At 63.4% G+C, this 57,215-nt stretch carries 50 protein-coding genes, 1 tRNA gene and 1 pseudogene (1 of these 52 running past the window's edge); 23 read left to right on the plus strand and 29 right to left on the minus strand.

Annotation, left to right across the window (positions count from 1 at the left end):
- Positions 1–150 precede the first annotated feature (150 nt).
- From C2U70_RS00495 to rpmB, 4 genes are all read right to left on the minus strand, one after another.
- Positions 151–2,109 (minus strand): ATP-binding protein, encoded by a 1,959-nt coding sequence (locus C2U70_RS00495; protein WP_140975902.1) that lies wholly within the window; start codon positions 2,107–2,109, stop codon positions 151–153.
- The gene (locus tag C2U70_RS33850) at positions 2,106–2,627 is read right to left on the minus strand and encodes an ABC-three component system middle component 5 (protein WP_433960652.1); all 522 of its coding nucleotides are present in this window, start codon (positions 2,625–2,627) and stop codon (positions 2,106–2,108) included. Before C2U70_RS33850 ends, C2U70_RS00495 begins: the two co-directional genes overlap by 4 nt.
- Positions 2,624–3,856, minus strand: coding sequence for an ABC-three component system protein (locus C2U70_RS00500; protein ID WP_140975903.1), 1,233 nt, complete (start codon positions 3,854–3,856; stop codon positions 2,624–2,626). Before C2U70_RS00500 ends, C2U70_RS33850 begins: the two co-directional genes overlap by 4 nt.
- A gap of 203 nt (positions 3,857–4,059) precedes the next feature.
- Positions 4,060–4,371 carry a 50S ribosomal protein L28 gene (rpmB, locus tag C2U70_RS00505; RefSeq protein WP_140975904.1) on the minus strand — a complete coding sequence of 104 codons (312 nt, stop codon included), beginning with the start codon at positions 4,369–4,371 and terminating at the stop codon, positions 4,060–4,062.
- A gap of 653 nt (positions 4,372–5,024) precedes the next feature.
- On the opposite strand from rpmB, the gene C2U70_RS00515 reads away from it, so the two are divergent.
- From C2U70_RS00515 to C2U70_RS00540, 5 genes and pseudogenes are all read left to right on the plus strand, one after another.
- Complete coding sequence (locus tag C2U70_RS00515) at positions 5,025–5,834, plus strand: DUF3108 domain-containing protein (protein WP_433960654.1); 810 nt, start codon at positions 5,025–5,027, stop codon at positions 5,832–5,834.
- Between the two features lie 658 nt (positions 5,835–6,492).
- Complete coding sequence (locus C2U70_RS00525) at positions 6,493–9,915, plus strand: helicase-related protein (protein ID WP_140975908.1); 3,423 nt, start codon at positions 6,493–6,495, stop codon at positions 9,913–9,915.
- Between the two features lie 9 nt (positions 9,916–9,924).
- A pseudogene (locus tag C2U70_RS00530) lies at positions 9,925–10,191 on the plus strand (RNA-binding S4 domain-containing protein); the annotation flags it as partial.
- A gap of 137 nt (positions 10,192–10,328) precedes the next feature.
- Positions 10,329–10,667, plus strand: a complete 339-nt coding sequence (fdxA, locus tag C2U70_RS00535; protein ID WP_140975910.1) for a ferredoxin FdxA — start codon at positions 10,329–10,331, stop codon at positions 10,665–10,667.
- Between the two features lie 344 nt (positions 10,668–11,011).
- Entirely contained in the window at positions 11,012–11,848 is an 837-nt protein-coding gene (locus C2U70_RS00540) for a CarD family transcriptional regulator (RefSeq protein ID WP_186293977.1), read from the plus strand.
- Between the two features lie 80 nt (positions 11,849–11,928).
- Here the strand turns inward: C2U70_RS00540 and C2U70_RS00545 are convergent, their stop codons facing one another.
- The 8 genes from C2U70_RS00545 to cyoA all read right to left on the minus strand — a co-directional run bounded on the left by C2U70_RS00545 (position 11,929) and on the right by cyoA (position 20,512).
- Positions 11,929–13,317 carry an adenylate/guanylate cyclase domain-containing protein gene (locus tag C2U70_RS00545; RefSeq protein ID WP_246666629.1) on the minus strand — a complete coding sequence of 463 codons (1,389 nt, stop codon included), beginning with the start codon at positions 13,315–13,317 and terminating at the stop codon, positions 11,929–11,931.
- A gap of 270 nt (positions 13,318–13,587) precedes the next feature.
- On the minus strand, positions 13,588–14,121 hold the full coding sequence (locus tag C2U70_RS00550) for a response regulator transcription factor (RefSeq protein WP_140975913.1): 534 nt from the start codon (positions 14,119–14,121) through the stop codon (positions 13,588–13,590).
- On the minus strand, positions 14,111–15,499 hold the full coding sequence (locus C2U70_RS00555) for an ATP-binding protein (protein ID WP_140975914.1): 1,389 nt from the start codon (positions 15,497–15,499) through the stop codon (positions 14,111–14,113). Before C2U70_RS00555 ends, C2U70_RS00550 begins: the two co-directional genes overlap by 11 nt.
- Complete coding sequence (locus C2U70_RS00560) at positions 15,471–16,325, minus strand: SURF1 family protein (protein WP_433960653.1); 855 nt, start codon at positions 16,323–16,325, stop codon at positions 15,471–15,473. Before C2U70_RS00560 ends, C2U70_RS00555 begins: the two co-directional genes overlap by 29 nt.
- A complete protein-coding gene (gene cyoD, locus C2U70_RS00565; protein WP_140975915.1) occupies positions 16,322–16,699 on the minus strand; it encodes a cytochrome o ubiquinol oxidase subunit IV in 378 nt (125 codons plus the stop codon). The genes C2U70_RS00560 and cyoD overlap by 4 nt, the downstream gene beginning before the upstream one ends.
- Complete coding sequence (gene cyoC, locus C2U70_RS00570; protein ID WP_140975916.1) at positions 16,696–17,325, minus strand: cytochrome o ubiquinol oxidase subunit III; 630 nt, start codon at positions 17,323–17,325, stop codon at positions 16,696–16,698. Before cyoC ends, cyoD begins: the two co-directional genes overlap by 4 nt.
- Positions 17,325–19,325 (minus strand): cytochrome o ubiquinol oxidase subunit I, encoded by a 2,001-nt coding sequence (gene cyoB / locus C2U70_RS00575; protein WP_140975917.1) that lies wholly within the window; start codon positions 19,323–19,325, stop codon positions 17,325–17,327. The genes cyoC and cyoB overlap by 1 nt, the downstream gene beginning before the upstream one ends.
- Before the next feature lie 23 nt (positions 19,326–19,348).
- Complete coding sequence (gene cyoA, locus C2U70_RS00580; RefSeq protein WP_140975918.1) at positions 19,349–20,512, minus strand: ubiquinol oxidase subunit II; 1,164 nt, start codon at positions 20,510–20,512, stop codon at positions 19,349–19,351.
- 180 nt (positions 20,513–20,692) lie between these two features.
- Between cyoA and C2U70_RS00585 the strand changes: the two genes are divergently transcribed.
- Positions 20,693–22,003 carry an MFS transporter gene (locus C2U70_RS00585; protein WP_140975919.1) on the plus strand — a complete coding sequence of 437 codons (1,311 nt, stop codon included), beginning with the start codon at positions 20,693–20,695 and terminating at the stop codon, positions 22,001–22,003.
- 136 nt (positions 22,004–22,139) lie between these two features.
- On the opposite strand, the gene C2U70_RS00590 is transcribed toward C2U70_RS00585, so the two are convergent.
- Both C2U70_RS00590 and C2U70_RS00595 read right to left on the minus strand, forming a co-directional pair.
- Entirely contained in the window at positions 22,140–23,525 is a 1,386-nt protein-coding gene (locus C2U70_RS00590) for a M48 family metalloprotease (RefSeq protein ID WP_246666630.1), read from the minus strand.
- Positions 23,526–23,669: 144 nt separating this feature from the next.
- A complete protein-coding gene (locus C2U70_RS00595; RefSeq protein ID WP_140975921.1) occupies positions 23,670–24,425 on the minus strand; it encodes a thermonuclease family protein in 756 nt (251 codons plus the stop codon).
- An 87-nt stretch (positions 24,426–24,512) separates the two neighbouring features.
- Between C2U70_RS00595 and C2U70_RS00600 the strand changes: the two genes are divergently transcribed.
- The 5 genes from C2U70_RS00600 to C2U70_RS00620 all read left to right on the plus strand — a co-directional run bounded on the left by C2U70_RS00600 (position 24,513) and on the right by C2U70_RS00620 (position 30,461).
- Positions 24,513–24,932 (plus strand): VOC family protein, encoded by a 420-nt coding sequence (locus C2U70_RS00600; protein WP_140975922.1) that lies wholly within the window; start codon positions 24,513–24,515, stop codon positions 24,930–24,932.
- Positions 24,933–25,188: 256 nt separating this feature from the next.
- Positions 25,189–26,394 carry an ABC transporter substrate-binding protein gene (locus C2U70_RS00605; protein WP_140975923.1) on the plus strand — a complete coding sequence of 402 codons (1,206 nt, stop codon included), beginning with the start codon at positions 25,189–25,191 and terminating at the stop codon, positions 26,392–26,394.
- A gap of 210 nt (positions 26,395–26,604) precedes the next feature.
- A complete protein-coding gene (locus tag C2U70_RS00610; RefSeq protein WP_140975924.1) occupies positions 26,605–27,396 on the plus strand; it encodes an enoyl-CoA hydratase in 792 nt (263 codons plus the stop codon).
- Between the two features lie 2 nt (positions 27,397–27,398).
- A complete protein-coding gene (locus tag C2U70_RS00615; RefSeq protein WP_186293978.1) occupies positions 27,399–28,160 on the plus strand; it encodes a hypothetical protein in 762 nt (253 codons plus the stop codon).
- A 186-nt stretch (positions 28,161–28,346) separates the two neighbouring features.
- Complete coding sequence (locus C2U70_RS00620) at positions 28,347–30,461, plus strand: acetate--CoA ligase family protein (protein WP_140975926.1); 2,115 nt, start codon at positions 28,347–28,349, stop codon at positions 30,459–30,461.
- A 184-nt stretch (positions 30,462–30,645) separates the two neighbouring features.
- On the opposite strand, the gene C2U70_RS00625 is transcribed toward C2U70_RS00620, so the two are convergent.
- Genes C2U70_RS00625 through C2U70_RS00635 form a run of 3 tightly spaced genes read right to left on the minus strand, consistent with a single transcriptional unit; the run spans position 30,646 to position 33,722 of the window.
- Complete coding sequence (locus tag C2U70_RS00625) at positions 30,646–31,464, minus strand: enoyl-CoA hydratase/isomerase family protein (protein ID WP_140975927.1); 819 nt, start codon at positions 31,462–31,464, stop codon at positions 30,646–30,648.
- A gap of 16 nt (positions 31,465–31,480) precedes the next feature.
- On the minus strand, positions 31,481–32,641 hold the full coding sequence (locus C2U70_RS00630; RefSeq protein ID WP_094890895.1) for an acyl-CoA dehydrogenase family protein: 1,161 nt from the start codon (positions 32,639–32,641) through the stop codon (positions 31,481–31,483).
- Positions 32,642–32,657: 16 nt separating this feature from the next.
- Entirely contained in the window at positions 32,658–33,722 is a 1,065-nt protein-coding gene (locus tag C2U70_RS00635) for an acyl-CoA dehydrogenase family protein (protein ID WP_140975928.1), read from the minus strand.
- A gap of 234 nt (positions 33,723–33,956) precedes the next feature.
- On the opposite strand from C2U70_RS00635, the gene C2U70_RS00640 reads away from it, so the two are divergent.
- The gene (locus tag C2U70_RS00640; RefSeq protein ID WP_140975929.1) at positions 33,957–34,742 is read left to right on the plus strand and encodes an SDR family NAD(P)-dependent oxidoreductase; all 786 of its coding nucleotides are present in this window, start codon (positions 33,957–33,959) and stop codon (positions 34,740–34,742) included.
- Positions 34,743–34,933: 191 nt separating this feature from the next.
- Here the strand turns inward: C2U70_RS00640 and C2U70_RS00645 are convergent, their stop codons facing one another.
- Together C2U70_RS00645 and C2U70_RS00650 are read right to left on the minus strand one after the other, a co-directional pair.
- Positions 34,934–35,200, minus strand: coding sequence for a GlsB/YeaQ/YmgE family stress response membrane protein (locus C2U70_RS00645; protein WP_140975930.1), 267 nt, complete (start codon positions 35,198–35,200; stop codon positions 34,934–34,936).
- 22 nt (positions 35,201–35,222) lie between these two features.
- Positions 35,223–35,825, minus strand: a complete 603-nt coding sequence (locus tag C2U70_RS00650; protein ID WP_140975931.1) for a YidB family protein — start codon at positions 35,823–35,825, stop codon at positions 35,223–35,225.
- A 160-nt stretch (positions 35,826–35,985) separates the two neighbouring features.
- On the opposite strand from C2U70_RS00650, the gene C2U70_RS00655 reads away from it, so the two are divergent.
- Together C2U70_RS00655 and C2U70_RS00660 are read left to right on the plus strand one after the other, a co-directional pair.
- A complete protein-coding gene (locus tag C2U70_RS00655; protein WP_140975932.1) occupies positions 35,986–36,993 on the plus strand; it encodes a 2-dehydropantoate 2-reductase in 1,008 nt (335 codons plus the stop codon).
- 14 nt (positions 36,994–37,007) lie between these two features.
- Positions 37,008–37,211, plus strand: coding sequence for a hypothetical protein (locus tag C2U70_RS00660; protein ID WP_140975933.1), 204 nt, complete (start codon positions 37,008–37,010; stop codon positions 37,209–37,211).
- Between the two features lie 155 nt (positions 37,212–37,366).
- On the opposite strand, the gene C2U70_RS00665 is transcribed toward C2U70_RS00660, so the two are convergent.
- Positions 37,367–37,990: a hypothetical protein gene (locus C2U70_RS00665; protein ID WP_140975934.1), complete on the minus strand. Its 624-nt coding sequence runs from the start codon at positions 37,988–37,990 to the stop codon at positions 37,367–37,369.
- Positions 37,991–38,198: 208 nt separating this feature from the next.
- On the opposite strand from C2U70_RS00665, the gene C2U70_RS00670 reads away from it, so the two are divergent.
- From C2U70_RS00670 to C2U70_RS00695, 6 genes are all read left to right on the plus strand, one after another.
- Positions 38,199–39,227 (plus strand): alpha/beta hydrolase, encoded by a 1,029-nt coding sequence (locus C2U70_RS00670; RefSeq protein ID WP_140975935.1) that lies wholly within the window; start codon positions 38,199–38,201, stop codon positions 39,225–39,227.
- A gap of 27 nt (positions 39,228–39,254) precedes the next feature.
- Positions 39,255–39,893, plus strand: a complete 639-nt coding sequence (locus tag C2U70_RS00675; RefSeq protein WP_140975936.1) for an RraA family protein — start codon at positions 39,255–39,257, stop codon at positions 39,891–39,893.
- A 15-nt stretch (positions 39,894–39,908) separates the two neighbouring features.
- Positions 39,909–40,280 (plus strand): cupin domain-containing protein, encoded by a 372-nt coding sequence (locus C2U70_RS00680; protein WP_140975937.1) that lies wholly within the window; start codon positions 39,909–39,911, stop codon positions 40,278–40,280.
- Between the two features lie 48 nt (positions 40,281–40,328).
- A complete protein-coding gene (locus C2U70_RS00685) occupies positions 40,329–41,285 on the plus strand; it encodes a tripartite tricarboxylate transporter substrate-binding protein (RefSeq protein ID WP_140975938.1) in 957 nt (318 codons plus the stop codon).
- 165 nt (positions 41,286–41,450) lie between these two features.
- Positions 41,451–43,001 (plus strand): esterase/lipase family protein, encoded by a 1,551-nt coding sequence (locus tag C2U70_RS00690; RefSeq protein ID WP_140975939.1) that lies wholly within the window; start codon positions 41,451–41,453, stop codon positions 42,999–43,001.
- 123 nt (positions 43,002–43,124) lie between these two features.
- Positions 43,125–43,201: transfer RNA gene (locus tag C2U70_RS00695), tRNA-Arg, on the plus strand.
- 49 nt (positions 43,202–43,250) lie between these two features.
- On the opposite strand, the gene C2U70_RS00700 is transcribed toward C2U70_RS00695, so the two are convergent.
- The 8 genes from C2U70_RS00700 to C2U70_RS00735 all read right to left on the minus strand — a co-directional run bounded on the left by C2U70_RS00700 (position 43,251) and on the right by C2U70_RS00735 (position 51,734).
- Positions 43,251–44,426 carry a Gfo/Idh/MocA family protein gene (locus C2U70_RS00700; protein WP_140975940.1) on the minus strand — a complete coding sequence of 392 codons (1,176 nt, stop codon included), beginning with the start codon at positions 44,424–44,426 and terminating at the stop codon, positions 43,251–43,253.
- Between the two features lie 12 nt (positions 44,427–44,438).
- Entirely contained in the window at positions 44,439–45,494 is a 1,056-nt protein-coding gene (locus C2U70_RS00705; RefSeq protein WP_140975941.1) for a sugar phosphate isomerase/epimerase family protein, read from the minus strand.
- Between the two features lie 74 nt (positions 45,495–45,568).
- On the minus strand, positions 45,569–46,738 hold the full coding sequence (locus tag C2U70_RS00710; protein WP_246666627.1) for a Gfo/Idh/MocA family protein: 1,170 nt from the start codon (positions 46,736–46,738) through the stop codon (positions 45,569–45,571).
- Positions 46,739–46,772: 34 nt separating this feature from the next.
- Positions 46,773–47,534: a sugar phosphate isomerase/epimerase family protein gene (locus C2U70_RS00715; RefSeq protein WP_140975942.1), complete on the minus strand. Its 762-nt coding sequence runs from the start codon at positions 47,532–47,534 to the stop codon at positions 46,773–46,775.
- A gap of 30 nt (positions 47,535–47,564) precedes the next feature.
- Positions 47,565–48,650 (minus strand): ABC transporter ATP-binding protein, encoded by a 1,086-nt coding sequence (locus C2U70_RS00720; RefSeq protein ID WP_140975943.1) that lies wholly within the window; start codon positions 48,648–48,650, stop codon positions 47,565–47,567.
- Between the two features lie 6 nt (positions 48,651–48,656).
- Complete coding sequence (locus C2U70_RS00725; RefSeq protein ID WP_140975944.1) at positions 48,657–49,541, minus strand: carbohydrate ABC transporter permease; 885 nt, start codon at positions 49,539–49,541, stop codon at positions 48,657–48,659.
- Positions 49,538–50,416 (minus strand): carbohydrate ABC transporter permease, encoded by an 879-nt coding sequence (locus C2U70_RS00730; protein WP_140975945.1) that lies wholly within the window; start codon positions 50,414–50,416, stop codon positions 49,538–49,540. The genes C2U70_RS00725 and C2U70_RS00730 overlap by 4 nt, the downstream gene beginning before the upstream one ends.
- Before the next feature lie 76 nt (positions 50,417–50,492).
- Positions 50,493–51,734: an ABC transporter substrate-binding protein gene (locus tag C2U70_RS00735; RefSeq protein WP_140975946.1), complete on the minus strand. Its 1,242-nt coding sequence runs from the start codon at positions 51,732–51,734 to the stop codon at positions 50,493–50,495.
- Positions 51,735–51,868: 134 nt separating this feature from the next.
- Here C2U70_RS00735 and C2U70_RS00740 point away from each other — a divergent pair, with 134 nt between their 5' ends.
- The gene (locus C2U70_RS00740; protein WP_140975947.1) at positions 51,869–52,927 is read left to right on the plus strand and encodes a LacI family DNA-binding transcriptional regulator; all 1,059 of its coding nucleotides are present in this window, start codon (positions 51,869–51,871) and stop codon (positions 52,925–52,927) included.
- Between the two features lie 185 nt (positions 52,928–53,112).
- Positions 53,113–54,168, plus strand: coding sequence for a DUF2252 family protein (locus tag C2U70_RS00745; protein WP_140975948.1), 1,056 nt, complete (start codon positions 53,113–53,115; stop codon positions 54,166–54,168).
- 27 nt (positions 54,169–54,195) lie between these two features.
- Here C2U70_RS00745 and C2U70_RS00750 read toward each other — a convergent pair whose 3' ends face one another.
- Entirely contained in the window at positions 54,196–55,026 is an 831-nt protein-coding gene (locus tag C2U70_RS00750) for a hypothetical protein (RefSeq protein WP_140975949.1), read from the minus strand.
- Positions 55,027–55,157: 131 nt separating this feature from the next.
- Between C2U70_RS00750 and C2U70_RS00755 the strand changes: the two genes are divergently transcribed.
- On the plus strand, positions 55,158–57,215 hold the 5' portion of the coding sequence (locus tag C2U70_RS00755) for a methyl-accepting chemotaxis protein (RefSeq protein ID WP_186293979.1). Its footprint extends 144 nt past the window's final position; 2,058 of the gene's 2,202 nt are visible here — the first part of the coding sequence; it begins with the start codon at positions 55,158–55,160; its stop codon lies beyond the right edge, outside the window.

Here is a 57,215-nt window from a genome sequence, read left to right on the forward strand (position 1 = left end):
CCCGGGCATGACGAGCTTGAGGTGCAAGCGTCCCGAAAGAAAGTGATCGGCATATGCGATTGCAGACGCGGGCAGCGGTTGCTGACGGCATAAACGGCTGCCTCCGTGGTGCCGGGCTACGCGCTTCGCGCAGCACTGCAACCACTCCGGTTAGGTAGCCGGTGATTGTATTTGGAGCGTTCTATTTTGCTGCGAGTAGGCGGGTCCGACGAGATAGGGCGAATCCTCCAACGCTGGATCGAGCATCGATGTTGTCAGTATGATCTGATGGTCAACTGGCGAAGAATTGCTGGCTGCACAAATCATTCGTTGGAAGTTCCAGCTTCGCTGCGGAACCATTCCTTTGTCCTCTATGTTGTCAAACATCATGAATCTCGGAAGTAGAAATTGGCTATCGCGAAGGGATGCGATAAGCAAGCCGAGATGAAAGCTGTTCTTGAGGATGACCAAGCTGCTAGCTGCAAAATTCGACTTTCCGTCGACGGACATTGCATCGTTGCCGAATGAAAAATTGAAGCTAGTTGCGTCAACAAAGGCATCTTGGTCACCAGTGTCACTGTGCAGAAGGTTGACTACGCTTGTTGCAATGAGCGTATAGGCAGTCCTCTTGCGTTTGTCTTGAGTGGCGATGATTGCTCCTATTTCATCCTTGAGTATCGTGATGCGTTCATTCAAGCGTTGCTTCTCACTGGACATCTCGGTCACTCGAGCGACTAGCTCGAGTCGCTGACCAATTGTTTCGATCCTGGAATCGATGTATCCGATGCGGCGATTGATGTTTGCGATCGCATTGTCGCGAGAGCTAATGGGGGCCTTCGATAGGGCGTCATAGGTAGCTGTCTTCGCCGAGTATTCTCGCCGAAGCGAACGAAGCTGTTTTTCGTTTGAAGCAAGGGCCTCTTCTCGCTGCTCTTGCAATTGTATGGATTCTCGAAGTTGCATTTGAAGGTCGATCTTTACGGCTAAGCTTCGAGTGGCTCGATCGGAGTCTTGAAGGGGTGTTTTGCAAAGATGGCACTCAATCGAATGATCGGCGTCCTCGACGGTTGGAGAAAAGCAAGCTGGGCAATATTTGAAATGAATTCCACCCAGTTGTTCGTACGTGAGGGTCGCTTGGTTGATATCAACCAGCATCTTTTCGAGATGGCGAATGAAATTCCGGCTGTCGGAGATTTCAAAGTCCAGCGTTGAAGTCTCGAGTTCTAGCGACTGTATCCTTCCGGATAGTGCACCGACTTCTTCAAGGGCCTTCCTGCGTTCAGCTTCACGAGATTTTGTGCTGTCTGTGCTCCCAAAATCAGACTTGGCTATCTGTTCAAGCGCCACATACTGTTCGTTTCGCTCGTTCGTAAGAGCATCGAGTTCTTTCTCCGTCGCTTCTCTTGCTAGTGGCGTATCTAGATCGCCGCCGATCAGCGAGAAGATGCTCTTCAATTCTGCATCTATTTCGTTGAATCTATTCTGCAGGCCACGTAGTTCGACCTGCTTTTCGTACAGGTTGAATTCAGCGACGCCACATAAGAAGTCTCCGACCGCCTGTTTAAGGATTGGAGGATCAAAGTTCTCAAAACGGAAGATGCGCTGCACTGGCGTCATTTGGTCGGAATACAGCAGCCGAAGGATTTGATGCATCGTTATGTTGCTGCCCTCCGTTGTGGATGCTTCCGGCATGTCGAGGGCTTTAAAGAGGATTTGCGAGAAAGATTCTTTAGCTCCCTGTCTAGCGTACGGGAAGATTTTCCAGCCCTCCGCAACGGATCTCGCGGCAGCTTCTATTGAGCCGAAGAAGATGTGTAGCGGCCTAGATCGCTCCGGAGAGATCTCGCGCCTAAGGGTTACGACCGCGTCATTTAGCGCCACTTCGGCGACAACAGTGTCGCAAAGTGCGGCATACTCTTTCCATTCTTGGATCGTTGGTCCGAGAACTTCCCCTCCAAGGATGTGGAAGATGAAGTCCATTACGGTGGATTTTCCGGACCCATTCGTTCCGCGGATGATGTTGACGCCGCGGTGAAACTTCTGGTCGTAGACCGTCCTTCCCCTACGAAACACCACTAGGCGTATCAGCGATAGTCGAGGGTTGAATTGGACCTGCTGGACTTCGCTCATGGTTGTCTCCGCACGAGACCTGTGAGCGCGCGCAAACCCCGTGATCCCTCCAATTCGATAGTGCCGAACTCATCGACAAGAAAACTCATGAAAGCCCCCTCGCGCGAGTTGGTTTCCCGCAAGGTTGCGTGCAACGAATCGGGCATTTCATCAATCTGAAGGCAGGCTGTTCCGGAGAGGTATTGTTCCCGTGATAGTAGGCCCTTCGCTACCAAGTTGGTGCCCGCTACTTTCTGAAAGACCGCGATATCTCGGAAGAGACTCTTTTCACTTGGAAGTTGGACGAATTGGTCGGTAGGACGCTCGATATGCAGGGATCGAAAAACACGCCTAATTTCCTGCGGCATCGATGCTCTATGTAACAAGAATGGATACAATAGGTAGAAATCTAAAATGTTCAGCGTCTCGACCGAAAGGTTTCTGTTCTTTTCGAAAGATAGCAGGCGCAAGAAGCGAAAAGTGCAATGATATGCGTCAAACGAAGGATGCCAAAGACGAATAGGTGTTGCTTGCGTCATGGCGTCCACCGAATGTGGCAGAGTCCGGTCAGGTAGTAGATCATTCGATCGAGGACGACGTGATTTACAAGTGGGTCGCTCTTGTGAGCTTCAATGATCGGATCACTTATGTGCGTTTTAATTAGAGCTGCGGTTTTCGGGATAGAAGCTCCGTCTACAATGGCGGGATAGACGTCTGAATTGAACCGCGCATCAACCTCGGCAAGCAATTTGATGTATCTTTGTGTCGCAGAGGATTGTAGTTGGTTCCGCGTGAACGCTTTAGCAAACTCCTCCTTAAGGCGTAGTGCCCGAGGAATCTCATGGGCTCTCCCGCCTAGTTTCAATTTCTCTGCGAGATCAAGGCGAGGGTCATCTTTGGATTTGGTGTAATTCTCAAATTCACTTGCGAGCGCGTCGTAGACGTCATCTTGGGTGAGCTCTTGCGATACGGCGTAGGGAGGAGTTCCAGGTGGAACGTTCGAGAATGATTTCGGTTGCAGTCCGATCAAATCGCTAATGAAACTGCGTGCTCCGAGATATATCGGCGATTGCCGCGTCGTTGGCTTGCAGATGCTTACATGATCACCGTCGCACTCGACGGTAATGCATCCCAGAACGCCTGGATCAGAACTCGCCTTGTCGACGAAGAGAATGCCCTTGTAAGGCTTTGTCTCGCAGTAGGCGTGGGTCTTTAGGCCCAATGACGTAGCGTTCTCACGATACCAATCTCGAAGAGCAAGCAGATTGGGGTCGTTCGCTGCAATTTGACCGGTGGCTTGCGATACTAATGGGAATTTTGAGGCGATAGTAGCGATCGCTGATCCCGCGTGCGGGGTCGCGAGAAAGAGTACGCCGCGCGTGTTAGTTGCGATGAGCTTCCAAGCTGGCTTGTGTAGTTCTACGGCGGTTCGCAGCATTTGCTTGATCAGCAATCCGCCGAGGCTATGCACTACAAAGACAACTGGGCGTGTTCCGATTCCATGTGAGGAGAGAAGGTCTAAGATTTGTTTGGCTTGATCGCTAATAACGAGTGATCCGTTAGCGCTGCCAAATATTGAAGCTGGATATTCGAGTGACCAGACGTCCACTGAGGTTAGGTCTTCAAATATCCAAAGTGGCCAAAAAGCATTGGGCCCGGCGGTCCACGTCTCTTTTCCAGTGCCGCCCAAGCCATGAACAAAAATGATGTCAGTGGTTGTGTTTGGTCGAGTGACGTCGGTCACTCTTATCAATTGAAGCTGCGGCACGTCTCCCCCTCAGCGGCAGAATCCTAAGCCCGAGTATCTGCAACGTCCAGTAGAGGGCCTTGCGACCTTCGAAGCACGCGTCATTGTGCGCCGCAAACAAAAACGGCCAGGTCTTCCGACCCGGCCGTCACGCAAACTCTGATACTCTTAAGCCTACGCCACGCGACGCTTACGCGTGCCCCCGGCCCAGCTCTTGAAAACTCTTAGCTCGCCTTCTTCTCAGGCCGCGGCGTCGGGCCGACCTTCTTCTGGACGGCGCGCTTCAATTCCAGCGCGCGCGGCGACAGGGCGTCGGCGGGCGCTTTAAGCAGATAAGCATCGAGGCCGCCATTGTGGTCGACGCTCTTCACCGCGTTGGTGGAGACGCGCAGGCGCACGTTGCGGCCGAGCGCTTCCGAGATGAACGTCACGTTGACGAGGTTCGGCAGGAAGCGGCGCTTGGTCTTGATGTTGGAGTGGCTGACCTTGTGGCCGACGAGGGGGCCCTTGGCCGTCAGTTCGCAGCGGCGAGACATCTCGAAAATCCTTGTCCTTCCCCCATAGGATTGCGGCGGCCATCGGGGCGCCACGGGGGTGCTAAATCTGTGTCCTTGTGGGAGCGGCGGACGTATAGGGGGGAAGGGGCGGGTAGTCAAGGCGAAGGGCCGGTTTCGGCCCGTAGTTCCGGGGCGGGCGGCACGCCCGAACCCGGAAACTCGAGCAGCAAATTCAGGGGTTTTTGGCCGGCTTCTTCGCCTCGCCCCGCTTGGGGGAGAGGCCGGAGCGCGCCGAGCGATGCGAAGCATCGTCCGCAGCGATCCGGGTGAGGGGGAGCCTCCGCGAGTCCAACTCTCACCGTCCCCGGGGAGGCTCCCCCTCACCCCGACCCTCTCAGAGCGAGCGCAGCTCGTCTCGGCCCCGCAAGCGGGGCGAGGGGGAAGGGGCAGCGGAGCGGGCGGAGAGAGCGCAAAAACCATCACATAAACGGCGTATTCCGGTCCGAAAACGCATCCGGTTCCCGAAAAATGGCCCTGAACCACAGCCCCTTTGTGCAATTGCGTCCCGGCTCATTGTCTGCCGCTGTATTTGGCTTAAGTAACAATCATCTAGCGCACCCCTTGGATTGCGACTGAACGTGACCCTGCCTGACACCCGATATCCCCGGCGGCGCCCTCTGCGCCGGCTGGCCCTGTTGGCCCTGTGCGGGCTCGGGGCTGGATGGGGGATTGTGCCGGCGGCCGCCCAGGGCAAGCTCGAGGCGCAGTATGAGGCGACGCTGTCGGGCATCCCCGTCGGGCGTGGCGGCTGGAATATCGATATCGGCGACGACGTGTTTTCGGCGGCGGCCTCGGGCGGCACCACGGGGCTGCTGAAGTCGTTTGCGGGCGGGTCCGGCACGGGTGCCTCGCAGGGGCGCGTCGTCAACGGCGCGCTGGTGGCGACCGGCTACCAGGCCTCCACGACTACCTCGAAGAAGACCGAGGAGATCCACATCGTCATCGACAAGGGCAATGTGAAGGAATTTGGCATCGTGCCGGAGCCGCCGGTCGATGCCGAGCGCATTCCCGTCACCGAGGCGCATCGCCGCGGCGTCTGGGATCCGATGACGGCCTCGCTGCTGCGCGTGCCCGGCACCGGCGAGGTGCTGTCGCCGGACTCCTGCCGCACCGGTGCGGCCGTGTTCGACGGCCGCATGCGCTACGACCTCAAGCTCGATTTCAAGCGCATGGAGAACGTGAAGGCCGAAAAGGGCTATCACGGCCCCGTCGTGGTCTGCGCGCTCTATTTCTCGCCGATCGCCGGCTACATCCCCGATCGCCCCGTGATCAAGTACCTCGCCACCCAGCGCAATATCGAGATCGCGTTCGCGCCCGTGGCGGGCACGCGCGTGCTGGTGCCCTTCTGGGTCAAGATCCCGACGCCGCTCGGCCCCGCGATGCTGGAAGCCACCAGCTTCATCACCGCCCCCCAGCCGCCCCGCGTCGCGAAGACGCAATAATCGTCTCGCTCCCGTAGCCCGGATGAGCGAAGCGATATCCGGGGCCTAGCAGCCACTTTCCGCATGTCGCTGCACTCTTCCGGGCTATATGCGTTCCGGAAAACCCCAACGAATCCAACACCCCTCCTACTGTGCATGGGGTTGTTTTCACCCCCAAATGCCGCCCCACCCCCTCCAGCCGAATCCATTTGACTCCCACCCGATTCTGATTCGACTCCAAGCCCTCCCCAACTTTAAGGATTTCGCCCCGAAATCACCGCTTGTGCCATCAGCCAAAACTCCATCTAGTGCGCGCCTGGGACGGCTCCCGCGACATGTTGCGTGAACGTAACGGGAAGCGAAGGGGAGTCAGCGATTCGGCCGCGATTCGTTCTAGAGTCGTTCCGAAGCTTAAGCGCAGAGAAGAAAGCGTCGCAAATTGAAACAGTTGCGCGGGATTTGGGGCGGTCTCCCTTCCCCCTCTCCCCGTTCTTACGGGGAGAGGGTTGGGGTGAGGGGCTGCTGCCGCATATTCGGTGAGAGCTGGACCCGCGGAGGCTCCCCCTCACCCGGCGCTTCGCGCCGACCTCTCCCCGCAAGCGGGGCGAGGTGAAGCTCCGGGCCCCTGCAAAAAACAGCACTGACAATCCGCCCCAAGAAGAACTAGCTACAGGCGCAAATGGCCTTCTCTTCCTTTTCCTCTGCCTCCGAGCGCGTGCATTCCGAGCGCGCGCCCGGTTCCGGCGTCACTGCGGTGCTCGGGCCGACCAACACCGGCAAGACCCATCTCGCCATCGAGCGCATGCTGGCGCATTCGTCGGGCATGATCGGGCTGCCGCTGCGCCTGCTCGCGCGCGAGGTCTACAACAAGATCGCCGATCGCGTGGGCAGCGAGGCGGTGGCGCTCGTCACCGGCGAAGAGAAGATCAAGCCGAAAAACCCGCGCTACTGGGTCTCGACCGTCGAGGCGATGCCGCGCGATCTCGATCTGTCGTTCCTCGCCGTGGACGAGGTGCAGATCGCGTCTGATTTGGAGCGCGGCCACGTCTTCACCGACCGCATCCTCAACCGCCGCGGCCGCGACGAGACGCTGCTCCTGGGTGCCGCCACGATGCGCCCGATCGTCGAGCGGCTGTTGCCGGGCGCCTCCATCATCACGCGCCCGCGCCTGTCGACCCTTGAATTCGCGGGCGATCGCAAGATCACGCGGCAGCCGCGGCGCACCGCGATCGTCGCGTTCTCGGCTGACGAAGTCTACGCCATTGCCGAATTGATCCGCCGCCAGCATGGCGGCGCGGCCGTCGTGCTCGGCTCGCTCTCGCCGCGCACACGAAATGCACAAGTGGCGATGTTCCAGAACGGCGACGTCGATTATCTCGTCGCGACAGACGCCGTCGGCATGGGGCTCAATCTCGACGTCGACCACGTCGCCTTTGCCTCCGACCGCAAGTTCGACGGCTATCAGTTCCGCAGGCTCACACCGTCCGAGTTCGCGCAGATCGCCGGCCGCGCCGGCCGCGCCACGCGGAATGGAACGTTCGGCACAACGGGCCGCTGCGCGCCGTTCGAGCCCGAGCTCGTCAATGCGCTGCAGAACCACACCTTCGACAGCGTGAAGGTGCTGCAATGGCGGAATTCGAAACTTGATTTCGCCTCGCTCGGCGCGCTCCAGGTCTCGCTCAACCTTGCCCCCGGCCACGAGGCGCTGACGCGCGCGCCGATCGCCGAGGACATGCGCGTGCTCGACCACGCCGCCCGCGACGGCGAGGTGCGCGACATGGCGCATGGCAAGGCGGCCGTGGAACGTCTCTGGGAGGCCTGCCAGGTCCCCGATTACCGAAAGCTGTCGCCGGCGGCCCACGCCGAGCTCGTCACCACGCTGTACGGCTTTTTGATGCAAAAGGGCCGCATTCCCGATGCCTGGTTCGGCGCCCAGGTGAACCAGGCCGACCGCACCGATGGCGACATCGACACGCTGTCGGGCCGGATCGCGCAGATCCGCACCTGGACCTTCGTGGCGAACCGCCCCGATTGGCTCGCCGACCCCGAACACTGGCAGGGGATTACGCGGGAGCTGGAAAATAAATTATCGGATGCGCTCCATGAACGGCTTACAGAGCGTTTCGTTGATCGTCGTACCAGTGTATTGATGCGCCGCCTGCGGGAGAACACGAGCTTGAATACTGAAATCGGCAAGACCGGCGAAGTCATCGTCGAAGGCCACGTCATCGGCCGTCTTGATGGATTTACCTTTGCGCCAGATGCCGCGGAAGCAGGCTCGGATGCGAAAGCCTTGCAGGCTGCCGCTCAAGCGGTGCTCGCCGGCGAGATCAATGCGCGTGCCGAAAAACTGGGCGCAGCGCCCGACGAGCAGTTCGTGCTCACCTCCGACGGCACCATCCGCTGGACCGGCGACGCCGTGGCGCGCCTTTCTGCCGCAGACGAGGCGCTGACGCCGCGCGTCCGCATCATCTCGGACGAGCGGTTGACGGGCAGCCCGCGCGAAAAAGTGCAGGCGCGGCTCGACCTCTGGCTTAAAACGCATATCGAAAAGCTGCTCGGGCCGATGTTCGAGCTCTCCAAGGCCGAGGACGTCACCGGCATCGCGCGCGGCATCGCCTATCAGCTCGTCGAAGCGCTCGGCGTGCTCGAGCGGCAGAAGATCGCCAACGAGCTGAAGGATCTCGACCAGGCCTCGCGTGCCACCTTGCGGAAATACGGCGTGCGGTTCGGCGCCTACCACCTCTACTTCCCGCAGCTGCTCAAGCCCGCCGCGCGTGCGCTCGCCGCACTGCTGTGGGCGCTGAAGCAGGACAATGTCGATCTCTCGGCACTGTCGGGCGCGCAGCACCTCGCGAGCTCGGGCCGCACCTCGTTCCCCGTCGACAAGACGCTGCCGCGCGATGCCTATCGCGTGCTCGGCTACAAGCAGGCCGGCGAACGCGCGGTGCGCGTCGACATTCTGGAGCGCCTCGCCGATCTGATCCGTCCGGCGCTCGCCTGGCGCGAGACCTCGCCCGGCGAAAAGCCCGCCGGTGCGTTCGACGGCCGCAGCTTCGTGGTGACGCAGGCGATGACCTCGCTCACGGGATCGGCCGGCGAAGATTTTGCCTCGATCCTGCGCGCGCTCGGTTATCGCATGGAGAAGCGCGCCCCGCTGCCGCCGAAGCCTGTTGTCGCGGAGACGCCGGCTGCTGCGCCCGCCGAAGGCGAGGCTGTTGCTGAAGCCGCTGCTGCCGAGACGCCCGCGACGGATACGGGAATCGAAGCGGCCGCCGAGCCCGTCACCGTCGAAGACGCGCCGGGCATGGAGCAGGACGCGGAGCCGCACGCGGCGCCCGCGCTCGAAGCTACGCCTGAAACGCCCGTTACTCCCGAGGATGCCCCCGGCATCGCGCCGCCGGCTGAAGAGCCTGCGCCTGTTGAAGCCTCTGCCGAAGATTCGGCTGCGATCACCGCGGCCACGGAAGCCGCTGCATCACCAGATGCGGCTGCGCCCGTCGAGGCCGCAAGCACTGAAACCGCTGCGTCAGAAGCACCCGCCGAGCCGCAGCTCGTCGAAGTCTGGCGTCCCGGCGGCCGTCACGAGGATCGCAAGCCGCGTCACGATCGCAACCGTCACCAGCATCAGCGCCATCGTCATCAGCCGCGTCCGCAAGAGAGTGCGCAGGCGGGTGCTGCTCCCGCGGAAGGCGGCGAGGCGACACCGGCGGCAGATGGCGAGAAACGCCATGAGCGTCATCGTCACGGCGGACCGCGCAAGGACTTTCGCAAGGGCCGCGAGCAGGGCGGTGAAGGCGGCGAGCGCAGAGAGCCGCGCGGCGACGACAAGAACCGCCGCTTCGAAGGCAAGGATCGCAACCAGGACCGCGATCGCAACAAGGGTAAGTTCGGCGGCGGTGGCGATCGCGACAAGGTTCGCGACAATCGTGGCCGCGATCGCGACAAGGGCCGTGACCGGCGCGACCGCGAGGGCGGTCCGTCGCTGCGTCCCTACGCCTCGAGCGCCAATCCGCGCGAGCGCGATCGTCCCATCGATCCGAACTCGCCCTTCGCAAAACTCGCCGCGCTGAAAGAGCAGCTCGCGGGGCGCAAGGAGTAGCCCACGACCGAGCGCCAGCGCCTCGACAAATGGCTGTGGCATGCGCGGGTGGTGAAGGCGCGCACGTCGGCGGCCGAGCTCGTCGAGCGTGGCCATGTCCGCATCAACGGCGTGCGCGAGACCTCGCCAGGACATGCGATCAAGATCGGCGACGTCCTGACCATCGCGCTCGATCGTACCGTCCGCGTGATGAAGGTGATCGCATTCGCCGAGCGGCGCGGCGATGCTGATGCGGCGCGCGTGCTGTATGAGGAGTTGCAACAGCGGCAATCGTAATTAATTGCCCGTTGCATTCATTTCTTGGCCGTCCAAACGCGGAAACCAGCCATGATGGGTCGTTCCCGATCTTGCGGCGCTGGTCTATCCGCGCTAGGCAAGCCGCGACTTTCTAGAAGAGCTTTTCGGAGCGTTGGATGACTTACGTCGTCACTGAAGCCTGCATCAAGTGCAAGTACACCGACTGCGTCGAGGTTTGCCCCGTCGACTGTTTCTACGAGGGCGAGAACATGCTGGTCATCCATCCGGACGAGTGCATCGACTGCGGCGTGTGCGAGCCGGAATGCCCCGCCGACGCCATCAAGCCGGACACCGAGCCCGGGCTCGAAAAGTGGCTGGAAGTGAATACCCAGTACGCCAAGAGCTGGCCGAACATCACCCAGAAGAAAGAATCACCCGACGACGCCAAGGAATTCGACGGGATGGAAGGCAAGTTCGAGAAATATTTTTCTCCGAACCCCGGCTCTGGGGACTGATCCGCGCCCAAACTTAACCCTAATCGCGCCGAAACCGCCGAAAACCAAGGCGGAAGACCCCTAAATCATTGATTTTTGCGGGAAATGTGTTATATTGGGCACATTAAGCCGAACCCCGTCAGCCCCGTTGGCCCCTCTGGGTTCCCGTGAAACCAAATGTCGAACAGGGGCGTGGCAGTTTCCGCGCGCAGGCTGTGTCACAGAAAACGCGTAAAAAGAGTACTTCTGCCAAGGCTTCCCATAAGGAAGCCAAAAAAGCCGCCGCGGCGAGCCGTAGCGCATCCAAGGGCCGTGCCGCGACCAAGGCTACGGCCGCAAAGTCCTCGAAGAACAAAAGAAGCGCAATGCCTAATAAGACTGCCAAACCGGCCGCGAAGGCGACCGTTTCTAAGCCTGCTGCGGCCAAGCCGGCCGCGCCGAAGGCTGCTGTGAAGCCTGCCCCGAAAGCCCCCGTTGCCGCTCCCGCCGCCAAGGCCCCGGTTGCCAAGGCTCCGGCTGTGAAGGCGCCCGTCGCCGCTGCCAAGCCCGCCGTGAAGCCGGCTGCCGCCGCGCCGAAGGTCGAGGAGAAGAAGGTCGTGACTCAGCGCCAGGGGTTCAAGGCCAATGAATTCGTGGTCTATCCCGCTCACGGCGTCGGCCAGATCCTGGCCATCGAGGAGCAGGAGATTGCCGGTGCCAAGCTGGAACTCTTCGTCATCAACTTCATCAAGGACAAGATGACGCTGCGCGTTCCGACCGCCAAGGTCGCCAATGTCGGCATGCGCAAGCTGTCCGAGCCGACCCTGGTGAAGAAGGCGCTGGAGACCCTGAAGGGCCGTGCCCGCGTCAAGCGCACCATGTGGTCGCGCCGCGCGCAGGAGTACGAAGCAAAGATCAACTCGGGCGACATCGTCGCGATCGCGGAAGTCGTGCGCGACCTCTATCGCTCCGAGTCGCAGCCCGAGCAGTCCTACAGTGAACGCCAGCTCTACGAAGCGGCGCTCGATCGCCTGTCCCGCGAGATCGCGGTCGTGCAGCACTCGACCGAGACCGAAGCGGTCAAGGAGATCGAAGCCCAGCTCGCCAAGAGCCCGCGCCGCAACGCCAAGGCGGAAGCCGGAGCGGAAGGCGAGGCCGATGCCGAGGGCGAGGCCGACGATACGGATGGCGACGACACCACGGTCGCCGACGAAGCCGCCTGAGCGGTCCGTCGAGGCAAGAAATCAAAAGCCCGGCCGAATGGCCGGGCTTTTTGTTTGGGCGGTGTGTAGCCGTAGATGTCCTACACTGCGCGCGCCTGGGTCCAGATCGCGATCGGCCGCTCGAGCCCGCGGACGGGCTGCGGGTCCCGGGCGGTCAGTGGTTGAAATGTTTCGGCTGCTCCACCGAGCTCGGCCTTGGCGCGGCTGACGAGATCGTTGCTGGCCACCAATGCGCAATCGAGCGGGCGCGTCATCGCCTCGAGACGGCTCGCAGCGTTGACGGTCGCGCCGATCACGGCGAACTCGAGACAGGTGTGTCCGATGTCGCCGAGCACCACCGGCCCGTAATGCAGGCCGAAGCCGACGCGCATCGGCGGCTCGCCGGACGCCTGTCGCTGCGCGTTCCACCGCTCCGCCGCCGCGATCATGGCCTGGGCACAGCGCAGCGCGTTGCTGGCGTCGCGCGGGCCGGCAAACGGCGTGCCGAACGTCGCCATCAATCCGTCGCCGAGATATTTGTCGAGCGTGCCCTCGTGACGGAAAACTTCATGCTCCATCAGGCCGTGGAATTCGCGCAAGGTCCGCACCACCTCCTCCGGCGTGCGCGCATCGGCAAAGGCCGTGAAGCCGACGATGTCGACGAACAGCACCGCGACGTCCTGCGTGCGGACTTGCTTCAGTGGCTCATCGTGCTTCGACAATTCGGTGACGACGTTGGGCGAGAAGTAGCGCGCGAGATTGCCGCGTTCCCGTTCCACCGCGGCGTGGCGGATCAAGAGATCGTTGCTGCGGCGAACCGCGAGCGCCAGCGTTACGGCAACGATCATGAAGACGACGATTTCCTGGATGCGAAGACCGAATCCGACCGCGTTCGGCGAGAGTAGCGCGAACAGCCGGTGATCGCTGCCGATGGCGTCCGCGATGCGGGCGGTCAGGGCGGGATCGCGATCGGGCTGCCACCACACCCAGGCCATGCCGATCATCCAGAGCACGGCGGTCCATGTTCCCATCGCAACCACGGTGCGCCAGGAATAGGCGAGCGTCGCGCCCGCGAGCAGCACGAAGAAGTAGATGAAATTGCCAAAGTGGTACTGCATCGCGACCGGCCAGTGCGCGGCGCCGAACGGATTCGGGACGACGGTGATCAGTGTGAGCAGGGCCAGGTCGCAGAACAAAAGCGCCAGTTCCGCGCGCGACACGCCGACCCGTCCAACTCTGACCTGGGCCCAGCCGATCAGCGCAAACAGGCCGAGCAGCGCCACGTAGTAGAGCTGCTCCCATGCCGGGTTGATGGCCGGCAGCAGCACCGCGATGATGGCGAGCGCGACATAGCGCGCCCGTACGGCCAGTTGCAGGCCCTCCCGCTTGGCGGCCGCAAGGGCTGCCTGCGCGAACTCCACGGTTTCGGTCTCGCGCTGGCTGCGCGCGCTTGACGATGCGGCAGGCAAGTCGAGGCGCTCGACGAGCATTGTCACGGGGCGGTCTCCTCGCGGTGGGCGGGTGCGGTCGGTGATGAGTGTAGAAGGTTTTGGGGCGAAGAGGGTATTGGTTCGAGTGAAGTAAGCGCTTCGTAGGGTGGGTTAGCCGCGCGGCTGCGCGCAAGCGCGGTCCGCGGGCGTAACCCACCGCTTCTGTTCCCGCGGAGGGTAAAGAGGTGGGTTACGCTGAGCGGCTTGCGCTTCGCGCAATCCGTTCCGCTAACCCACCCTACGATTCCGTGCGTGCGGTAAGACTGGCGCTCACTTCACCGGCCGCTTCTCGAGCTTCCGCGCCAGCGTCCTGCGGTGCATACCGAGCCGTCGTGCCGCCTCCGAAATGTTGAAATCGGTCTCGATCAAGGTCTGATGAATGCGCTCCCATTCCAGCGTCTTGATCGAGGTGGGGCGGACGTCGAGCGCGACCTCGGCGTTGCCTTCCGCCTTCTGAAAGGCGGCTTCGATGTCGTCGGTGTTGGACGGTTTTGCGAGATAGTGGCAGGCGCCCAGCTTGATCGCCTCGACGGCGGTCGCGATGCTGGCAAAGCCGGTCAGGACGACGATGAGTGTTTCCGGATCATGGGCATGCAGCAGTTCGACGCAGGCAAGGCCCGAGGCACCGCCGAGCTTGAGATCGACGACGGCATAGCCGAACGACTTTTCTTCCAGAACCTTCTTGACCTCCTCGATTGAGGCGGCAAGTACGACGTCGTACCCGCGACGCTCGAAGGAGCGCTTCAGCGTGCGGGCAAAGCCCGCATCGTCCTCGACGACGATGAGCGAACGGTCAAGCGTCAAAGCCGCCTCCGATCGCGAGCGTCGACAGCGGCAGCACGAGGCGCACTGTGGCGCCGCGCTTGCGGTGGTTCTCCGCGGTGACGGTGCCGCCGAGCTTGCGCACGACGTTGACGACCAGGAACAGGCCCAGCCCGCCGCCTGCGCGCCCCTTGCTCGACTGATAGGGCTTTCCGAGCTGCGCCAGCATTTCCGGCGCGAAGCCGGGGCCGCGGTCGCTGATCGACAACACGAGATTGTCGCCCTCGCGTTCGGCGATCAGCTCGACCCATTCACGTGAGACCTCGTAGGCATTGTCGAGCACGTTGAAGATCACCTGCTTCAGCGCGACGTCGGAGGCGATCGCGACGTCCTCGCCAAAGGCGTTGGTGAAGTAGAGCGTGTGCGCCGAGCGCGCGTTGCGCCATTCCTCGACCAACGCCGTGAGGAAGGCTGCCACCGTGGTCGGCGATGAGCCTTCGCCGCGCGCCTCGCCGGCCGAGACCAGAATCCCTGTAACGATCGATTTGCAGCGCTGCAGCGACGTCTCCATCTCGGAGAGGTCCTCGGCGAGCTCATGGTCGGCGGTAAGGTCGGGCATGCGGCGCCAGTCGCTCAGGATGACCGAGAGCGAGGCGAGCGGCGTGCCGAGCTCATGCGCCGCGCCCGAAGCGAGCAGGCCCATCCGGACGATGTGGTCCTGCTCGGCCGCGTGCTGGCGCAGCGCGGCCAGATGGGCGTCGCGTTCCCTTAAGTTGCGATTGATGCGGGTAACGAACACGACCAGCAGCACGGCATTGAGCGCAAAGCCGACCAGCATGCCGACGACCGTCAGGCTGTAGGTATCGCTCAATGGGTTTTGCGGCAGGTCCAGCGGTCGATAGGCAAGCGTCAGCCAGACGAAGCTTGCACAGGTCAGCGCGACCAGCGACCAGGTCGAGCGCGCATCGAGCAGCACGGCGCCGAGCGTCACCTGCAGCAGGAACAGCGAGGTGAAGGGATTGGTGGCGCCGCCACTGAGATAGAGCTGCGCGGTCAGTGCGGCCACGTCGAGCATCAGGGCGATCAGCAGTTCATGATTGGTGATTTCGGCGTGCCGCCGCACCCAGGCCAGGCTCGCGATGTTGAGCACGACCAGCGCAGTGATCACCGCGCCCATCGGCACCAGCGGCAGCGGGATGCCGAGCCACAGATACACCGCGCCGATAGTCACGATCTGGCCGACCACGGCAGTCCAGCGCAACTGGATCAGCAGCGCCATGTTTTTGCGGTTGGTCGCATCGTCAGTGGATGACGGCGGCGAGAAGCCGGCGAGCTCGGTGCGGACGCCCGGGGCTGCGGCGTTGTCGTCGCGGGACAGGCGTCCCGCGTCGTCAGGTCGGCTCGACGATCGTTCCAGCATCTGATCCCGTCCCGCGGGCGGCGCGGGCTCCGTCACTCCTCGCGCGGGCGAAGCGTGGGCGGCGGAACAGCCCGCCGCCAAAAGTGACCAAGAGTTTCCCGGCCAGCATAAAGGCGAGCGCAAACCATGTCAGCGCATAAATCAGGTGGTTGTTGGGAAAGCGGATCACAGTCAGGCCACCGGCCGGCGCATTGCCCGCATTGGCCACAGGGTCTGCGTCGATAAAGAAAGGTGCGACATCACCGAGGCCACGCGCCGCCGCAATTGCCGCGACGTCGCGCGAGTACCAGCGCTCATGCGCGGGATCATTGGTCCTGAGGAAGCCACCCTTGGGCTCGGTGACGCGCAGCAGCCCTGACAGCGCGACCTCGCCTTCGGGATTGCCGTCTCGCCGCGTGGAGGCGTCACGTCGCTCCGTCGGAACGAAGCCGCGATTGATCAGGACCGTGCTGCCGTCATCGCGCAGCAGCGGCGTGAGGACCCAATAGCCACCGCCTTCCTCCGTCACCGCTTTGACCAGTGTCTCCCGGTCATGCAGGAACCGGCCGCGCACGGCGACGTGCCTGTATTCCTCGCCGGCCACCGATATCCCGGGCCACGACGAGGCTGCCGGCAGCGGCATCGCCTTCGCATGAACACGATGCTCGACGCGGTCGATCAGTGCCAGCTTCCAGGCGCGGCGCTCGATCTGCCAGACGCCAAGCGCAGTCAGGATGGCGATGGCGGTCAGTGCGAGGGCGATGAGCCAAAGCGAGGGCGATCGCGCAGCCGTTATTCGGCCGCGCGTTCCGCTGTCCTCAAGGCTCGCAAGCTCGATCGCGCTCACTTCATCCCGCTCATCTCGTGGACCGGCATCATGTTGGTCGTGAGGTGGTGCATGACCCACAGCGAGCCGGACAATGCGATCACCACCATGACGATGGTGAAGATCAGCGCCATCATGGTCCAGCCGTTCTCGGAGCTCGTGTTCATGTGCAGGAAGTAGATCATGTGCACCACGATCTGCACGATCGCGAAGCCCATGATCACGAGCGCCGTGACCTGCTTGTTGCCGAGCTCGCCGCTCATCACCAGCCAGAACGGAATGGCGGTCAGCACGACCGACAGGATGAAGCCGAGCAGATAGGTCGACAGCGAGCCGTGGGCGTGCTGGTCCGGGTGATGATCCGCCGTGATAGCCGAGTGAGCTTCCGTTTTCATCGCAGCATTCCCATCAGATAGACAAAGGTGAAGACGCCGATCCAGACCACGTCGAGGAAGTGCCAGAACATCGACAGGCACATCAGGCGGCGTTGGTTGGCCTCGATCAGGCCGAAGCGCCAGACCTGCACCATCAGCGTCACCAGCCAGACCAGGCCGAAGGAGACGTGCAGGCCGTGGGTGCCGACGAGGGTGAAGAACGACGACAGGAAGGCGCTGCGCTGGGGCGTGGCGCCCTCGTGGATCATGTGGGCGAACTCGGTGAGCTCGATGCCGATGAAGGCGAGGCCGAACAGGCCGGTGATCGTGAGCCACATCTGCGTCTGGGCGATGCGGTTCTGCTGCATCGTCAGCATCGCAAAACCGTAAGTGATCGACGACATCAGCAGCATCGAGGTGTTGATCGCGACCAGCTTGAGGTCGAATAGATCCTTTGGCGCGGGGCCGGCGGCGTAGTTGGCGCCGAGCACGCCATAGGTCGCAAACAGGATCGCGAAGATGAGGCAGTCGCTCATCAGATAGATCCAGAAGCCGAGCGACGTGCTCCAGCCTTCGGGGTGCGGATGCTCGTCGGCGAGGTAGAACAGCGGCTCGCCGATCTGCTGGGGCTTGACTGAGATGGTCATCACTTGGCTCCGGCGAGCAGGTTGGTGCGCGCGTCCTCGGTCCGGACGACCTGATCGGCCGGAATGTCGAAGTCGCGGTGATAGTTGAAGGTGTGGCCGATCGCGACGACGAGCAGCGCGATGAAGGAGACGGCGGCAAGCAACCACATGTACCAGATCAGGCCGAACGCCATCGCGGTCGAGAGCCCGGCGAGGATGATGCCGGTGCCGGTATTTTGGGGCATGTGGATCGGCTTGAAGCCGGTGAGCGGACGCTGATAGCCGCGGCGCTTCATGTCCCACCAGGCGTCGTTGTCATGCACGACGGGGGTGAAGGCAAAATTGTAGTCCGGCGGCGGCGAGGAGGTCGCCCATTCCAGCGTGCGGGCGTTCCAGGGATCGCCGGTGACGTCGCGGAGCTGCTCGCGGCGGAGCACGCTGACCGCGATCTGCACGAGGAAGGCGCCGATGCCGAGCAGGATCAGGAACGCGCCGAAGCCGGCGATGATGAACCAGATCTGCAGCGACGCATCGTCGAACACGCGCAGGCGGCGGGTGACGCCCATCAAGCCGAGCACATAGAGCGGCATGAAGGCGAAGAAGAAGCCGGAGACCCAGCACCAGAACGACACCTTGCCCCAGAACGGCTCGAGCCTGAATCCGAACGCTTTCGGGAACCAGTAGCCCATGCCGGCGAACAGGCCGAACAACACGCCGCCGATGATGACGTTGTGGAAGTGCGCGACCAGGAACAGGCTGTTGTGCAGCACGAAGTCGGCCGGCGGCACCGCGAGCAACACGCCGGTCATGCCGCCGACCACGAAGGTCAGCATGAAGGCGATGGTCCACATCATCGGTAGCTCGAAGCGGATGCGGCCCCGATACATCGTGAACAGCCAGTTGAACATCTTCGCGCCCGTCGGGATCGAGATGATCATCGTGGTGATGCCGAAGAACGAGTTGACGCTGGCGCCCGAGCCCATCGTGAAAAAGTGATGCAGCCAGACCAGGTACGACAGGATGGTGATGACGACGGTAGCGTAGACCATCGAGGTGTAGCCGAACAGGCGCTTGCCGGAGAAGGTCGAGGTCACCTCCGAGAAGATGCCGAAGGCCGGCAGAACCAGGATGTAGACCTCGGGATGACCCCAGATCCAGATCAGGTTCACGTACATCATCGGGCTGCCGCCAAAATCGTTCGTGAAGAAATTGGTGCCGACGTAGCGGTCGAGCGAGAGCAGCGCGAGCACGACGGTCAGCACCGGGAACGAGGCGACGATCAGCACGTTCGTGCACAGCGAGGTCCAGGTGAACACCGGCATCCGCATCATGGTCATGCCGGGCGCGCGCAGCTTGACGATGGTGCAGATCAGATTGATGCCCGAGAGCGTGGTGCCGACGCCCGCGACCTGCAGGCCCCAGATGTAATAGTCGACGCCGACATCGGGACTGTAGCCGATATTGGAGAGCGGCGGATAAGCGAGCCAGCCGGTGCGGGCGAACTCGCCGATGAACAGCGAGGCCATGACCAGCACGGCGCCACCGACCGTCATCCAGAAGCTGAAATTGTTGAGGAACGGGAACGAAACGTCGCGGGCGCCGATCTGCAGCGGCACGACGTAGTTCATGAGGCCGGTGACCAGCGGCATCGCCACGAAGAAGATCATGATCACGCCGTGGGCGGTAAAGATCTGGTCGTAGTGGTGGGCGTTGAGATAACCCTCTGAGCCGCCGAAGGCGATCGCCTGCTGCGCGCGCATCATGATGGCGTCGGCAAAGCCACGCAGCAGCATCACGATGCCGAGGATCATGTACATGATGCCGATGCGCTTGTGGTCGACGGTGGTGAACCATTCGCGCCAGAGGTAGCCCCAGAGGCGGAAATAAGTCAGCGCGCCGAACAGCGCGAGGCCGCCGGTTGCGACCACGGCGAAGGTGCCGACGACGATCGGCTCGTGCAGCGGCAGCGATTCCAGCGTGAGCCGGCCGAAGATGAGCTTGATGAGATCAGGACTGGGCATGTGTGTTCTCTTGCGAGCTCTCTTTAGGAGTCTGACTTCGGACGCTGTCCGAGGAAGAAGGATGTCGAGGATTTCAGCGGCGCGAAGGTCGGCCGCTTCAGGCCGGCGCCGGTGAGCGGCGCGGCGTCGAGCGGCGCCTTGATGGCCGCGGTGGTCTGTCCCTGCGGCGCGTCGGGTGTGCAGGTGCCGACGACGAAGGCGGGCTCGGGGCCGAGCGCGGTGCCGCGGCGGGCATATTTGTCGTAGGCGAGCGGCAGCGTGTTGTTGAGGCCTTCGTGGCCGAGGCCGCCCTTGGCGTCGATCGCCATCATCTCGCTCATGCACATCTTGCCGGCTTCGACGCACATGTTGAGGATGGCGCGGTAGAGATCGACATCGACATTGCCATAGCGGCGCACCGGCTCGTTCTGGCTCGGCTTTTCAAGCTGCAGATATTCGCCGCGACCGAGCGAGCCGCCGGTGGACTTGGCGCGCGCGACCCAGTCGTCGAAATTTTTGTCGTCCAAACCGTGGAAGGCGAAGTGCATGCCGGAGAAGCCGGCGCCGCTGTAATTTGCCGAAAAGCCCTTGTAGGTGCCGGCGTGGTTGACCACGGCGTGCAGCTTGGTCTCCATGCCCGGCATCGCATAGATCTGGCCGGCGAGCGCGGGGATGTAGAACGAGTTCATCACGGTGGACGCCGTGATGCGGAAGTTGATCGGGCGGTCGACGGGCGCTGCGAGCTCGTTGACGGTGGCGATGCCGTAATCGGGATAGATGAAGAGCCACTTCCAATCGAGCGCGACGACGTCGACCTCGAGCGGTGCGCGCCCCTTGTCCACGGGACGTTCGGCGGCGATGCGGCCGAGCGATCGGTAGGGATCGAGCAGATGCGTGCCCATCCAGGTCAGCGCGCCCAGGCAAACGATGATGAGAAGCGGCGCCGACCAGATCACCAGCTCGAGCTTGGTCGAGTGATCCCATTCCGGCTCGTAGCGCGCCGCCGTGTTGGACTGGCGGTAGCGCCAGGCGAACACGGCCGTGAGCACCATGACCGGCACCACGATCAGCAGCATCAGGACGGTGGAGATGATGACGAGGTCGCGCTGCTGGGCCGCGATATCGCCGGCCGGCGCCAGCACGATGAAGTTGCAGCCGCTGAGGGCAACCGCCAAAGGTAGCAGCGCCAGGATCTTGAGACGGGACAAGGGCAGGCTCTTTGAGAATGAGTTTCTATTGCAGGACCAAGGCCTAGCTGCGGCGCAGCAATCCGGACATTGGACAATTTGTCCAATGTTGCAGTGCGGCATCGTAGGTCACAGAGGGCAGGCTGCCGGGTCACTGTCCGGGCAGTCGCGGTGCAATTTCAGGGACTTGAAGAGCGCAAAATGGCGATGGCACAGACCCCGGCAGTGGGCATGAATTCAGGCCAGCTTGGTCACGACCAGGCCAATCCGGGCGATATCGCCATCGGCGTCATCATCGGGCGCACGTCGGAATTCTTCGACTTCTTCGTCTATGCGATCGCGTCCGTGATCGTGTTCCCGCGGCTGGTCTTCCCGTTCGCCAGCGAACTGACCGGCACGCTCTATTCCTTCGCGGTCTTCGCGCTCGCCTTCATCGCACGTCCGGTCGGCACCGTGCTGTTCATGACCATCGACCGCCGCTACGGCAAAAGCGCAAAGCTGATTCTGGCGTTGTTCCTGCTGGGCACCGCGACCGTCGCGCTCGCCTTCTTGCCCGGCTACGCCGAGATCGGCGCCGCCGCGATCTGGCTGCTGGCGCTGGCACGCGCTGCGCAAGGTCTCGCCTGGGGTGGCGCCTGGGACGGGCTCGCCTCGCTGCTCGCGCTCAATGCCCCGCCGGAAAAGCGCGGCTGGTACGCGATGGTGCCGCAGCTCGGTGCACCGCTCGGCCTGATCGTGGCGAGTGCGCTGTTCGCCTATTTCGCCGGCAATCTCTCGGCCGAAGACTTCTTCGACTGGGGCTGGCGCTATCCGTTCTTCGTCGCCTTCGCCATCAACGTCGTGGCGCTGTTCGCGCGGCTGCGCATGGTGGCGACGCCGGAATATGCCTCGCTGTTCGAGAGCCGCGATCTGCAACCGGCGCGTATCTCCACCACCGTCGCCCATGAAGGCCACAACATCCTGCTCGGTGCCTTCGCGCCGCTGGCGAGCTTTGCGCTGTTCCACATGGTGACGGTGTTCCCGCTGTCCTGGGTGTTTTTGTTCACCCGCGAGAGCCCGGTGAAATTTCTGATCATCGAGATGGTCGGTGCTGTCTTCGGTGTCGCGGCGATCGTCGCCTCCGGCATGATCGCCGACCGCGTCGGGCGAAAGTCGCTGTTGATGGGATCGGCGATCGCGATCGCGATCTACAGCGGTTTTGCCCCGCAACTGCTCGATGCCGGCGAGTTCGGCGAAACCATCTACATGGTCATCGGCTTTATCCTGCTCGGCCTGTCCTTCGGCCAGTCGTCAGGCGCGATTGCCTCCAATTTCAAGCAGGTCTATCGCTACACGGCCTCCGCGCTGACCTCAGACATGGCGTGGCTGTTCGGCGCCGGCTTCGCACCGCTCGCCGCGCTTTTGCTAGCAACGAACCTCGGCGTCATCGCCTCTGGCGCCTATCTGCTCTCGGGTGCGATCTGGACGATCTTTGCGCTGTGGCTGAGCGGGCTGCGCGAGAGCGTGGAGTAGCAACGGGCTCCGCTCTTGTAGGGTGGGCAAAGGCGCGGAGCGCCGTGCCCACCGTCTTTCCCCGATCTCGGCAGAAGTGGTGGGCACGCCAGCGGTCGCGCTTCGCGCGCTCGGTGGCTTTGCCCACCCTACAAGATCAGTCCACCACGATCTTGACGCGGTCGCGGACCTTCACCTGGCCCTTCGCATCCAGCCCGTTCAGCACGCGAAAGCGCTCGGCCGGATGGTCGACGCCGGCCATGCGGTGGGCCAGCGATTCCACGGTGTCGCCGGGCTGCACGGTGATCACCTTGATGCGCAGCGGGCGCGCGGCCTGGATTTCTTCCAGCGTCAGGCGGCGGAACGAGCCGACCGTCTCGCGCGCATTGCGCTCGCTCTCGGTGCTCTTCTGGCGGCTCGCGAAGATGAAACGGTAGACGTCGCTGCCGAAGCGCAGCGCATAGACCTTGAATTGCCACTGGTCGCCCTTGGCTGTGACTGACGCCGCCGGGAAACCGTTGATGGTGATGTCCTCGGTCGAGGCCTTGTCGACACCTTCCATCCAGCCCGAATTGAGATAGTCGCCGAGCGACTGCTCCGCCGGCACGCGCACCACGTCGAAGCGCATCGCCTGCGAGCCGCCTTCGCGCACGCCGATCACCGCCTGCGCGGTGTTGTCGAGCGTAAAATTGTCCGGCGCCTGGAAGGTGAAGCCCAGCTTTGGATGCAGGAACCGGCGCCCGCGCACAAAACCTTCGCTGGGATCCTCGCCGAACACGATGTTGTCGATCGCCGTCAGGTACGTCTCGCGGTCACGCTCGGCGCCTTCGGGCGCCGCATATTGCCGCGCAATCGTCTGTGCGTTCTGCACGCGCTCGGGCGTTGCCGGATGCGACGAGGTGAAATCCTGCGCGCGGGGATCGAGCGAGGCCTTGCCGGCCTTGAGCGCCGCATTGCGCTCCATCGCAGAAAGGAAGCGCGACGCGCCATAAGGATCGAAATGCGCACGCGCGGCAATGCCGACGCCGATGCCGTCGGCCTCGAACTCCTGCTTGCGCGAGAAGCTCGCCATGGTGAGTTTTGTCTTGGCGAGCGCGAGCGCGGTGAGATCGGGGTCGTTGCTCATGTCTGTCACCACGCGGGTGACGATTGCGGCCTGGCGCGCCTGGTCCTCGCGCATCGCGGCGTGTTTTGAGATCACATGCGCCATCTCGTGGCTGAGCACGGAAGACAATTCGGAGGTGTCGCTCGCCAGCGCCAGCAAGCCGCGCGTGACATAGAGCTGGCCGTTCGGCAGCGCGAAGGCGTTGACCGCACCGGAATTGAGGATGGTGACCTTGTAGCCCTGATCTGGACGGTCGGACGCCGCGACCAGGCGGTCGACGGTTTTGGAGACCAGCGCCTCCAGACGCGGGTCGTCATAGGCGCCGCCGTAATTGGCGAGGATTCGCTCGTGCTCGCGTTCGGTCGCAGGCGTCTGCGCCACCGCCGGCTTCGGCTTGGGCATGATGACTGACGGTGCCGAGGTCTGGAACCGGCCCATGTCGCCACAGCCGGCGAGGGTGGCCCCCAGCAACAGGCACAGCACGGCCGGCGCAGCCCGAAGGCCGCGGGGGTGACCCGTCTGACGTCCTAGTTCCCCATTCACGTCGCTTACTCGTCGTGCCTAGCCGCGGCTCATGGCCGGCTAATTCGCGCCCAGTAACTCAACTTGTCCCACCCGGAGCACGTCGATCCGCGGCCCGGCATTCCCTTCGACCCAACCCCGCACTCGAATCCGCCGATTCTCCAGTGACTTAGGGGCTATACCAGCGCCCTCGAACGCTGTGACCATGCGCCTTGAAATAGTCACCGCGAAGCCGCGTGTCCAGTTCCGCCCGAAATTGAGATAAGTCGTTGCCCCGGCTTGCCGGACGGACAGGACTTTCCCCTCCACCACCACAAAGCGCCCCATCCCGGCCAAAATATCGTCCGGACTTTCCGCGTTTTTTATGGCCGATGGGTCAGCCCAATTTCCCTTTTTTGACCGCCGCGCCTCGGCCTCGGCGCCCAAGAGGGCGGCCGCGCACTCCTTGTCGGCGATTTCGCCTGACACCAGCGCCTCGCCCCGGGCGAGCAGCAGGGCCTGCGCCGGCGTGTCGTTGCCGGCGACGAAGACCAGCGCGACCTGCCGGCCGTAGCGGTCCGGCGTGTCGTCCTTTCCGCTCAGCGTGACGTCGCGACCCACCAGCAACGCGGTAAGCGCCTGCTTCGTCGTCGCGACCGGCTCGATCCCGCTCAGCCGCACCTCGCGGCCGTCGTCGAGACGCAAGCTGCGCGCGTCGGTGACGGCCGCCACGCGTCCTTCGCCCTGCGTCTCGAACTGGCACGCGCCCGCGCGTGCCGCGCCGTGAGACGCGAACAGCAGCGACGCCGCGACGAGGAGGGTAACCGGCTGCTTCACGTTCCCCGCAAAACTTGCGCTATGCTCAACCCCAAGAGGAAACCGGCTTCACGAGCAAAGGGCAAGGGAAACGAGGAGGGGATCGAGATGGGGATCGAGATCAACGGCATCGCGCATATTTTCCTGACCGCGTCCAATTTCGAGCGGTCGCGCGAGTTCTACCGCAAGCTGCTGCCGTTCCTCGGGCTGACACCCGTCATCGACATCGAGACGACCTTCTACTGCGTCGGTGGCCGCACGGCAGTCGGCATCTCCGCGCCGGCGCCGGAGCATGCGGGTGCGGCCTTCGAGCAAAAGCGCGTCGGGCTGCATCATCTCTGCTTCCGCGCACGCGAGCGCACCGATGTCGACGAGCTGCATCGCTTCGTCACCACTCTCGGTGCAAACGTCATTCGCGCGCCGCGCGAGGACAAATGGGCGCCGGGCTATTATTCGCTGCTGTTCGAAGACCCCGATGGCATCCGGCTCGAGCTCAATCACGTGCCGGGCAAGGGATTGCTGGCGTAGCGCGTCGTCACACACTCCGTCATTGCGAGGAGCCCTTGCGACGAAGCAATCCAGAGTCCCTCCGCGGATGCATTTCTGGATTGCTTCGCTTCGCTCGCAATGACGGTTTGGACAAATCATTCCGCTTTGCGGAAAACATGCGCGCAGACGCTGCGCGCGTGCCTGACTTGCTGCGCTCTCGCGCATGCGGCATGATCGCGGCAAGACCAATAACCAAGCCGCCATCAGAGCACGGCGCGATAAGGGAGTTTTTACGATGAAAAGAATTTTGTCCGGCATGGTCGCCGCCGCGTTTGCGCTCGGTGCAAGCGCCGCGCAGGCGCAGGACAAGCCGCCGCTGAAGCTCGGCGGCATTCTGGACATGTCGAGCCTCTATGCCGACATCACCGGCGCCGGCAGCGAGACTGCGGCCAAGATGGCAGCGGAAGACTTTGGCGGCGAGGTGCTGGGGCGCAAGATCCAGATCATCGCGGCCGATCATCTCAACAAGGCCGACAATGCGGCGAACATCGCTCGCGACATGTTCGACAATCAGGGTGTCGAGATGCTGTTCGACATCGCGGCCTCCGCCACCGCGCTGGCGGGCGGTGAGATTGCCAAGGCGCGCAACAAGATCGTCATCTTCAACGGCCCCGGCTCGATCCGCCTCACCAACGAGGCCTGCGGTCCCCTGACCGTGCACTACGTGTTCGATACTTTTGCGCAGGCCAACGTGACGGGCCTTGCTGCGGTGAAGTCGGGTCTCGACACCTGGTTCTTCCTGACCGCCGACTACGCCTTCGGCCAGGATCTGGAGAAGGACACCAGCAACGTCGTGACCAAGACCGGCGGCAAGGTGCTCGGCAACGTCCGTCATCCCCTCAACACGTCGGACTTCTCGTCCTTCCTGCTCCAGGCGCAGGCCTCCAAGGCCAAGGTGATCGGGCTTGCCAATGCCGGCGGCGACACCGTCAACGCCATCAAGCAGTCGGCCGAGTTCGGCATCATGAAAGGCGGTCAAAAGATCTCGCCGCTGCTCGCCTTCGTCACCGACATCGATTCGATCGGGCTCGAGACCGCGCAGGGATTGCTACTGGCCGAAGCCTTCTACTGGGATCTCAATGACGACACGCGCGCGTTCGCAAAACGCTTCCAGGAGCGCATGAAGCGGCCGCCGACCTCGGCGCAGGCCGGCGTCTATTCTTCCGTCACGCACTACCTGAAAGCGGTGAAGGCGGCCGGCACGACCGATGCCGCCGCGGTCATGAAGGTGATGAAGGAAACGCCGATCAACGACTTTTTCGCCAAGAATGGCAAGATCCGCGAGGACGGCCGCATGATCCACGACATGTATCTGTTCGAGGTGAAGAAGCCGTCGGAATCGAAAGGCCGCTGGGACGACTACAAGCTGCTGGCGACTGTGGCCGGCAACGAGGCGTTCCAGTCGCTGGAGCAGTCGCGCTGCCCGCTGGTGAAGAAGTGACGGCGTGAGCCGTCGTGGCGACACGCCGGCCCAACAACCGGTCGTCATCCCGGGACGCGACGCAAGTCGCGAACCCCAATGCGCAATTGCGCATTGTGGGATCCATCGGGCCGCAGTGACTGTTGAGAAATGGATTCCGGGCTCGCGCCAAGAGGCGCGCCCCGGAATGACGATGTGAGAGATCGAGACCAAAACCGAGGAACACACCCCATGAGCAACGAAATGGTCCTGCAAAAGCTCGAAGGCGGGCTGCTCACCATCACCATGAACCGGCCGGAGCGGAAGAACGCGCTGAACCCGGATATGGTGCGCGGGCTGGTCGAGGCGGCGCGGCGCGCGGCTGATGATCCGGAGGTGCGCGCCGTGCTGTTCAAGGGGGCGGGCGGCTCGTTCTGCGTCGGCGGCGACGTTAAGTCGATGGCCGAGGGCCGCGCGCCGCTGCCGTTCGAGCAGAAGCTCGCAAATCTGCGTCGCGGCATGGAGGTCTCGCGCATCCTGCACCAGATGCCAAAGCCCGTGGTGGCGCAGCTCGACGGTGCGGCGGCCGGCGCCGGCCTCTCGATGGCGCTGTCCTGCGATCTCCGCATCGCCAGCGAGTCCTGCAAGATCACCACTGCTTTCGCAAAAGTCGGCTTCTCCGGCGACTATGGCGGCACCTATTTCCTCACCCAGCTCCTCGGCAGCGCGCGGGCACGCGAGCTCTATCTGATGTCGCCGGTGCTGACGGCGAAGGAGGCGCACGCGATCGGCATGGTGACAAAAGTCGTGCCCGATGCCGAGATCGATACCGCCGCGCACGAGCTCGCGCTGTCACTGGCGCAGGGCCCGTCGATCGCGCTTGGCTTCATCAAGCGCAACATCAACAATGCCGAGCATCTCGCGCTCGAAGATTGTTTTGACGGCGAGGCGATCCATCACACCCGCTGCGGCGATACCGCCGACCACAAGGAAGCGGCAAAAGCCTTCGTCGAGAAGCGCAAGCCGGCCTTCAGAGGCGAATGATCATGGCCTCGTATATGCGCTTGCGGCAGATCTGCCTGGTCGCGCCGCAGCTCGAGCCTGTGATCTCCGACATCGCCGCAATCATGGGGCTCGCCGTCTGCTATCGCGACGGCAATGTCGCAAAATACGGCCTGGAGAACGCACTGCTCCCGGTGGACACGATCTTGCTGGAGGTGGTGGCCCCCTTCAAGGACGGCACCACGGCCGGCCGCTTCATCGAAAAGACCGGCGGTCGCGGCGGCTATATGGCGATTTTCTGCTGTAACGATCCCGACGAGCGCGGCCGCAATGCCAACGCGATGGGTGTGCGCACCGCGAACGTGATCGACCACGCGCCCTATCACGGCGTCCAGCTCCATCCGCGCGACTGCCGCGCCGCCTTCATCGAGTTCAACCACACCGACGGCAGCGACGACATTTTGGGCCCTTATCCGCCCGCGGGGCCGGACTGGCAAAAGTTCATCACCAAGGAGACGACCCAGGCTCTGACTGCGGTCGAGATGCAGAGCCCGGACCCGCAAGGGTTGGCCGAGCATTGGGGCAAGATCGTCGGTACGGCTGCAACGAGGGTCGGCGATGGCGCGGAACTGAAGCTCCCGAACGCCACCTTCCGCTTCGTGAAGGGCGGAAGCGAGATCATGAGCGGGCTGGAGTTTCGGGTGACCGATACGGCGCGTGTGCTGCACGCGGCGAAGGCCAGGGGGCATGCGGTGGCGGGCAACGAGTTTCTGCTGGGTGGCGTGACGTTCCGGCTTGTTGCTTAACTTCTTGCCTTGGTCGCTCTCAATCCGTCATCCTGAGGTGCGAACCATGCGACGCAACGCGTCGCGTGGAGAGCCTCGAAGGATGAGCGGCCGGGGTATTGCCACAGCCGGGCTGTCGCCCTTCGAGGGCCGCTGAAGAAGCGGCCGCCTCAGGGTGACGGATTGAGATAAGAGCAAGGGTTCAGCATGCCGCATCCGCTCGACAGCTTCTTCGCACCCGCCAGCATCGCATTGATCGGCGCCTCGCGCGATCACGAGAAGATTCCGGGGCGGCTGCTGTCGATGCTGCGGAAGAACGAGTATCCCGGACACATCTACCCGGTGAACCCGAACTACAGCGATATCGACGGTATCGCCTGCTACAAATCAGTCGCCGAGATCGGCGCGCCGATCGATCTTGCCGTCATCATCATCCCGGCCCGTGCGGTGCTGTCAGCACTCGAGCAATGCGCTGCGGCCGGCGTCAAGAACGCCGTCATCATCTCCTCCGGCTTTGCGGAGGAGGGCGGCGACAGCGCGGCGATGCAGGATGCGATCGCCGGTCTCGCCAAACGCACGGGCATGCGCATCTCCGGCCCCAACGCCGAAGGCTTTTTCAGCCAGATGCAGCGAGTGGCGGCAACGTTCAGCCCGGCGGTGGACGTCAAGCCGGGCGTGGTGCCGCTGGTCGCGACCAAAAGAAGGATCGGCATCGTCGCGCAGAGCGGCGGCATCGGTTTTGCCTATTACCATCGCGCCAAGGCGCTCGGCGTCGCCGTGAGCTACGTGGTCAGCGCCGGCAACGAGTCCGATCTCGGCGCCGGTGAATTCCTGGACTACATGGTGCAGGACGCCTCGACCGACGTGATCCTGCTGTTCATCGAGGGCATCCGCGACGTCGAGAAATTTCTTGCCGCCGCGCGCCGCGCGGCCGAGTTGAAGAAGCCCATCATCGTCACAAAGGTCGGCCGCTCCGGCGCTGGCGAGCGCGCCGCGGCCTCGCACACCGCGAGCATGGCCGGCTGGTCGGCGGCCTATGACGCGGTCTTCGCAAAATATGGCTTTATCGTCTCCAACGATCTCGACGAAGCCCTGACCGTCGCCGCGGTGCTCGCCAGCAATCCGCTGCCAAAGGGCGATCGCGTCGCTGTGGTCACCGTGTCCGGCGGTGCGGGCATCTGGGGCGCGGACGCCGTGGCGCTGCGCGGTTTGCAGGTTCCGGAGCTGTCCGAGCCAATCCAGGCCGGGATCAAGGCGCTGATGCCGTCCTATGGCTCGGCGCGCAACCCCATCGATGTCACCGCGCAGGGCGTGACCTCGGGTGGGCTGCAGAAGAGCGTCGACCTTCTCACGGCCTCTGACGATGTCGATGCGATCCTGGTCGTACTGTCGCTGTCGAGCGAGGTGCGGATGCCCTTCAAGGAGGCGGAGCTCAAGCCGGTGCTGTCGGCGCAGCGCATGCCGGTGGTGTTCTACTCCTACACGGTGCCCTCGGATTTCGCGCGGCGCGAGCTTGCCAAGTCCGGCGTCGTCGTGCTCTCAGGCCTCACTCATGTCGGTGTCGCCCTGCGTCAGCTCGTCGACTATGCGCGGTTCGAACTGCCAAGACCCGCCCACGATACGCGGCTGCCGCCGCGCGATCTGTCGACGCATCTGAAGTCGCCGGCTCTGTCGGAGGCCGACAGCAAGGCGCTGCTTCGCGCCGCCGGCATTGCGTTGCCGGACGAAGTGCTGGTCATGGATAAGAGCGGTCTCGATGAGGCGATTGCCCGCGTCAGCTTTCCTCTCGCGATGAAGGTCCAGTCGCCTGACATCGCGCACAAGAGTGAGGTCGGCGGCGTGCGCGTCAACGTCACGACCAAGGGCGAAGTATTCCTGGCGTTCGAATCGCTCCTGAACAATGCGCGCAAGCATCGGCCGGATGCCAGCATCCAGGGCGTGCTGCTCGCGCCGATGGCGAAGAAGGGCGTCGAGATCATCGTCGGCACGATGACGGACGCAACGTTCGGGCCGATGGTGATGGTGGGCCTCGGCGGCATCACCACAGAGCTGTTTCGCGACGTCGTCTACCGGCCCGCGCCGGTGAGCGCAGAGGAGGCGGGCGCGATGCTGTCGGGGTTGAAGGCCGCGCCGTTGCTCAACGGGTTTCGCGGGGCGGCGAAGGCGGATGTTTGCGCGCTGGCGCGATTGATTGCGGATGTGTCAGTGCTGGCGGCGCGGCATGCAAGGGAGATCGCGGAGATCGAGCTCAACCCGGTGCTCGTGCATGGCGAAGGGCAGGGTGTGACGATCGTCGATGCGCTGGTGGTGGGAAGGAAGTAGCGGCCATCATCACCGCTGTCGTCCTGGACAAGCGAGCAGAGCGAGCGCCGATCCAGGACCCATTACCCAAGGGAGTAGTTTGGCGACGACTCGTGGTTACCAGAGTCGCGCCGCAACCTCTCCCTGGGGTAATGGGTCCTGGCTTTCGCCAGGACGACCAGCGAGTGCGAGGTAGCAGCGGGCCTCACCGCCCCTTAAAGTTCGCCGCCCGCCGCTCTTCCGTGGCCTTCACGCCTTCCTTGAAATCTTCCGTGGCGCGCAGCCGGGTCTGCTCGGCGAGCTCGTGGTTGGTTGCCGCCATCACGCGATCGGCCAGTCCCGCGCGCATCGTGGCGCGCGTCGACAACAGGCCGAGCGGGGAGCATTCGGCGATTTCGCCGGCGAGCTTCATCGCGGTTGATTTCACCTGGTCCTGCGGCACCAGCTCGTTGGCGAGGCCCCATTTATAGGCTTCTTCGCCGGTGACGCGGCGGCTGGTGTAGAACATCAGCTCGGCATTGTTCTTGCCGATCAGTTCGGGGAGCGTCGTCGTCAGACCAAAGCCTGGATGGAAGCCGAGCTTCGTGAAATTCGCGGAGAAGCGCGCTTCGGGGCAGGTAACGCGGAAATCCGCCGACACCGCAAGCCCGAGCCCGCCGCCGATGGCTGCGCCCTGCACGGCGGCGACGATCGGTTTCTTGGCGCGGAAGATGCGCACGGCCTGGATGTAGAGATGGTTGATCGGGCCGAGGCTGTCGGCCGGATCGCCCTTGGCCTTCTTTTCGGCCTCCTGGGCTTCCTGCGCCTGCCGTGCGGGATCGCCAAAGTTGGCGCCGGCACAGAACGCCTTGCCTTGTGCTGACAGCACGGAGGCGCGGATCTCGATGTCGCGATCGAACTCGTCGAGCGCATCGGCGATCTGGTTGATCAGGGAGATGTCGAAGAAGTTGAGCGGGGGCCTGCGGATCTCGATGGTGCCGACATGCCCGACCTTCTCGACGCCGATATCTTTGTAAGTGCTCATGATGATCCTCGAAACTTTAGCGCAGGCCCAGTCCGCGGGCGATGATGCCGCGGAGCACTTCTGTCGTACCGCCCTGGATGGTGAGTTTCGGCGCGGTCTTGATGGCGAAATCGAGCTGCCGCTCCAGCGTCTCGCGATTGGTCGCGGTCTCCTCGACGAAAGCGGCGAGATCGCGCACGCGATGGGGCAATTGCTGCTCCCACACCGTGCCGATGTCCTTGACGATGGACGCTTCCACCACCGGCTCCTTGCCAGCCTGGAGCATGCCGGCAACCGACACCGACATACGCCGCATGGTGTGGAGCTGCGCGACGAGGCGGCCGATGCCTTCGGCGCTGCGGGTGTCAGGATTTGGACCGACCGCACGGACGAGCTCGGTCAGCACGTAATAGGTCTCCAGGAAGCGTTCGGGGCCCGAACGCTCATAGGCGAGCTCCGATGTTGCCTGCTTCCAGGCGCCGTCGACCTCGCCGAGCACGTGGTCTTCAGGCACGAAGAAGTCGGTGAATACGACCTCGTTGAACTCGTACTGGCCGGTGATCTGGCCGATCGGATTCACCTGAATGCCCGGCTGTTTCATCTTGACCAAGAACTGCGTCAGGCCGTGACGGCGGTTTTCCTTGGTCGGCGGCGAGGTCCGGAAGATCGCGATCATGTAATCGGCGATATGCGCCGATGAAGTCCAGATCTTCGTGCCATTGATGAGATAGCCGCCGTCGGTCTTGGTTGCGCGCGTCTTGGCGGCGAACAGGTCGGAGCCGGAGTTCGGCTCGCTCATGCCGATGGCAAAGCAGATCTCCCCGCGGCAGATCCGCGGCAGGATGTCCATCTTGATGTGCTCGGGCGCGTATTTGATCAGCACCGGCCCGCTCTGGCGATCGGCGACGAAGAAGCGCCGCGTCGGCGCGTTCGCCACGCGCATCTCCTCGGTCACCACATAACGCTCGAGGAACGAGCGCTCCTGGCCGCCATATTTCTTCGGCCAGGTCATGCCGAGCCAGCCTTTTGCGCCGACGCGACGCGAAAATTCCGGCGCGTCGGTGTCCTCGCGGTTGGGCTTGTGCGGATCGAAGGTGCCGGCGGCGATCTCTTCGGCGAGGAAGGCACGCACTTCCTTGCGCAATTGCTCGCACTTTTCCGGCAGGCGGATCGGATCGAAACGGAGGGCAGCGGTCATTGTTGTCTCGTCCTTCTCAGCGCGAAGCGACCAGCGGCCACAATTCGTCGGCGCCGCGATTTGCGACCAGTCTGCCGAGCTCGACGGCCCAATGGCTCTCGGAGCCAAAATCGTCGCGCCAGGCGAGCGCGCGCAGCGAGTAGCGGTGCAGAATGTGCTCGCTGGTGAAGCCGATGGCGCCATGCACCTGGTGGGCGATGGCGCCGCCCTTCTCGGCCGCTTCGGCGCAGCGGATCTTTGCCGAGGCTGCTTCGAGGAACACTTCGTCGTTGAAGGCGGAGGCGTTCGCGATCGCGTCGGCCGCTGATGTCGCAGCCGCAAGCGCTGCGGCGGATTCGCCGGCAAGGCGTGCGAGGTTGTGCTGCACGGCCTGGAATTTCGAGATCTTCTTCTCGAAGGCGACGCGCTCGTTGGAGTAGCGTACGGTGATGTCGAGCATCGATTCCAGCGCGCCGGCGATCTGCAGGCTGCGGGCGACGCCACCCATCAGCATCAGTTGCGCCTGGTCGAAGCCTTTTGGCGCCGGCTTGATCGTGATGGCGTGAGCCTTGTCCAGCGTCACGATATCGCTGTTGTCGTAGCCGACATTGAGGCCGCCCTCGATGCGTGCCTTGCTTGCGTCGACCAGCGCGATCGACACGCCGCCGCTGCCGTGGGCCAGCACCGCAAAATGCTTTGCGGCCTTGCCGAAAGGCACACTGCGCGCACGACCGGAGAGCGAGCCGTCGGCGTTCAGCGTGATCTTGTCCTTCGGGCTCGCCGGCAGCACCGTCATCTCGCCGCCGGGCGAGGAAATCTTGGCTTGCGCGAGCAGCCAGCCCGCAAGCATGGTTTCGGCCAGGGGAACCGCGACCGCGAAGCGGCCGGCGGCGTTCAGCAGCGCAAAGCCGTCGGCGAGGTCCGCGCCCGAACCGCCGCAATCTTCCGGTACCCATGAGAGGGGCAGGCCGGCATCGCTCAGCGCCTGCCACAGTGGCGCTTTCCAGGCGTCCTTCTTGTCGTGATTGATGGTTTGCGGATCGGCGAGATCGGCGAAGATTTTCTCCGCGGTCTCGACGATGATGTTGTCACTCTCCGCCACAGCGTTCCCCGTATTTTGCCATTGGCGCGTCCGTCTTGCGGACAGAGGCGCGGTCTCTTCTTGCGCCCGATGATCGGAAAAAGCCATGGTCCTGACAAGCGCTGTTCGCAAGCCCATCTGCGGCGGCGGCATGGGACAGGACTAATTCCGCTTAGCGGAGTATGGTCGATTTGCAGGGCTCGCCAAACTCGCTAAACAGGCGCCTGCAACTTGAAAACAAGAGAGGAAATCCGGATGGCTAAGGACGGCTTGTGCGCAATCGTGACGGGGTCCGCATCCGGTCTTGGAGCAGCGACCGCAGAGATTCTCAGCAAGGGTGGCGCGCGGCTCGTCATCAACTATTCGTCGAGCAAGAACGAGGCGGAGGCGACCGCAGAAGCCTGTCGCAAGGCGGGCGCGGCAGAGGTGCTGATCGCGCAGGGCGACGTCTCGAAGGACGAGGATTGCCGCAGGATCGTCGCGGCGGCCGCCGCCTGGGGCCGGCTCGACGTGCTCGTCAACAATGCCGGCACCACCAAGCATGTCGCACACGCCAATCTCGACGGGCTTTCGTCGGAAGATTTCCAGCGGCTCTATGGCGTCAACACCATCGGTCCGTTCCAGATGGTGCGCGCGGCGCGCAGCCTTTTGGAAGCGGGCGCGAAAGCTTCGGGCCGTCCGTCGGCCGTCGTCAACGTGTCGTCGGTTGCCGGCATCAGCGGCGTCGGCTCGTCGATTGCGTATGCGGCGAGCAAGGGCGCGCTCAACACCATCACGCTGTCGCTGGCGCGCGCGCTCGCGCCGCTGATCCGCGTCAACACGGTGTGCCCCGGCTATATCGATACGCCATGGTTCACCAAGGGGCGCGGCGAGGACGGGGCCAAGCAGGTGCGCGATGGCGTGGTGGCGAAGGTGCCGCTCAGGGTTGCCTCAAGCGCTGATGACATCGCGCAGCTCGTCTGCTTCCTGGCGACGCCCGCGTCCAGCAACATGACGGGCGAGATCGTGCGCATGGATGCGGGGCTGCATCTGGTGACGTGAGCGCGTCGTCGGTGCGGCAAAGCAGGTGTCGTCCCGGCCTAGTGCGCAATTGCGCACGGGGGCCGGGACCCGTAACCCCAGGGAGGAGTTGCGGCGCGAGACTGGTGACTACGAGTCTTCGCCAAACTACTCCCTGGGGTTATGGTCCCGGATCAGCGCTCGCTACGCTCGCTTGTCCGGGACGACGAGGGTCACCCCTTGATCACCCCACTCGCCACCAGCCGGTGCCAGATGAACAGCACCACCACCGCGCCGATGGTGGCGGTGATGAAGCCGGCGCCCTGGTCCAGGCTGTAATGGCCGATGGCCTGGCCGACCCAGGTCGCGAGGAATGCGCCGGCGATGCCGAGGACGGTGGTGAGGATGAAGCCTTGCGGATTTTTCGGTCCCGGCATCAGCCAGCGCGCGATGAGGCCGGCGATGAAGCCGACGATGATGACCCAGATGATTCCGCCCATGTCCGTGCTCCCCTTGCTCTGATCAGATCCGGCCCGAGAGTTCGTTCTCGGTCGGCAGCCGTCCGTCCGGCGTCAGATGATCGATCACCTGCGGCAGATACTGGCTGAGACCGGAAAGCAACTCGTCGCGCGAGAGGCCGCTCTGCGCCGACAGGCTCTGGATCTGGTCGGCACCGAGCGCGCTGGCGAGATCGCCGGGCGAGATCGCCTTGTTCTCGCCCTTGCCCACCCAGGTGCTGGCGGTGTCACCATGTCCGCCCTGCTGCAACTGGTTGAGGAGATCGCCGAGGCCGCCGGAGAGCACGCTGCCGGCCGCGCCGCCTGCGAGCAGGCCGCCGAGACCGCCCTTGAGAATATCGCTAAGGCCACCGCCGTCCTGGCCGCCAGCCGCGACAGTTCCGCCGCCCGCATTCGCCGGTGTCGGCGGCGGCAGCGGCGAGCGCGGCTGCGGTGCGGCACCAGGCTGACCGGCGGTCAGATGCTTGAAGGCTTTCCAGGCGAGCAGGCCGAGCAGCGCCATGGTCATCGGCGACATGCCGCCGGATTCGCCAGAACCTTTCGGGCTCGGTGTGCTCGGCCCGCGCGGGCCGTTCTGCATGCCGTTGAGGACGTCGAGTAGACCCATGGTGCTCTCCTGCCGCTGAACATGCCCCGGGCGAAAACATATGGGGCTCCCATGACGGTTACAAGGCAGACGCGGCGCAACCGGACGATGGGCAGCAGGCACGACCTTTGCTATCGATGCAGCCAGAGCCATGCAGCAGGATCTTTCGGGAGCACGACAGGTGGTGACGGATCGACCGATCGCGGTGGCCGGCGCGGGCGCCATCGGCTGTTTCGTCGGCGGCATGCTGGCGGCGCGCGGGTATCGCGTGGCGCTGCTGGTGCGGCCGCGGCTGAAGACCGAGATCGAGCGGTTCGGGCTCCGGCTGACCGATTTCGACGGCTCCGAGCAGCGTCTCTCCGCCGGACAGCTTGCGATGTCGGAAGATGCCTCAATTTTTCACAGTGTTGGCGCGGTGCTGGTCACCGTGAAAAGCGCCGACACCGCTGAGGTCGCCGACCTCATCGCAAAGCATGCGCCGCAGGATGCCGTGATCGTTTCCTTGCAAAACGGCATCGGCAATGTCGGCGTGCTGCGCGAGCGCCTGCCGGGCCGGACGGTGCTGGCGGGCATGGTGCCGTTCAACGTGATTGCGATGGGCGAGGGACGCTTTCACCGCTCGACGTCCGGCGACATCACTATCGAGGCGGATGCCAAGGGCACGGCGGCGCAGCTCTCGGTGCCGAGCCTGGCGATGCGCGCGAGCCAGAACATGGTCGGCGTGCAGCATGGCAAGCTGCTCATTAATCTGAACAATGCGCTCAGCGCGCTCTCGGATATGCCGTTGCGCGCGCAGCTCGCGAGCCGCGAATGGCGAAGATTGTTCGCCGACCAGATGGCCGAGGGCCTGGCCGTGATGACAGCGGCCGGCATCAAGCCGGTGTCGTCGACGCCGATCCCGCCGGCCTGGACGCCATTCCTGCTCAGGCTGCCCGATCCGATCTTCAACGCCATTCTGGGGCGCACGATGAAGATCGATCCAGAGGCACGCTCCTCGATGTGGCAGGATTTGAAGCAGGGCCGCAAGACCGAGATCGACTATCTCCAGGGCGCGATCATCGCGCTCGCGGAGAAGCACGGTGTCAGCGTGCCGCTGTCGCGCCGCATTGTTGCGCTGATCAGAGAGGCTGAGGAGGCGGGCAAAGGCCCGCCGAAGCTGACGCCGCAAGAGATCAGGGGCGGTGAGTGACGAGGAGATTTGCGATGAAGGTTTGCCTGATCGCGTCGATCTTGGTGGTGGCGCTCGTGAGCGCGCCTGCGTTGGTGCTCGCCGCGCCGCCGACTGTGACGCCGTCGCCCGGCTACGACAGGCGGCTGCAGGAGAGCCGCTCGGCAACGACCAGCTCACCTGCGCCGGTCAATCCGCCGACCACGGTGCGGAAGTCGAAGAAGAAGCCTGCAAGCTGAAGCGTTGCGCGTGCCGATCGATCGGTGCCGTAGGGTGGGTTAGCCTTGCGACTGCGCGAAGCGCAGTTCGCTGGGCGTAACCCACCTCTTTACTCTCCGCGGAGACAGACGTGGTGGGTTACGCCTTCGGCTAACCCACCCTACGGCAGCGTGCCTCAGCTCTTCTTCTTGCCCGACGGCGTCGTGAACAGCTTCTTCAAATCGTTCAGCCCTTCAGACAGCCGCGGCCATTCGCAGGAGAACGAGCCCTTTGCGCAATTCTTCGGCCGCGGGCGTACGTCGGTGCTTGCGGCGGGCTGCTGCTGTAATTGCTGCTGCCTTGGCCGTTCGACCGGCACCGGCACGCGCTCCGTCTCCGTGCTGCGCAGCGCGACCTGCTGGATCTGTTCCTGCTGTTGCTGCTGCTTGGCGGCGGCTTCGGCCGCCAGATGGCTGCGGCGCTGGTTGCCGAGATAGGAGGTGTAGGATTCGTCGATCTTCTTCTGCTCCTCCGGCGTCGGATTGGGGCCGGCGATGTCGAAGGTGCGGTCCTGCAGGAAGTCGTAATAGGTGTAGCCGCCACCGGGCTTGCGACGGCCGGCATATTTTGCGTTGCATTCGGCGAGCGCGGCGGTCGTCTCCGCCTTGGTCGCGGATTTCTCGGCGCGATCGGCGCAGTCCTCGAAATCGACCGGCGCGCGCTTCCACCATTGCGCATGGGCGTGCACGGGCAGCAGGACGAATCCTGCCACCAAGCCAACAGCCAACGCAGTGCTACGCGATGCGATCACGGACGACATTCACCAGATGCAAATGATATGGAACTCAACTGGAACTGAATCAGGCAAATTTTTGCCTGTTTCCCGGCAACTTGTCACCCATGGAACCCGTCTTTTTCGTGGCTGCAGTGCTGACATTTTTTGCTTGACGTGGCCGCAAGGTCACAGCCGCAACCGCCATGATGCGCATAGAGTTTGGAAAGGCTCGAAGCGGCGGGGATTTTTGGGAATGAGGTGGCCGGCATATCTCGCAGGAATCGCGCTGGTACTGTTGTCCTGCCACGCGCACGCTGCCGATGAGGACGCGCCCAACCGCAAGCCCGTGAAAGTGATAGCGGATGCGCGCCTTGCGGTCGGCAGCCAGGGAATTCTGCCGCTTTACCTGTCCAGCGACTGGACGCTGCCGCTGCCTGCGATCTCGCGCGCGGTGATCGTGCTGCATGGCCGCCTGCGGAACGCCGACGTCTATTATCAGTCGGCCACGACGGCACAATTTGCCGCAGGCGATGAGGGCAAGGCGACGCTGATGATCGTGCCGCAGTTTCTCGCGGAGATCGACATCGAGGCGCACAAGCTGCCGGCCGAGACATTGCGCTGGTCGCTCGAAGGATGGGAAGGCGGCGATACCGCGCTCGCGCCCAATCCCGTGTCGTCGTTCGAGGCGCTCGATGCGGTCCTGGCAAAACTCTCCGACCGCCGCATCTTCCCGAACCTCAAGCAGGTCGTGGTCGCCGGCCATTCTGGCGGCGGCCAGGTCGCGCAACGCTACGCCATCGCCGGCCGCGGCGAGGCGATGCTGACACGCCAGCATATCGACGTTCGCTACGTCGTCTCCAACCCGTCGTCCTACGCCTATTTCAGCAAGGAGCGGCCGGAGGCCGCGGTCGCCGCCTCCTGCCCCGGCTACAACAACTGGAAATACGGCATGGACGAGCGGCCGCCCTATCTCGCCGACGCCACGCCGGCCGCGCTCGAAGCGCGCTATGTCGAGCGCGAGGTGATCTATCTGCTCGGCACGCTCGACACCAATCCGGAGCATCCCGCGCTCGACAAGAGCTGCATGGCGAAGGCGCAAGGCCCCTATCGATACGCGCGCGGCCACGCCTACGCCGAAGCCATGGCCAAGCGCGACAAGGGCACGCCCAATCACAAGGTGTGGGATGTCGCCGGAGTCGGACACGACGCCGACAAGATGCTGACCTCGAAATGCGGGCTCGCTGCACTTTTTGACTTGCCGAGCTGCACTGCGGATCGGTGAACGTTTAACCCTGGGGGAAGAGCCAGCATGACCATCACCATCGCGGCCACGAGCGTCGCAAAGCCGCGCAAGGATCTGCTCGAGGGCTTCAAGGGCGCGCCAACCTCGGTCATTTCGGACAATCTCGCGCGGCTGCCCGGTTGCGTGGGCTTGCGCCCGTTCCACCGCGGCGGGCCGCTGCTTGGCGTTGCCTTCACGGTGCGTACGCGCCCTGGTGACAATCTCGCGATCCACAAGGCGCTGGAGATGGTCGGGCCCGACGACGTCATCGTCGTCGATGGCGGCGGCGACGAGTCCCGCGCGCTGGTCGGCGAGATCATGACCAATATCGCGCTCTACCGGGGCGCGGCGGGCTACGTCATTGACGGCGCGATCCGCGATGCCGGCGCGCTCGCGGCATCCGACTTTCCCGTCTATGCGCGCGCGGCGATCCATCGCGGGCCTTACAAGAGCGGGCCCGGCGAGATCAACGTGCCGGTCTCGGTCGGCGGTTGCGTGATCGCGCCCGGCGACATCATCGTGGGCGATGAGGATGGCGTGGTGTCGTTCCCGCAAAGCATTGCCGCAGGGCTGTTAGAGGCGGTACGTGCGCAGGTCGCGCGCGAGGAGGAGACGCTGAAGGCGATCCGCGAGGGTCGCTATCAGGGCTCGTATGGAAAATCGTGATCAGGGGAGGGCGCGTTGAGCCAGAAGGACGAATTCCACAATCTCGATAATCCCAGTGATGGCCTGTTCCGCGATCTCGCGCCCGGGCTCACGACGCGCATCTTCTCCGGCGAGCAGGCGATGCTCTCGGTGGTGACGCTGGCGCCGCATGCGGAAGGCACGCTGCATCATCATCCCGAGGAGCAATGGGGCGTGCTGCTCGAGGGTTCGGCGATCCGCGTCCAGGGCAGCGAGGAGATCCCGGTGAAGAAAGGCGATTTCTGGCGCACGCCCGGCAACGTGCCGCACACGATGCGCGCAGGTCCTGAGGGTGCGCGCGTGCTCGACATTTTCAGTCCGCCACGGCCTGAATACAAGAAGGCGGGCTCTGGCTTCGGTACGACTTAAATCGCTGCACGACAAAAACAACAGGCAGCAATCAAGGGGAGGGACGACATGGCGATCACGCGACGAACCCTGCTGGCCGCGCCGGCCGTGCTGGCGATTGGGCCGGCCTTCGCACAGGCATCGAAGATCACGCTGGTGGTGCCATTCCCGCCGGGTGGCTCGACCGACGCGCTGGCGCGGCTAATCCAGACGAACTTGCAGAGCAAGCTCGGCCGCGTCGTGATCGTCGAGAACAAGGCGGGCGCTGCCGGTGCGCTTGGCGCGGCGCAGGTCGCCAAGAGTCCGGCGGACGGCACCTCGTTCCTGGTGACCTTCGATTCCCATGCGGTGATCCCGACCATCCTCGACAAGCCGCCGGTCGATGTCGAGCGCGAGCTGGTGCCGGTCTTCCTCGTCGGCACCGCGCCCTATGTGATCGCGGCGAATGCCAGCCGGCCCTACAAGAATTTTGCCGACGTGATTGCGGCCTGCAGGCAGAGCCCGGGCGCGGTGAAATACGCGTCCGTCGGCATCGGCACGCTCGGCCATCTCGCCATGACCGTGCTCGGCAAGAAGGCCGGCGTCGAGATCATGCACGTGCCCTATCGCGGCGGCGGTCCCGCCATGAACGACGTCCTCGGCGGCCATGTCGATCTCATCGCGGGCTCGGCGGCGCTGGTTGCGGCGCAACTCGGCACTGGCTTGCTGCGCCCGATCCTGCAATTGGGCCGCGAGCGGCTGCCGAACCTTCCGGACACGCAGACCGCGATCGAAGCCGGCTTCCCCGATTTCGAGACGCTGGCCTGGTGGGGCATCTTTGCGCCCGCAGGCACGCCGGCGGACATCACCTCCGCCATGGCGAAGTCGGTGAAGGACATCCTGAGCGAGCCCGCGATCGCGGCCCAGCTCAAGGAGACCCAGCAAATGACGCTACTGCTCGAAGACGCCGCCCCCTTCAAGACCTTCTTCGACAAGCAGGTCGCCTATTGGGGCCAGGTCGTGCGCGAGAACAATATCAGGGCGTGAGCGGCGTTTTGGCCGGCCATGTGAAGATGGGCTCGTCACCGAGATGGAAATCGGGCTCGCTGTCTATTGCGTTGAATAATCATTGCCAGGCCCTCGATGGGGGGTACACTCAATAAAGGTTGAGTATTCTCGTCTCGGCTCCTCCTGGTCGAAAGCGATTTGGCCTTGATCGACGATTTTGTGCTGGCAAAGGTTGGTCCGAGTTCGGGTGTTCTCGACCTCATCTTCATTCACGGATTGACGGGGGATCTGACGCAGACATGGATGTCGCCCAGGTCCGGGGAGTCGAGCGGCGACTACTGGCCAAAATGGGTGTCTGAGGATCTGCCAGATGTGAATGTTTACGCACTGGGCTATCCGGCAAGCCTGTTCGAGAAGTGGACTATGCGCGAAATGTCTCTGTATGAGCGCGCGAAGGCAACACTCGAATATCTTGCGTCCTACAGCTTCGGAGATCGGCCTCTAGCATTTGTAGCTCACAGCCTAGGCGGGCTTCTCGTGAAGCAGCTTTTGAAGACGGGCTCGGAGTCCGTCGACGCCAGATGGCGAAAGATCGCTGAGAACATACGTTTGATCGTCTTTCTTGCTACGCCTCACACGGGGTCCAGTGTCGCTTCGGCGCTGACATTCTGTCTTCCGAGGCTAAGCTCGAAGCACGTTAACCTGCTTCGCTCGGGAGACAGCGAGCTGGATCAGCTCAACGCCACCTACCGCAAGTTGGCGCCGCAACTCGGGATTAGGACCGTGCCGTTCTATGAGATGCACAGAACTAAGCGATCAGCTTTGATCGTGGATAAGCTTTCCGCCGATCCCGGCGTCGCTGAGACGGAGTTGATTCCGGTTGATGCGGATCATGTTTCTATTTGCAAACCCGCGAACCGGCATGGTCTCGTCTATCTTAGCATAATCGGGCGTCTCTCCGATCTGCTCAAGTCCGTGGAAGGGAAGCGTACGGTTCGCCCACCCTTGTCACTACAATCTCACCGGTTGTCTCTTGCCGTCTATGGCGAGGAAGTTATCCGGGATTTCTACGTCGTTCTTCCGTTCGACGGCAAGACGGTGTTCGCGATCCCGATCGAATTTGCCGTCCAGTCGGCAATTCAAGCGAGCATTAAGAATGTCTTCGTGCATCTTGAAATCTCGGACACCCATTATCAGCATAAGCTCGTTCGCAAGCTCGACTCCTTTGCAGAGGCCCGTGACATCCGTCTGATCACAGACCAGGGAAGGACGAAACATATCGCGAGGGCGCTCTTTAGAATCCCGCATGTGCCTCCCGGTGCGGGCGTTCTCATCAATGACTTTATCTTCGCCAAGGAATCGACGATCGCGCCGTTCGATATTGATCTGCCGCTAAGGGATGCAAAGCCAGGAAAAGTTAGCGGCAAGGTCGTCTTTCGCATTCCCATCACTTTGACACTCGACGGCGAAGACGTGCAGCCATTGTCGACGACGGTCAATATCAGCTTCCGTCAGGGCGATATCCAGGATTTCAAGCACGTGAAGCGGGCGGAAAATCAAATCATCGAGGAGATGAAGGATGTAAGGCCGGCAGATGCCGTTTTCATCGGGTTCACCCGTTTCGTCAATCGGGACGGCTTCACACCCGAGGAACCGATATCCGAGGCCGATCCGGAGTCGCTGATTGCCGAGGTCGTCCGCATCACCCCTCGTGGCGTTGAGCCGAAAGGTCGAAGAAGGCGCGATCCGCATTAGCTCTTGGCAGGCAATCCCGGCCGGCAGCGAAAACGGCGATGCCGCAGAGGTGGAAGGGGCTTCCGATCCGCCGCCCGCTTTGATATGAACGGCACCAGCAACCCGCTCACGCGCGGGTTCCGCGGTCCCGTAGCTCAGCCGGATAGAGCGACGGTTTCCTAAACCGTAGGTCGCATGTTCGAGTCATGCCGGGATCGCCAGTTTTTTCGGGGCACGCTGATCGAAGAATTCGGCAACCTCCGCAGCTCATCATTCGATCCGAACCCAAACGCCGTTGGCTGAGGATGATTTCACCGCGGCGTCGATGAACTTCATGCCGGCGAGCCCATCATTCACCGTCGGATAGATCACCGCTGGATCCGGCTTGGCGCCGGCTAGGGCGGCGCGAATCGCGCGTGCTGCTTCGGCATAGATCGTTGCAAAACCTTCGAGGTAGCCTTCGGGGTGACCTGATGGGACGCGGGTGACGCGGCCAGCTTCCGGCAAGGCGCCGGCGCCGCCGCGGGTCAGCAGTTGCTTCGGCTGGCCGTAGGGCGTGTACCAGAGATAGTTTGGATCGGACTGAGCCCATTCGAGGCCGCCCTTGGTGCCGTGGACGCGCAGCTTCAATCCATTCTCATTGCCAACCGCGACCTGGCTCGCCCAGAGCATGCCCTTGGCGCCGCCCTTCCATCTCAGAAGGATCTGGACGTCGTCGTCGAGCAGTCGACCCGTCACGAAAGTCGAGAGCTGAGCGAGCAGCTCGTCGAGTTCGAGCCCGCTGACGAAGCAGGCGAGATGATAGGCATGGGTCCCGATGTCGCCGATGCAGCCACCGGCGCCGGACCGGGCCGGATCGGTACGCCATGCCGCCTGCTTTTGGCCGGATGCCTCCAGCCGCTCCGTCAGCCAGTCCTGTAGATATTCGGCCTGGACCAGCCGGATCGCGCCGAGATCGCCGTTTGCCACCATGGCGCGGGCCTGACGGATCATCGGATAGCCCGCATAATTATGCGTGACCACGAAGACCTTGCCGGTCTTTTTGACGAGTGCCGCCAGTTCCTCGGCTTCAGCGACAGTCGTCGTCAGCGGCTTGTCACAGATCACGTGAATGCCGGCTTCGAGGAAGGCCTTTGCCACCGGGCCATGCATGTGATTGGGGGTGACGATCGAGACCGCCTCAATGCCGTCGGCGCGGGCGGCTTCCGCTCTTGCCATCTCGTCGTAGCTGCCATAGGCGCGGTCCGCAGCGATTCCGAGCTCCTTTGCCGAAGCCTTGGCGCGGGCAGGCTCCGAAGCAAGCGCACCGGCGACGAGCTCGAACTGGTCATCGATCCGGGCTGCGATGCGGTGGACCGCACCGATGAACGCCCCCTGACCGCCGCCGACCATGCCGAGCCGGATACGGCGGTGACCTCCGGTCTCGTTGCCTGCTTCGATTGCCATGTATTGCCTCGCTCAGGAGATGCCCAGCATCTTGCGGTTCATCTTGACGTCGGTGCCGGCGCCGGCGAAATCGTCGAAGGCCTTTTCGGTGACGCGGATGATATGGTTCCTGATGAACTCGGCGCCCTCGCGCGCACCGTCCTCGGGATGCTTCAACGCGCATTCCCATTCGAGCACCGCCCAGCTGTCATAGTCATACTGCGTCAGCTTCGAGAATATGGCGCCGAAATCGATCTGCCCGTCACCCGGCGAGCGGAAGCGGCCGGCCCGATTCACCCAGCCCTGGAATCCGCCATAAACACCTTGTCGGCCGGTCGGGTTGAACTCGGCGTCCTTGACGTGGAAGGCCTTGATGCGATCGTGGTAGATGTCGATGTAGTCGAGATAGTCGAGCTGCTGCAACACGAAGTGCGAGGGGTCGTAGAGCAGGTTCGCTCGCCGATGGTTGTTCACCCTCTCGAGGAACATCTCGTAGGAGACGCCGTCGTGGAGGTCTTCGCCGGGGTGAATCTCATAGGCAAGATCGACGCCGTGCTCGTCCGCCTCGTCGAGGATCGGCCGCCAACGCCTGGCGAGTTCGTCGAAGGCCTCTTCGACGAGGCCGGGTGGGCGTTGCGGCCACGGATAGATATAGGGCCAGGCGAGCGCGCCCGAGAAGGTCGCGTGCGCCGTGAGTCCAAGGCGCTTTGAGGCGCGAATGGCGCACTTGACCTGGTCAACGGCCCACTCGGTGCGCGCTTTCGGATTGCCTCGCACTTGCGGGGCGGCGAAGCCGTCGAACACGGCATCATAAGCGGGATGAACGGCGACGAGCTGGCCCTGGAGGTGGGTCGAAAGCTCCGTTATTGCCAGGCCGTGACCGATGGCGACACCCTTAACCTCGTCGGCGTAATCCTGCGACTCCGCCGCCTTCTTGAGGTCGAACAGCCGTCCATCCCAGCTCGGTATCTGGACGCCCTTGTAGCCGAGAGAGGCGGCCCATTTGCAGATCGTATCGAAGGAATTGAACGGTGCCGTGTCGGATGCGAACTGCGCGAGGAAAATCGCCGGTCCCTTGATCATCTTCATCGAATGCTTCCTTCTCGCCTAGTTTCACGCGGCGGCTTCGGACGGTACGGCGAAGTCGCGACGTTGGCCGTGCTTCAGAACGTCTCCGCCGCCCACAGTGCCATCGCATCGGCCTCGGACATTGCTGCCGGCCGATCGACGCGCGAATGTACGGCGATTTCGCCGCCCTCGACACCGGCCTTCAGCGTGGCGTGCATCACCTCGAGCGCATGGCTCGCCAGCGCTCCGGAGGCGCGGTGCGGCGTGCCGTGCAACACCGCGCTTGCGAGTTCGGCGATGCCGAGGCAGCGATAATTGGCCTGGCTCGGCATGTGATCGGCCCAGTTCGGCGAGCGCCAATTGGGCTTGCCGAACGGACGGTCGTCGGCCGCGACCGAAATCCAGTCGCCACCCCTCTCGGTGTATTGCACCGCGCCGCCGAAAAAGTTCGGATCCGGCACGCGCAGCGACCCCTCGGTGCCGTACAGTTCGATCGGTGCATGCCCGTGCTTCCACACATCCCAGCTCATCGTGAAGACGATGTCAGCGCCGGTTTCGAAGTGAAGAAGCGCCATCACGGTCGTCGGCGTCTCCACCGTGATCGACTTGCCGTTCATCGGTCCCTTCGCGGAGACAAGCCGCGTGGCGAAGCCGGAACTCGCGCGTCCCTGCACGTGCGTCACGGGTCCCAGGAGATTGATCAGGGCCGCAAGGTAATAGGGTCCCATGTCGAGGATCGGTCCGCCGCCCGGCTTGAAGAAGAAGGTGGGGTCGGGGTGCCAGTGCTCCATCCCGTGCGACATCAGAAAGCAGGTACCGTAGAGCACCTTGCCGATCCGACCCGCGTCGATGATCTCGCGTGCGGTCCGTCCGCCACCACCGAGGAACGTGTCGGGTGCGCAACCGAGCTTGAGACCGCGCCGCGTCGCTTCGCCGACCAGTGCTGCGGCATCGGCGGCCTCTACCGTGATCGGCTTCTCGCCGAATACATGCTTGCCGGCGGTCAGCGCGGCGTGGCTCACGGCGAAATGTGCGTTGGGTGTCGTGAGATTGACGACGATCTGGATGTCGGGACGCGCCAGCAGCGCGTCGATCGTCAAGGCCTCGATGCCGAATTGTCCGGCCTGGTCGCGTGCGACCTCAGGGCGCAGGTCGGCGCAGGCGATCAGTTTGAGATCGCGGAAGTTCGGCATGTTCCGCAGGTAAATCGTCGAGATGTTCCCGCATCCAACGACGCCGACGCCGAGCTTGCTCATGTCACTCATTCCTTCAGCTCCAAGCCCTTCTAGTCCAAGCCCTTCAAGTCCAGGCGGCCACTGTCTCGCGCGCCCGGCTCGCGAAGCGAGCGACGTCGTTCGGCTTGTCATGTTCGGCGACGAACAGCGACACGTTCGCCTGTTTCATCGCGGCCCGCAGCGCCGACCAGTCCATGGTGCCGTGGCCGGGATCGGCCCAGCCGTCCTCGTCCGCGCATTGTCCCGCTGGCGCGAGGTCCTTGATGTGGCAGGCGACCAGGCGCTTGGCGTGCTTTTTGATTTCAGCGACGGGGTCGCCGTTGCCGCGCACGATCCAGGCGAGGTCCGCCTCCCAGACCAGTTCGGGTGCTTCCTCGAACAGGCATTCGAGATAGGTCCCGCCGCTCGCGCCGCGGCCATATTCCCAGTGGTGATTGTGCCAGCCGAAGCGCAGCCCTTCGCCGGTCACCGCCTTGCCGATCGCGGCAAGCTCGCGCCCGATGCCGCGCCACTCCTTCTCGCCACCCTCGCGTTCGCCAGGCGGTGGCGCCGGTGCAAAGATCGTATCGATACCCAAGCCCTTGCAGAGCTTGGTGGTGCCCGCCGCATCCGCGCGCAACCGGTCGAGACCGACATGAGCGCTCGGCGCGGTCATGCCGTAGCGTTCGAGTAGTCGTTTCAGCGTATCGGTATCGTTGAACAGCGCGCCCCAAGGCTCGACCATCTTGTAGCCGAGGCCGGCGAGCAGCTCGAACTGCGCCTCGAGCGGTTCGATCGTACGGGCGGAATAGAGTTGGAAGGACAGTCGATCTATCGGCGTGGTCATGCTGGATTCTCGTGCGAGGTGGGTACGGAGTTAAAGACGCTGTCCGCTCTGGTCATCGAACAGGGAGAAAGCTTCGGCTGGAAACCGCAAGGCGAGGGTGTCACCCGCGCGCGCCTGCGCATCGGCATCGCTGCGGAAGGAGAACGCCGTCCCGTCGGCAAGGCGACACCAGATCAGCGCGTCGGCGCCCATCGGTTCCACCATCTCGACACGCGCCGGCACAGCGGACGGATGATCGGAGCCGATGACCTCGATATGTTCAGGGCGGATGCCGAGGACGGCCGGTGCATCTGACGGCGGCGTGCGGAATGCATAGCCGTTCAGGTCGAACCGGGCATCTCCGGCGATGAACGCCAGACCGCCATCACGGGCGATCCGGCCACGAATGAAGTTCATCGCGGGCGAACCGACGAAGGAGGCGACGAAGCGGTTGGCCGGCTCGCGATAGATCTTTTTCGGCGTATCGAGTTGCTGGATGACGCCGCCCTGCATGACGGCGATACGGTCGGCAAGGGTGAGCGCCTCGATCTGGTCGTGGGTCACGTAGATCATGGTCGCGCCCAGCCGCGCATGTAGGCGCTTGATCTCGACCCTGAGTTCGGCACGCAACTGGGCGTCGAGATTGGAGAGCGGCTCGTCGAACAGATAGACGCCGGCATGACGTACCAGCGCGCGGCCGATCGCGACGCGCTGGCGCTGCCCGCCTGACAGTTCGGACGGACGACGGTCGAGCAGCTCGGTCAGCCGCAGCATCTTTGCGGCCTCGCCGACGCGGCTGTCGATCTCGTCCTGGGGCGTGCGGGCGACTTTCAGTCCGAAGGACAGATTCTTGCGCACACTCATGCGTGGATAGAGCGCGTAGCTCTGGAACACCATGGCGATGCCGCGATCCTTCGGCTCGGCCCAGGTCACGTCGCGGTCGCCGATCCGAATCTCGCCGCCCTTGACGTCGATCAGTCCGGCGATGGCGTTCAGAAGCGTCGACTTTCCGCAACCGGAGGGGCCGAGCAGGACGAGGAATTCGGAGGCGTCGACATGAAGGTTGAGATTCTCCAGAACCTTCAGTCCGCCAAAGCCTATCTGAAGGTTCGTGATATCGACGTTGGAGCGTTGCATGTCGCCTCAGCCCTTCACAGCGCCTGCGGCGATGCCGCGAACGAACCAGCGGCCGGAGCCGAAATAGACCACCAGCGGCAACAGCGCGGTGAGAAGCGTGGCCGCCATGTCGACATTGTAGGCGCGCTCGCCTTGCGTCGAGTTGACGATGTTGTTGAGCTGCACGGTCATCGGCAGATTGTCGCGGCCGGCGAACACCAGCCCGAGGATGAAATCATTCCAGATGCCGGTGGTTTGCAGGATCACCGCGACGACGATCATCGGCGTCGCCATCGGCATCATGATGCGGGCATAGATCTGGTAGAAGCCGGCGCCATCGATGCGGGCGGCCTTGAACAGTTCGACCGGGAGTGAGGTGAAATAGTTGCGGAACAGCAGCGTCATGGTCGGAAGCCCAAAGATCGTGTGAATGGTCACGATGGTGGCAAGCGACTGGCCGAGCCCGGTAAAGGAGAACACCCGCACCAGCGGATAGATGAACACTTGATAGGGGATGAAGGCGACGACCATCATCGCGCCGAACAGAATGTTTGCTCCACGCACGCGCCATAGCGATAGCGCGTAGCCGGTCAACGATCCGACCAGGATCGAGATCACCACCGATGGCACCAGTATCCGCAGCGAATTGAAGAAGCCGATCCTGATGCCCTCGCAGGTGAGCCCGGTGCAGGCCGAAGTCCAGGCCTTGACCCAAGCCGCGAGGCTCGGCGAGGCGGGCAGGGCGAGCAGATTGCCCTGCCGGATCTCGGCCATCGGCTTCAGCGACGTGACGATCATGACGTAGAGCGGCAGCAGAAAATACAGTGCGGTGATCAGGATGAACGCATAGAGGCCCCAGCGCGCTGGGCTGATGCGTCTCGGCCGGCCGGAGCTGAGAGCGGTCGCGCTCATCGCACCTCTCCCTTGCGCGCACGCCAATAAAGATAGGGTGCGACCACCGCGATCACGGTGATCAGCATGGTGGTGGCGGCCGCGGTTGCGAGCCCGATATTGGCCCGCTCGAACAGATGGTCCATGACGAATTTGGCGGGCACTTCGGAGGCGATGCCGGGGCCGCCATTGGTCATCGAGACCGACAGGTCGTAGAGGCGCACGACAGCCGTCGAGAGCAGCACCGCGGCGGTTGCGAAGCTCGCGCCCATCATCGGGATGACAATGGAGATGTAGACCCGCCATTTCGGCAGGCCGTCGACCCTCGCCGCCTTCCAGATTTCATCGTCCACGCCGCGAAGGCCTGCCAGCATGATCGCCATCACCAGGCCAGAGGCCTGCCAGACGCCCGCGATGACCAGGCAGTAGATCGCGGTCTCCGGCCGCACGATCCAGTCGAAGGTCGCGCCCGCAAATCCCCAGCTCCGCAGCACATGCTGAATGCCGAGCGTCGGGTTCAGAAGCCACTGCCACACCAGCCCCGTGACCACGAAGGACATCGCATAGGGATAGAGGTAGATCGAGCGAATGGTGTCCTCGGCCCGCACCCGTTGGTCGATCGCGACCGCCAGCAGGAACCCGATCAGCAGCGCCAGCGAGACGAACAGCACGCCGTAGATGATGACATTGTGGACCGAGGTGAGCCAGCGATCGTTGGTGAGCAGCAGTTCATACTGCCGAAAGCCCACGAAGTTGTTGTTCGGCAGCATCCGCGAATTGGTCAGCGACATCCACGCCGTCCAGCTCGTGGCGCCGATATAGACGACCAGCATCACCATCAGCGCCGGCAGCAGCGCCGAGATCACGGAAAGTCGAGAGGTCAGCGAAAGACGCATCGTGTCGCCGGACTGAGGAGAGGGATAGGGGGTCAGGAAAGGCGGCCGACAATTCCTCGGCCGCCTTTTCGATGCATCACTCCGCGGATTTCAGCACCGCAGCAACCTTGGCCGAGAATTCATCGGCGCTCATACTGGTGTTCCAATATTGCGAGATGGCATCCTGCAGCGCGCCGATCAGCGCGGGCGGCGCCAGCATGTCGCCGGACGGCATTTGCTGGGCCTTGTCTGCGACATAGCGCATGCCCTTCTGGGCGCAAGCGTCCAGTGCGGACGTGTCGACATCGTTACGTACCGGGATCGAGCCCTTCCTCAGCGCGAACTGGATCTGGGTCTCCGGCGTCAGCATCAATCTCGCCAGGGTCATTTGCGCCTTCGTGGTGGCCGGGTCCTTCGCCTTCGGGAAGACGAACACGTCGCCGCCCATCACGTAACCGCCGCTGCCATTGGACAGTACGGTGCAGCCATAGTCCTTCTCGGGGACCTTGCCGGCGGCGACGAACTCGCCTTTGGCCCAGTCGCCCATGATCTGCATTCCGGCCTTGCCCTGGATGACCATGTTGGTCGCGTCATTCCAGTTGCGGCCGGGCGCGCCGGCATCGACATAGTCCTTGAGCTTCTTGTAGGTGACGGCGACCGCCTTGAACTCGGCGCTCTGCGCCAGCGCCACGTCGCGCTTGCCGAGGATGCCGGTCCACATCTGCGCGCCGCCGACGCCGATCATGACCGCGTTGAACAGATTTTGCTCCCAGTTCTTCTGGCCCGAGAAGGCCAGCGGGATCACCTTGCCCTCAGCCTTGAGCTTGTCGAGAATGGCGAGCGCGTCATTCCAGGTCTTCGGCTCGTCGGCTCCGACGGAGGCGAGCACGGCCTTGTTGTACCAGAGCCAGTTTTGACCGTGGATGTTGATCGGCACCGCATACATCTTGCCCTTGCGGGTTGCCGCGGCAATGATCGCGGCGGGCATCACGCCTTTCCAGTTGCCTTCGGTTGCGATCGCATCGATATCGGCGAGCAGATCGCCCTCCACCAATTCGTCGAACTGCTTGCCGGTGTTGAGCTGCATGGCGGTCGGCGGATTGCCGGAGACGGTGCGGGTAATCGCGGCGTTTCGTGCATTCGCAGCACCAGCGACCGCGCTATCGATCCAGGTGCCGCCCGCCTTGGTGAACTGGTCGGCAAACACTTTCACGGCGGCCGCCTCGCCGCCGGAGGTCCACCAGTGGATCACCTCCGCCTTCATCTCCTGGGCGTTGGCGGGTAACGAGGCAAGCGCCGTGGTGGCAACGGCCACCGCAGCGAACAATATGCGCTTCATGACTTCCCTCCCGTGTATGCCCATCTGCGGGGCGAATTATCCCTTTACAGGCTTATGTAATCGATTACATATGATCGTATCACAACCCTAGGATTTTGCAAGCGCGTTCAAGCCGCCAGGATCTGGATCAGCAAATGACCAAGCGCCCCAAGGAGACACGCCGGCCGCCGGCAAAGATCGCGGATGTTGCGCGCCTTGCCGGTGTGTCGGTCGCGACCGTGAGCCGGACGCTGGCGCGGCCCGAGGTCGTGAGCGAGGAAACCCGCACCCGCGTGCTCGCCGCGGTACGCGACACGTCCTATACGCCGAACATCTCGGCCAGGAATCTGCGCGTCCGCAAGACCATGGTGGTGCTGGTGGCGGTGCCTGACATCGCCAACCCGTTCTTCGCCGAGATATTGCAGGGAATCGACGATACGCTGTCGGCTGCTGGTTACGGTCTCGTCATTGCCAATCTGGCCGGTCCGCCCGAGAAGGAGGCCCGCTATGTCGACCTGGTCTGCGCCGGTCAGGCCGACGGCGTGCTGCTGCTGTGCGGTCACGTCATCCGAAGTCGCGACCGCGACTTGTACGATGCGCACGTGCCGCTGGTGGCTGCCTGCGAGTATATTCCCGGTGCGACCTTTCCGCAGATTTGCATAGACAATGTCGGTGCTGCACGCGCGGCAGTGCGGCATCTGATCGAACTCGGACACACAAGCATCGCCTATCTGTCGGGTCCGCAATCGACGATCCTCGAAAGGCAACGCCTCGAAGGCTACAGGAAGGCCCTGAAAGAAGCCGGGATTGCTGCCGTCGACAGCCTGATGATGTCCGGCGATTTCACCTTCCGAACCGGTGTCGAGGCCGGCCGGGCGCTGCTTGCGCTTGCGCCGGAAGTGCGTCCGACCGCACTGTTTGCCGCCAATGACGAGATGGCGATCGGCCTGATCAAGACCGTGCACGCGGGAGGACTGCGGGTTCCGCGCGATCTCTCCGTCGTTGGCTTCGATGGCATTCCCTATGCCGATTATTGCGAGCCGACCTTGACCACCATCGTCCAGCCGCGTCGCGAGCTCGGCGCCGGCGCCGCTGCCGAGTTGATTGCGCTGATGACGACGGAGAGGACGGCGGCGCGCAAGGATATCGAGCTTCCGGCCGCGCTGGTCTTGCGTGACAGCACCTGTCCGCCATCGGACCGCGGCAGGAACTAGCTGTGTTGTTCGGCCGGTAAACTGCTCACGCAAAGCGTTCGATCGTCGCGGATACAATCTCTGTTTGCATCACGCCGTGTTTGCTCATACCATTTTCCCGGTATTGGCCCGGACGGCGCGGTTTGTGTCGATCTGCGCCGCGGCCGCTGTCCGATTGGCTCAATCAAATTGCAGGGTTGAAGCACATGACCTTCAAGCAGGACAACGCCGCATTCGAAAAATGGCTGCGCCGGAATTGCAGCGTGGTCAGGAAAGACCTCGAGCACAAGCACGAGCGCATGAAGAAGGATGCGTTCGTCTTCCTGCGCGCCACCTTCTTCCGCTGGGCGAAACAGATCGAGTCGCTATGTCCCGAGCTTGCGCGCGCTACGCGCGTGCTGTCGGTGGGCGATACCCATACCGAGAACTTCGGGACATGGCGCGATAGGGAGGGGCGGCTCGTCTGGGGCGTCAATGATTTCGACGAGGCCGCGGTCATCGCCTATCCGTTCGATTTGGTGCGGCTTGTGACCAGTGCGCGCCTGGCGCCAAAGGCGAGAGTCGGAAACGCCGCAGTTGCTGCGGCTATTCTCAAGGGCTATCGGAAGGGGCTCAGGCACCCGCGTCCTTCGCTTCTCGACGAGCAGGCGAGTTGGATGCGCTCCTATGTGGCTTGTACCGACAAGGAGCGCGAAGAATTCTGGGACGAGGTAGAGGACTATCCAACGGCGAAGCCGGCGCCGCCGCCGGCCGTTGCCGCAGCGCTACGCAAGAACCTGCCGCCGGGTGCGACTTTCGTCCGCTTCGCCACGCGCGTCAAAGGCGGCGGCGGGCTCGGCCGGCCCCGCTATGTCGCGATCGCCGAATGGCGCGGTGGCCAGGTCGTCCGCGAAGCCAAGGCGCTGGTACCTTCCGCCTGGGACTGGGCGCATGACAAGGCCGGCAAGCCGCGCTTTCTCGACCTCGCGCGCGGGCAATACCGCGTGCCCGATCCGCATCTTGCGCTCAACGCAAGCTTCGTCATCCGGCGCATCGCCCCCGACGCCCGCAAGATCGACCTTGAAAAGCTCCCCGAAGGAGAACTGAAGGCCGATCTGCTCGAAGCTATGGGCTTCGACATCGGCGCAATTCACGCCGCAACCGCCGGCGCGCAGGACAGGATCACCGCGGACCTCGAGAAGCGCGACGGCACCTGGCTGCATGATGCGGCCAGGAAAGCCGCAGCCGCCGTGGTCGAGGACTACGAGACATGGCGCGAGTAGCCTGCGCTCCGCGGCCGGGATCGCCCTTTACGGCTTCAGGACGTTTCTGAGAAAGTCCGATGTTGCCTGGTGCACGTCCGCTCTGTTGAGGATGGTGTGGATGTCGGCATCCACGACGAACACGGAAGCATTGGGATTGCCCTTCAGCGCGCCCGCGCAATTGCCGGTGATGGCGTAGTCCTTGTTCCAGGGATTTTGGGGCGAGAAATAGGGATCGCGCGCCGAGATGGCGTTGAACACTGGCTCCTTACCGCCGAAGCCCGGGCGCGGACCATTGACGAAATAATTGGCCTCGCAGGACCACGAAAAGATCAGCCGCGCGGCGCTTTGCGTGCCGGCATAACGGCTGACCGCGACGGCGCCCTCGCTGGTTCCGGCGAGCACGATGCGGGTGCGATCCACCCACGCCCATGCATTCGACGCCGTGAGCGCGTATTCGAGCTCCGCGAGCCGGAGCGCGTGAACGCGCTCGTAAATGTCGATCGAGACCGGCGAGTCGTAGGTCAGCCGCCCGTCGATCGCAAAACTGTCGGGTGCGATCGAAGCCAGGTTGAACGTGTCGGCCAGCCAGACCTGAAACTCCTTCACGGCGGGTGCGATGCCGCTCGATCCATGGAGCAGAATGACGAGCGGCGCCTTGCCGGCAACGGCGGGAGCCTCCGCCGCGACGCCCTGCCACCGCTGGCCCCCGGCCAGCGCTGCGGGCAGCACGAGATGGGCCCTGCTCCAAGTGGCGGCCAGATTGTCGGGCGTTGCATCGAGCGTGGTGCCCTTGATGTCGCCCGGCTTGCCCTTAGCGGGGATCGGCGCCGCCGTAACGACGAGTGCAAGCGCAAGGGCAAGGACGATGTGCTTCATAGGCTTTCAATCGCGCCTGGTCAGCACGGCATCGATCGTCGTGCTTCGTTGCGGCGACTGGCAGGATATCGCCTTCACCATCTGGTCGGGATTGCGCGGGATCAAATCGTCCGCCTAACATGTTAATTAACATGACGTTATCTCCCCGCGCCGAATTGGTATTTGACGACAGGAGACGGTTATCGCCTCCTCTCCGAGGGCGAGGAAGCGCGTGCAAGCGTGAGTCGGGAGATCGGCGCAAGGCGCGACTGCTCCCATGTCGCGCCGGCGGATACGCGTCAGCAATCGGGTGGGCTTACGTGGGGGCAACGGCTGCGGATAAGCTTGGACGGATTCCGTTCTGGCGTTCCTTTCAAACCAAGACGATCGTCGGCTTTATCGGCGTCCTGACCATCGCCATGGGGGCCGTGGCCGTGGAATATGTCGGGTATGATCGCGTGCTCGACGGCTACACGACCTACCGGGAAGCGGTATCGGACTGGTCCCAGGTCGAGAGCATCGACCAGGCCAGCACGCGCTTCCAGTTTGCGATCGCCAAATTCGTGCTTACCGCGGCGGATGATGATGCGGCTCTCGCGCGCGATGCAGAGTCGAGCTTGGGCGCCGCGGTCGAGAAGGCGCTGCAAACGACCCAACGCGGCGATCGGCGCGCGGACCTCAAGGCGCTGTCGGATCAGTTCGGCAAGATGACCGTCGCGTTTGGCGGCGTGCTCGAACTGACCGCGAAACGCCTGAGACCGTCGAAGGACGATTTCGCCCGTCTTTCCGCGGCGTTGCGCACCAAGATCGAGGCACTCGCCGAATCCGCCACGCTCTCCGATATTTCAAGCATCCAGATCGGCGCCCGCGACGCCCTCGCCAAATTGGCGGTGCTGTCTGAAAAGGCGGATCGCGTCCTCAATCGCTATGACGGCGCACTCGCAAGCGAGGTCAAGGCGTCGGCCGGCAGCCTGGCTGCGTCGCTGCGAGAGCTGACGACGACGAGCAACATGGTGAACCGCCGCCTGGCCGCGGCCAATGAGCAAAGCGCGGCTTTTGCAAAGGTGCTGGAAACCGCTCTTGCTGCCAAATCGGACATCGATGGTCTGTTGATCGAGGTCGATGGACTCATCCGTCAAAGCGCCGACTCCTTGAGGAAGCTGGTCGAAGCGGTCAAGGCGGATCAAGAGAGAAGCGAACGGGAAATGACCGCCCTCATCGCGAGGACGAAGGCGGTAGCCCTGGCGCTGGCATTGGGAACGGTGCTCGTCGGTGTCGTCCTGGCCGTCATCCTCGGTCGCGGCATCACGCGTCCGATGGTGCATCTCTCGGCCGCGATGCGGCAGCTTGCCTCCGGTGCTTTCGATGTTGTTTTGCCGGGGCTCGCGCGGCAGGACGAAATCGGCGCCATGGCGGCCGCGGTCGAGCAATTCAAGGAGACTGCCACGGCGAGGGCCAATCTCGAGGCATCGAATCGCGAGCAGGAACGGGAAGCGGTGGAGGTCGCTCGGCGCAAGCAGATCGGTGAGTTCGCAGCCGGCTTCAACGCCAGGGTCGGCGGTATCGTCGCCCATGTTTCCTCCTCGGCGACGCAGCTTCAGGCCTCGGCAAGCCTGCTGGCGCAGACGGCTGCAAGGACCCGGGAACTGACGGGCCGTGTCGCCAATTCGTCGCAGGAAACGTCCGCCGATGTCGGCTCCGTCGCGTCGGCGACCGAAGAGCTCTCGGCGTCGGTCGGTGAGGTGGAAAGGCTCGTCGGCCGCTCGCGTTCGATTGCAGGGACGGCCGTCGGTCAAGCCGACGTGACGAACACGCGGATGCAGCGGCTGTCGGATGCCGCAAGAGAGGTCGGCGAGGTCGTCGGACTCATTACGTCGATCGCCGACCAGACCAACATGCTGGCCCTCAATGCGACGATCGAGGCGGCCCGTGCGGGAGACGCAGGCAAGGGGTTCAGCGTCGTCGCAGCCGAAGTCAAGACTCTGGCAAGCCAGACCTCGCAGGCAACCGACCGGATATCGGCGCAGATCCTGGTCATGCAGAGCGCCACGGATGAGTCGGTTGACGCGATTCGCGAGATCAGCCGCACCATCGAGGAGATTTCGACTGCAGCCGAGGCAATCATCTCGGCGGTCGAACAGCAGAATCTCGTGACGCAGGAGATTTCGCGGAACATCCAGTCCGTTGCCGGCCGTACGCGAGATGTGACG

It is taken from the genome of Bradyrhizobium guangdongense, from assembly GCF_006483445.1.
In the GTDB taxonomy this organism is placed as follows: Bacteria; Pseudomonadota; Alphaproteobacteria; order Rhizobiales; family Xanthobacteraceae; genus Bradyrhizobium; species Bradyrhizobium guangdongense_A.

Excerpts from the sequence above, each read along its gene's own strand:
- C2U70_RS00615 (WP_186293978.1), top strand. The coding sequence starts at position 27,399 with ATGGCCTCGTATATGCGCTTGCGGCAGATCTGCCTGGTCGCGCCGCAG.
- C2U70_RS00610 (WP_140975924.1), top strand. The coding sequence starts at position 26,605 with ATGAGCAACGAAATGGTCCTGCAAAAGCTCGAAGGCGGGCTGCTCACC.
- C2U70_RS00540 (WP_186293977.1), top strand. The coding sequence starts at position 11,012 with ATGCCTAATAAGACTGCCAAACCGGCCGCGAAGGCGACCGTTTCTAAG.
- C2U70_RS00640 (WP_140975929.1), top strand. The coding sequence starts at position 33,957 with ATGGCTAAGGACGGCTTGTGCGCAATCGTGACGGGGTCCGCATCCGGT.
- fdxA (WP_140975910.1), top strand. The coding sequence starts at position 10,329 with ATGACTTACGTCGTCACTGAAGCCTGCATCAAGTGCAAGTACACCGAC.
- C2U70_RS00495 (WP_140975902.1), bottom strand. The coding sequence starts at position 2,109 with ATGAGCGAAGTCCAGCAGGTCCAATTCAACCCTCGACTATCGCTGATA.
- C2U70_RS00740 (WP_140975947.1), top strand. The coding sequence starts at position 51,869 with ATGACCAAGCGCCCCAAGGAGACACGCCGGCCGCCGGCAAAGATCGCG.
- C2U70_RS00585 (WP_140975919.1), top strand. The coding sequence starts at position 20,693 with ATGGCGATGGCACAGACCCCGGCAGTGGGCATGAATTCAGGCCAGCTT.
- C2U70_RS00660 (WP_140975933.1), top strand. The coding sequence starts at position 37,008 with ATGAAGGTTTGCCTGATCGCGTCGATCTTGGTGGTGGCGCTCGTGAGC.
- cyoD (WP_140975915.1), bottom strand. The coding sequence starts at position 16,699 with ATGAAAACGGAAGCTCACTCGGCTATCACGGCGGATCATCACCCGGAC.
- C2U70_RS00730 (WP_140975945.1), bottom strand. The coding sequence starts at position 50,416 with ATGCGTCTTTCGCTGACCTCTCGACTTTCCGTGATCTCGGCGCTGCTG.
- C2U70_RS00545 (WP_246666629.1), bottom strand. The coding sequence starts at position 13,317 with ATGCTCGTCGAGCGCCTCGACTTGCCTGCCGCATCGTCAAGCGCGCGC.
- C2U70_RS00665 (WP_140975934.1), bottom strand. The coding sequence starts at position 37,990 with ATGTCGTCCGTGATCGCATCGCGTAGCACTGCGTTGGCTGTTGGCTTG.
- C2U70_RS00750 (WP_140975949.1), bottom strand. The coding sequence starts at position 55,026 with ATGAAGCACATCGTCCTTGCCCTTGCGCTTGCACTCGTCGTTACGGCG.
- C2U70_RS00710 (WP_246666627.1), bottom strand. The coding sequence starts at position 46,738 with ATGAGTGACATGAGCAAGCTCGGCGTCGGCGTCGTTGGATGCGGGAAC.
- C2U70_RS00705 (WP_140975941.1), bottom strand. The coding sequence starts at position 45,494 with ATGAAGATGATCAAGGGACCGGCGATTTTCCTCGCGCAGTTCGCATCC.
- C2U70_RS00720 (WP_140975943.1), bottom strand. The coding sequence starts at position 48,650 with ATGCAACGCTCCAACGTCGATATCACGAACCTTCAGATAGGCTTTGGC.
- rpmB (WP_140975904.1), bottom strand. The coding sequence starts at position 4,371 with ATGTCTCGCCGCTGCGAACTGACGGCCAAGGGCCCCCTCGTCGGCCAC.
- C2U70_RS00735 (WP_140975946.1), bottom strand. The coding sequence starts at position 51,734 with ATGAAGCGCATATTGTTCGCTGCGGTGGCCGTTGCCACCACGGCGCTT.
- cyoB (WP_140975917.1), bottom strand. The coding sequence starts at position 19,325 with ATGCCCAGTCCTGATCTCATCAAGCTCATCTTCGGCCGGCTCACGCTG.
- C2U70_RS00555 (WP_140975914.1), bottom strand. The coding sequence starts at position 15,499 with ATGCTGGAACGATCGTCGAGCCGACCTGACGACGCGGGACGCCTGTCC.
- C2U70_RS00620 (WP_140975926.1), top strand. The coding sequence starts at position 28,347 with ATGCCGCATCCGCTCGACAGCTTCTTCGCACCCGCCAGCATCGCATTG.
- C2U70_RS00645 (WP_140975930.1), bottom strand. The coding sequence starts at position 35,200 with ATGGGCGGAATCATCTGGGTCATCATCGTCGGCTTCATCGCCGGCCTC.
- cyoC (WP_140975916.1), bottom strand. The coding sequence starts at position 17,325 with ATGACCATCTCAGTCAAGCCCCAGCAGATCGGCGAGCCGCTGTTCTAC.
- C2U70_RS00625 (WP_140975927.1), bottom strand. The coding sequence starts at position 31,464 with ATGAGCACTTACAAAGATATCGGCGTCGAGAAGGTCGGGCATGTCGGC.
- C2U70_RS00700 (WP_140975940.1), bottom strand. The coding sequence starts at position 44,426 with ATGGCAATCGAAGCAGGCAACGAGACCGGAGGTCACCGCCGTATCCGG.
- C2U70_RS00525 (WP_140975908.1), top strand. The coding sequence starts at position 6,493 with ATGGCCTTCTCTTCCTTTTCCTCTGCCTCCGAGCGCGTGCATTCCGAG.
- C2U70_RS00745 (WP_140975948.1), top strand. The coding sequence starts at position 53,113 with ATGACCTTCAAGCAGGACAACGCCGCATTCGAAAAATGGCTGCGCCGG.
- C2U70_RS00725 (WP_140975944.1), bottom strand. The coding sequence starts at position 49,541 with ATGAGCGCGACCGCTCTCAGCTCCGGCCGGCCGAGACGCATCAGCCCA.
- C2U70_RS00590 (WP_246666630.1), bottom strand. The coding sequence starts at position 23,525 with ATGGGCCGGTTCCAGACCTCGGCACCGTCAGTCATCATGCCCAAGCCG.
- C2U70_RS00650 (WP_140975931.1), bottom strand. The coding sequence starts at position 35,825 with ATGGGTCTACTCGACGTCCTCAACGGCATGCAGAACGGCCCGCGCGGG.
- C2U70_RS00670 (WP_140975935.1), top strand. The coding sequence starts at position 38,199 with ATGAGGTGGCCGGCATATCTCGCAGGAATCGCGCTGGTACTGTTGTCC.
- C2U70_RS00685 (WP_140975938.1), top strand. The coding sequence starts at position 40,329 with ATGGCGATCACGCGACGAACCCTGCTGGCCGCGCCGGCCGTGCTGGCG.
- C2U70_RS00600 (WP_140975922.1), top strand. The coding sequence starts at position 24,513 with ATGGGGATCGAGATCAACGGCATCGCGCATATTTTCCTGACCGCGTCC.
- C2U70_RS00715 (WP_140975942.1), bottom strand. The coding sequence starts at position 47,534 with ATGACCACGCCGATAGATCGACTGTCCTTCCAACTCTATTCCGCCCGT.
- C2U70_RS33850 (WP_433960652.1), bottom strand. The coding sequence starts at position 2,627 with ATGACGCAAGCAACACCTATTCGTCTTTGGCATCCTTCGTTTGACGCA.
- C2U70_RS00605 (WP_140975923.1), top strand. The coding sequence starts at position 25,189 with ATGAAAAGAATTTTGTCCGGCATGGTCGCCGCCGCGTTTGCGCTCGGT.
- C2U70_RS00630 (WP_094890895.1), bottom strand. The coding sequence starts at position 32,641 with ATGACCGCTGCCCTCCGTTTCGATCCGATCCGCCTGCCGGAAAAGTGC.
- C2U70_RS00675 (WP_140975936.1), top strand. The coding sequence starts at position 39,255 with ATGACCATCACCATCGCGGCCACGAGCGTCGCAAAGCCGCGCAAGGAT.